Annotated in this window: 57 protein-coding genes, 1 tRNA gene, 3 pseudogenes and 1 riboswitch (2 of these 62 only partly in view); of the genes and pseudogenes, 29 read left to right on the forward strand and 32 right to left on the reverse strand. The window is 58.5% G+C overall.

The genetic code is table 11. The features are described 5' to 3' along the window. The 5 genes in view from K5R89_RS00850 to K5R89_RS00870 are tightly spaced (at most 53 nt apart) and all read left to right on the forward strand, a layout consistent with a single transcriptional unit that may run on beyond the window. A protein-coding gene (locus K5R89_RS00850) for a propanediol/glycerol family dehydratase large subunit (protein WP_023291059.1) crosses the window boundary here: on the forward strand, window positions 1–365 show its 3' portion. 1303 nt of this gene lie to the left of the window's left edge; only the last 365 of its 1668 coding nucleotides appear in the window; its start codon lies beyond the left edge, outside the window; the stop codon is at window positions 363–365. Between the two features lie 12 nt (window positions 366–377). Continuing rightward, the gene (locus tag K5R89_RS00855; RefSeq protein ID WP_087826705.1) at window positions 378–962 is read left to right on the forward strand and encodes a propanediol/glycerol family dehydratase medium subunit; all 585 of its coding nucleotides are present in this window, start codon (window positions 378–380) and stop codon (window positions 960–962) included. 2 nt (window positions 963–964) lie between these two features. Further along, window positions 965–1390, forward strand: a complete 426-nt coding sequence (locus tag K5R89_RS00860; RefSeq protein WP_023291057.1) for a glycerol dehydratase small subunit DhaB3 — start codon at window positions 965–967, stop codon at window positions 1388–1390. 12 nt (window positions 1391–1402) lie between these two features. Continuing rightward, on the forward strand, window positions 1403–3226 hold the full coding sequence (locus K5R89_RS00865; RefSeq protein WP_060590413.1) for a diol dehydratase reactivase subunit alpha: 1824 nt from the start codon (window positions 1403–1405) through the stop codon (window positions 3224–3226). Between the two features lie 53 nt (window positions 3227–3279). Beyond that, window positions 3280–4083 carry an MIP/aquaporin family protein gene (locus K5R89_RS00870; RefSeq protein ID WP_072413576.1) on the forward strand — a complete coding sequence of 268 codons (804 nt, stop codon included), beginning with the start codon at window positions 3280–3282 and terminating at the stop codon, window positions 4081–4083. A gap of 68 nt (window positions 4084–4151) precedes the next feature. On the opposite strand, the gene hdeB is transcribed toward K5R89_RS00870, so the two are convergent. Next, complete coding sequence (gene hdeB / locus K5R89_RS00875; RefSeq protein ID WP_023291054.1) at window positions 4152–4457, reverse strand: acid-activated periplasmic chaperone HdeB; 306 nt, start codon at window positions 4455–4457, stop codon at window positions 4152–4154. 26 nt (window positions 4458–4483) lie between these two features. Beyond that, window positions 4484–5059, reverse strand: a complete 576-nt coding sequence (locus K5R89_RS00880; protein ID WP_072413575.1) for an HdeD family acid-resistance protein — start codon at window positions 5057–5059, stop codon at window positions 4484–4486. 240 nt (window positions 5060–5299) lie between these two features. Here K5R89_RS00880 and K5R89_RS00885 point away from each other — a divergent pair, with 240 nt between their 5' ends. Further along, window positions 5300–5962, forward strand: coding sequence for a YfdX family protein (locus K5R89_RS00885; protein ID WP_072096602.1), 663 nt, complete (start codon window positions 5300–5302; stop codon window positions 5960–5962). Between the two features lie 90 nt (window positions 5963–6052). On the opposite strand, the gene K5R89_RS00890 is transcribed toward K5R89_RS00885, so the two are convergent. Together K5R89_RS00890 and evgA are read right to left on the reverse strand one after the other, a co-directional pair. Continuing rightward, window positions 6053–9295 carry a transporter substrate-binding domain-containing protein gene (locus K5R89_RS00890; protein WP_072413574.1) on the reverse strand — a complete coding sequence of 1081 codons (3243 nt, stop codon included), beginning with the start codon at window positions 9293–9295 and terminating at the stop codon, window positions 6053–6055. Window positions 9296–9299: 4 nt separating this feature from the next. Continuing rightward, the gene (gene evgA / locus K5R89_RS00895; protein ID WP_023291050.1) at window positions 9300–9914 is read right to left on the reverse strand and encodes an acid-sensing system DNA-binding response regulator EvgA; all 615 of its coding nucleotides are present in this window, start codon (window positions 9912–9914) and stop codon (window positions 9300–9302) included. A gap of 302 nt (window positions 9915–10216) precedes the next feature. On the opposite strand from evgA, the gene K5R89_RS00900 reads away from it, so the two are divergent. Continuing rightward, a complete protein-coding gene (locus K5R89_RS00900) occupies window positions 10217–10582 on the forward strand; it encodes an HdeA/HdeB family chaperone (protein ID WP_072096603.1) in 366 nt (121 codons plus the stop codon). Window positions 10583–10653: 71 nt separating this feature from the next. Here the strand turns inward: K5R89_RS00900 and K5R89_RS27310 are convergent. Both K5R89_RS27310 and K5R89_RS00910 read right to left on the reverse strand, forming a co-directional pair. Further along, window positions 10654–10731 (reverse strand): annotated as a pseudogene (locus tag K5R89_RS27310) (hypothetical protein); the annotation flags it as partial. Window positions 10732–10762: 31 nt separating this feature from the next. Then, complete coding sequence (locus tag K5R89_RS00910) at window positions 10763–11608, reverse strand: MBL fold metallo-hydrolase (RefSeq protein ID WP_087826703.1); 846 nt, start codon at window positions 11606–11608, stop codon at window positions 10763–10765. 750 nt (window positions 11609–12358) lie between these two features. Here K5R89_RS00910 and K5R89_RS00915 point away from each other — a divergent pair. The 3 genes from K5R89_RS00915 to K5R89_RS00925 are packed head-to-tail and all read left to right on the forward strand — an operon-like array spanning window position 12359 to window position 14677. Continuing rightward, a complete protein-coding gene (locus K5R89_RS00915; RefSeq protein ID WP_142293015.1) occupies window positions 12359–13279 on the forward strand; it encodes a TauD/TfdA family dioxygenase in 921 nt (306 codons plus the stop codon). An 11-nt stretch (window positions 13280–13290) separates the two neighbouring features. Continuing rightward, on the forward strand, window positions 13291–14103 hold the full coding sequence (locus K5R89_RS00920; RefSeq protein ID WP_224222703.1) for a TSUP family transporter: 813 nt from the start codon (window positions 13291–13293) through the stop codon (window positions 14101–14103). Between the two features lies 1 nt (window position 14104). Further along, the gene (locus K5R89_RS00925) at window positions 14105–14677 is read left to right on the forward strand and encodes a GNAT family N-acetyltransferase (protein WP_049015112.1); all 573 of its coding nucleotides are present in this window, start codon (window positions 14105–14107) and stop codon (window positions 14675–14677) included. A gap of 160 nt (window positions 14678–14837) precedes the next feature. Here the strand turns inward: K5R89_RS00925 and K5R89_RS00930 are convergent. Beyond that, window positions 14838–14913 (reverse strand) — tRNA-Ile (locus K5R89_RS00930). A 124-nt stretch (window positions 14914–15037) separates the two neighbouring features. On the opposite strand from K5R89_RS00930, the gene mug reads away from it, so the two are divergent. Beyond that, entirely contained in the window at window positions 15038–15544 is a 507-nt protein-coding gene (gene mug, locus K5R89_RS00935; protein ID WP_002917636.1) for a G/U mismatch-specific DNA glycosylase, read from the forward strand. A gap of 86 nt (window positions 15545–15630) precedes the next feature. On the opposite strand, the gene rpoD is transcribed toward mug, so the two are convergent. The 3 genes from rpoD to rpsU form a co-directional block, all read right to left on the reverse strand. Then, window positions 15631–17472 (reverse strand): RNA polymerase sigma factor RpoD, encoded by a 1842-nt coding sequence (gene rpoD / locus K5R89_RS00940; protein WP_004174339.1) that lies wholly within the window; start codon window positions 17470–17472, stop codon window positions 15631–15633. Window positions 17473–17691: 219 nt separating this feature from the next. Beyond that, window positions 17692–19437: a DNA primase gene (gene dnaG, locus K5R89_RS00945; protein ID WP_017899733.1), complete on the reverse strand. Its 1746-nt coding sequence runs from the start codon at window positions 19435–19437 to the stop codon at window positions 17692–17694. Window positions 19438–19548: 111 nt separating this feature from the next. Beyond that, entirely contained in the window at window positions 19549–19764 is a 216-nt protein-coding gene (gene rpsU / locus K5R89_RS00950; RefSeq protein WP_001144069.1) for a 30S ribosomal protein S21, read from the reverse strand. Window positions 19765–20001: 237 nt separating this feature from the next. On the opposite strand from rpsU, the gene tsaD reads away from it, so the two are divergent. Beyond that, window positions 20002–21015, forward strand: coding sequence for a tRNA (adenosine(37)-N6)-threonylcarbamoyltransferase complex transferase subunit TsaD (gene tsaD, locus K5R89_RS00955; protein WP_002916879.1), 1014 nt, complete (start codon window positions 20002–20004; stop codon window positions 21013–21015). Window positions 21016–21059: 44 nt separating this feature from the next. On the opposite strand, the gene K5R89_RS00960 is transcribed toward tsaD, so the two are convergent. The 8 genes from K5R89_RS00960 to K5R89_RS00995 all read right to left on the reverse strand — a co-directional run bounded on the left by K5R89_RS00960 (window position 21060) and on the right by K5R89_RS00995 (window position 27770). Beyond that, entirely contained in the window at window positions 21060–22667 is a 1608-nt protein-coding gene (locus K5R89_RS00960) for a cytosine permease (RefSeq protein WP_032454090.1), read from the reverse strand. Between the two features lie 152 nt (window positions 22668–22819). Then, window positions 22820–23437: an urease accessory protein UreG gene (gene ureG / locus K5R89_RS00965; protein ID WP_023291043.1), complete on the reverse strand. Its 618-nt coding sequence runs from the start codon at window positions 23435–23437 to the stop codon at window positions 22820–22822. Window positions 23438–23445: 8 nt separating this feature from the next. Then, entirely contained in the window at window positions 23446–24120 is a 675-nt protein-coding gene (locus K5R89_RS00970; RefSeq protein WP_064155332.1) for an urease accessory protein UreF, read from the reverse strand. A 1-nt stretch (window position 24121) separates the two neighbouring features. After that, the gene (gene ureE / locus K5R89_RS00975; protein ID WP_017899736.1) at window positions 24122–24598 is read right to left on the reverse strand and encodes an urease accessory protein UreE; all 477 of its coding nucleotides are present in this window, start codon (window positions 24596–24598) and stop codon (window positions 24122–24124) included. A 9-nt stretch (window positions 24599–24607) separates the two neighbouring features. Beyond that, window positions 24608–26311, reverse strand: coding sequence for an urease subunit alpha (gene ureC / locus K5R89_RS00980; protein ID WP_023291041.1), 1704 nt, complete (start codon window positions 26309–26311; stop codon window positions 24608–24610). Further along, entirely contained in the window at window positions 26304–26624 is a 321-nt protein-coding gene (locus K5R89_RS00985; protein WP_023291040.1) for an urease subunit beta, read from the reverse strand. The genes ureC and K5R89_RS00985 overlap by 8 nt, the downstream gene beginning before the upstream one ends. 9 nt (window positions 26625–26633) lie before the next feature. After that, entirely contained in the window at window positions 26634–26936 is a 303-nt protein-coding gene (locus K5R89_RS00990) for an urease subunit gamma (protein WP_002916871.1), read from the reverse strand. A 9-nt stretch (window positions 26937–26945) separates the two neighbouring features. Next, window positions 26946–27770 carry an urease accessory protein UreD gene (locus tag K5R89_RS00995; RefSeq protein WP_072420625.1) on the reverse strand — a complete coding sequence of 275 codons (825 nt, stop codon included), beginning with the start codon at window positions 27768–27770 and terminating at the stop codon, window positions 26946–26948. Here K5R89_RS00995 and K5R89_RS01000 point away from each other — a divergent pair. Beyond that, a complete protein-coding gene (locus K5R89_RS01000; RefSeq protein WP_032428993.1) occupies window positions 27760–27906 on the forward strand; it encodes a hypothetical protein in 147 nt (48 codons plus the stop codon). The two genes, K5R89_RS00995 and K5R89_RS01000, sit on opposite strands and share 11 nt — an antisense overlap. Before the next feature lie 10 nt (window positions 27907–27916). On the opposite strand, the pseudogene K5R89_RS27745 reads toward K5R89_RS01000, so the two are convergent. Then, window positions 27917–28018: pseudogene (locus tag K5R89_RS27745) on the reverse strand (hypothetical protein); the annotation flags it as partial. A gap of 149 nt (window positions 28019–28167) precedes the next feature. Next, window positions 28168–28785: a glycerol-3-phosphate 1-O-acyltransferase PlsY gene (plsY, locus tag K5R89_RS01010; RefSeq protein WP_004205257.1), complete on the reverse strand. Its 618-nt coding sequence runs from the start codon at window positions 28783–28785 to the stop codon at window positions 28168–28170. A gap of 107 nt (window positions 28786–28892) precedes the next feature. Between plsY and folB the strand changes: the two genes are divergently transcribed. Then, complete coding sequence (gene folB, locus K5R89_RS01015; protein ID WP_004150923.1) at window positions 28893–29276, forward strand: bifunctional dihydroneopterin aldolase/7,8-dihydroneopterin epimerase; 384 nt, start codon at window positions 28893–28895, stop codon at window positions 29274–29276. Window positions 29277–29474: 198 nt separating this feature from the next. Continuing rightward, window positions 29475–30296, forward strand: coding sequence for an undecaprenyl-diphosphate phosphatase (bacA, locus tag K5R89_RS01020; protein WP_023291038.1), 822 nt, complete (start codon window positions 29475–29477; stop codon window positions 30294–30296). Between the two features lie 11 nt (window positions 30297–30307). Here bacA and K5R89_RS01025 read toward each other — a convergent pair whose 3' ends face one another. Then, window positions 30308–31549 (reverse strand): multifunctional CCA addition/repair protein, encoded by a 1242-nt coding sequence (locus K5R89_RS01025; RefSeq protein WP_023291037.1) that lies wholly within the window; start codon window positions 31547–31549, stop codon window positions 30308–30310. 61 nt (window positions 31550–31610) lie between these two features. Then, window positions 31611–32231, reverse strand: coding sequence for a TIGR04211 family SH3 domain-containing protein (locus K5R89_RS01030; RefSeq protein ID WP_023291036.1), 621 nt, complete (start codon window positions 32229–32231; stop codon window positions 31611–31613). 214 nt (window positions 32232–32445) lie between these two features. On the opposite strand from K5R89_RS01030, the gene K5R89_RS01035 reads away from it, so the two are divergent. Genes K5R89_RS01035 through hldE form a run of 3 tightly spaced genes read left to right on the forward strand, consistent with a single transcriptional unit; the run spans window position 32446 to window position 38094 of the window. Then, window positions 32446–33744 carry an inorganic triphosphatase gene (locus K5R89_RS01035; protein ID WP_217259131.1) on the forward strand — a complete coding sequence of 433 codons (1299 nt, stop codon included), beginning with the start codon at window positions 32446–32448 and terminating at the stop codon, window positions 33742–33744. Between the two features lie 20 nt (window positions 33745–33764). Further along, a complete protein-coding gene (gene glnE, locus K5R89_RS01040; protein ID WP_075206861.1) occupies window positions 33765–36602 on the forward strand; it encodes a bifunctional [glutamate--ammonia ligase]-adenylyl-L-tyrosine phosphorylase/[glutamate--ammonia-ligase] adenylyltransferase in 2838 nt (945 codons plus the stop codon). Between the two features lie 58 nt (window positions 36603–36660). Next, window positions 36661–38094, forward strand: coding sequence for a bifunctional D-glycero-beta-D-manno-heptose-7-phosphate kinase/D-glycero-beta-D-manno-heptose 1-phosphate adenylyltransferase HldE (gene hldE / locus K5R89_RS01045; RefSeq protein ID WP_023291033.1), 1434 nt, complete (start codon window positions 36661–36663; stop codon window positions 38092–38094). Between the two features lie 80 nt (window positions 38095–38174). Here the strand turns inward: hldE and K5R89_RS01050 are convergent. Then, window positions 38175–38321: pseudogene (locus K5R89_RS01050) on the reverse strand (hypothetical protein); the annotation flags it as partial. On the opposite strand from K5R89_RS01050, the gene glgS reads away from it, so the two are divergent. Next, the gene (glgS, locus tag K5R89_RS01055; RefSeq protein ID WP_004205248.1) at window positions 38313–38510 is read left to right on the forward strand and encodes a cell surface composition regulator GlgS; all 198 of its coding nucleotides are present in this window, start codon (window positions 38313–38315) and stop codon (window positions 38508–38510) included. The pseudogene K5R89_RS01050 and the gene glgS overlap by 9 nt on opposite strands. 34 nt (window positions 38511–38544) lie before the next feature. Here the strand turns inward: glgS and K5R89_RS01060 are convergent, their stop codons facing one another. Continuing rightward, window positions 38545–38817, reverse strand: a complete 273-nt coding sequence (locus tag K5R89_RS01060; protein ID WP_004174355.1) for an accessory factor UbiK family protein — start codon at window positions 38815–38817, stop codon at window positions 38545–38547. A 120-nt stretch (window positions 38818–38937) separates the two neighbouring features. After that, a riboswitch (FMN riboswitch) is annotated at window positions 38938–39089 on the forward strand. A 105-nt stretch (window positions 39090–39194) separates the two neighbouring features. On the opposite strand from K5R89_RS01060, the gene ribB reads away from it, so the two are divergent. Continuing rightward, window positions 39195–39848 carry a 3,4-dihydroxy-2-butanone-4-phosphate synthase gene (ribB, locus tag K5R89_RS01065; RefSeq protein WP_217259130.1) on the forward strand — a complete coding sequence of 218 codons (654 nt, stop codon included), beginning with the start codon at window positions 39195–39197 and terminating at the stop codon, window positions 39846–39848. Between the two features lie 63 nt (window positions 39849–39911). On the opposite strand, the gene zupT is transcribed toward ribB, so the two are convergent. Further along, complete coding sequence (gene zupT / locus K5R89_RS01070; protein ID WP_023291032.1) at window positions 39912–40682, reverse strand: zinc transporter ZupT; 771 nt, start codon at window positions 40680–40682, stop codon at window positions 39912–39914. 186 nt (window positions 40683–40868) lie between these two features. Between zupT and ygiD the strand changes: the two genes are divergently transcribed. Then, window positions 40869–41660 (forward strand): 4,5-DOPA dioxygenase extradiol, encoded by a 792-nt coding sequence (gene ygiD / locus K5R89_RS01075; protein ID WP_004205244.1) that lies wholly within the window; start codon window positions 40869–40871, stop codon window positions 41658–41660. A gap of 42 nt (window positions 41661–41702) precedes the next feature. Here the strand turns inward: ygiD and K5R89_RS01080 are convergent, their stop codons facing one another. The 3 genes from K5R89_RS01080 to tolC all read right to left on the reverse strand — a co-directional run bounded on the left by K5R89_RS01080 (window position 41703) and on the right by tolC (window position 45168). Further along, window positions 41703–42863: a glutathionylspermidine synthase family protein gene (locus tag K5R89_RS01080; protein WP_023291031.1), complete on the reverse strand. Its 1161-nt coding sequence runs from the start codon at window positions 42861–42863 to the stop codon at window positions 41703–41705. 5 nt (window positions 42864–42868) lie between these two features. After that, a complete protein-coding gene (locus K5R89_RS01085) occupies window positions 42869–43540 on the reverse strand; it encodes a DUF1190 family protein (protein WP_002916849.1) in 672 nt (223 codons plus the stop codon). Between the two features lie 167 nt (window positions 43541–43707). Next, entirely contained in the window at window positions 43708–45168 is a 1461-nt protein-coding gene (gene tolC, locus K5R89_RS01090; protein ID WP_032454074.1) for an outer membrane channel protein TolC, read from the reverse strand. A gap of 196 nt (window positions 45169–45364) precedes the next feature. Between tolC and nudF the strand changes: the two genes are divergently transcribed. Genes nudF through parE form a run of 5 tightly spaced genes read left to right on the forward strand, consistent with a single transcriptional unit; the run spans window position 45365 to window position 49769 of the window. Beyond that, window positions 45365–45997, forward strand: coding sequence for an ADP-ribose diphosphatase (gene nudF / locus K5R89_RS01095; RefSeq protein WP_004205241.1), 633 nt, complete (start codon window positions 45365–45367; stop codon window positions 45995–45997). Continuing rightward, entirely contained in the window at window positions 45994–46416 is a 423-nt protein-coding gene (locus tag K5R89_RS01100) for a DUF1249 family protein (protein WP_004205239.1), read from the forward strand. Before nudF ends, K5R89_RS01100 begins: the two co-directional genes overlap by 4 nt. Window positions 46417–46440: 24 nt before the next feature. After that, window positions 46441–47268 (forward strand): 3',5'-cyclic-AMP phosphodiesterase, encoded by an 828-nt coding sequence (gene cpdA / locus K5R89_RS01105; RefSeq protein ID WP_004205237.1) that lies wholly within the window; start codon window positions 46441–46443, stop codon window positions 47266–47268. Further along, entirely contained in the window at window positions 47268–47843 is a 576-nt protein-coding gene (yqiA, locus tag K5R89_RS01110) for an esterase YqiA (protein WP_004205236.1), read from the forward strand. The genes cpdA and yqiA overlap by 1 nt, the downstream gene beginning before the upstream one ends. 30 nt (window positions 47844–47873) lie before the next feature. Then, a complete protein-coding gene (gene parE / locus K5R89_RS01115) occupies window positions 47874–49769 on the forward strand; it encodes a DNA topoisomerase IV subunit B (protein WP_004205235.1) in 1896 nt (631 codons plus the stop codon). Window positions 49770–49842: 73 nt separating this feature from the next. Here parE and K5R89_RS01120 read toward each other — a convergent pair whose 3' ends face one another. The 4 genes from K5R89_RS01120 to qseB all read right to left on the reverse strand — a co-directional run bounded on the left by K5R89_RS01120 (window position 49843) and on the right by qseB (window position 52932). Then, entirely contained in the window at window positions 49843–50157 is a 315-nt protein-coding gene (locus tag K5R89_RS01120; RefSeq protein ID WP_023291029.1) for a putative quinol monooxygenase, read from the reverse strand. 81 nt (window positions 50158–50238) lie between these two features. Further along, window positions 50239–50820 (reverse strand): NAD(P)H-dependent oxidoreductase, encoded by a 582-nt coding sequence (locus K5R89_RS01125; RefSeq protein ID WP_023291028.1) that lies wholly within the window; start codon window positions 50818–50820, stop codon window positions 50239–50241. Between the two features lie 106 nt (window positions 50821–50926). Next, window positions 50927–52276 (reverse strand): quorum sensing histidine kinase QseC, encoded by a 1350-nt coding sequence (qseC, locus tag K5R89_RS01130; RefSeq protein ID WP_087848576.1) that lies wholly within the window; start codon window positions 52274–52276, stop codon window positions 50927–50929. Continuing rightward, the gene (qseB, locus tag K5R89_RS01135; protein ID WP_044524726.1) at window positions 52273–52932 is read right to left on the reverse strand and encodes a quorum sensing response regulator transcription factor QseB; all 660 of its coding nucleotides are present in this window, start codon (window positions 52930–52932) and stop codon (window positions 52273–52275) included. Before qseB ends, qseC begins: the two co-directional genes overlap by 4 nt. A gap of 149 nt (window positions 52933–53081) precedes the next feature. On the opposite strand from qseB, the gene K5R89_RS01140 reads away from it, so the two are divergent. The 3 genes from K5R89_RS01140 to parC form a co-directional block, all read left to right on the forward strand. Continuing rightward, a complete protein-coding gene (locus tag K5R89_RS01140; RefSeq protein ID WP_023291025.1) occupies window positions 53082–53489 on the forward strand; it encodes a YgiW/YdeI family stress tolerance OB fold protein in 408 nt (135 codons plus the stop codon). A gap of 77 nt (window positions 53490–53566) precedes the next feature. Next, entirely contained in the window at window positions 53567–54436 is an 870-nt protein-coding gene (locus K5R89_RS01145) for a GyrI-like domain-containing protein (RefSeq protein ID WP_087826673.1), read from the forward strand. A 120-nt stretch (window positions 54437–54556) separates the two neighbouring features. Then, window positions 54557–55417: the beginning of a DNA topoisomerase IV subunit A gene (gene parC, locus K5R89_RS01150; protein WP_004205224.1), read on the forward strand. Its footprint extends 1398 nt past the window's final position; the window shows 861 of its 2259 coding nt (coding positions 1–861); its start codon is at window positions 54557–54559; its stop codon lies beyond the right edge, outside the window.

The following is a 55417-nucleotide window of genomic DNA, read 5'->3' on the forward strand; positions in this document are numbered from 1 at the left end:
AGGAGGTGGAAGCCGCCACCTACGCGCACGGCAGCAACGAGATGCCGCCGCGTAACGTGGTGGAGGACCTGAGCGCGGTGGAAGAGATGATGAAGCGCAATATTACCGGCCTCGATATTGTCGGCGCGCTGAGCCGCAGCGGCTTTGAGGATATCGCCAGCAATATTCTCAATATGCTGCGCCAGCGGGTCACCGGCGATTACCTGCAGACCTCGGCCATTCTCGATCGACAGTTCGAGGTGGTGAGCGCGGTCAACGACATCAATGACTATCAGGGGCCGGGCACCGGCTATCGCATCTCCGCCGAACGCTGGGCGGAGATCAAAAATATTCCGGGCGTGGTCCAGCCCGACACCATTGAATAAGGCGGTATTCCTGTGCAACAGACAACCCAAATTCAGCCCTCTTTTACCCTGAAAACCCGCGAGGGCGGGGCGGCTTCTGCCGAGGAATGCGCCGATGAAGTGGTGATCGGCGTCGGCCCCGCCTTCGATAAACACCAGCATCACACCCTGATCGATATGCCCCATGGCGCGATCCTTAAAGAGCTGATTGCCGGGGTGGAGGAAGAGGGACTTCACGCCCGAGTGGTGCGCATTTTGCGCACGTCCGACGTCTCCTTTATGGCCTGGGATGCGGCGAACCTGAGCGGCTCGGGGATCGGCATCGGTATCCAGTCGAAGGGGACCACGGTCATCCATCAGCGCGATCTGCTGCCGCTCAGCAACCTGGAGCTGTTCTCCCAGGCGCCGCTGCTGACGCTGGAGACCTACCGGCAGATTGGCAAAAACGCCGCGCGCTATGCGCGCAACGAGTCACCTTCGCCGGTGCCGGTGGTGAACGACCAGATGGTGCGGCCGAAATTTATGGCCAAAGCCGCCCTGTTTCATATCAAAGAGACCAAACATGTGGTGCAGGACGCCGAGCCCGTCACCCTGCACGTCGACTTAGTAAGGGAGTGACCATGAGCGAGAAAACCATGCGCGTGCAGGATTATCCGTTAGCCACCCGCTGCCCGGAGCATATCCTGACGCCCACCGGCAAACCATTGACCGACATCACCCTCGAGAAAGTGCTCTCTGGCGAGGTGGGCCCGCAGGATGTGCGGATCTCCCGGCAAACCCTTGAGTACCAGGCGCAGATTGCCGAGCAGATGCAGCGCCATGCGGTGGCGCGCAATTTTCGCCGCGCGGCGGAGCTTATCGCCATCCCTGACGAGCGCATTCTGGCTATCTATAACGCGCTGCGCCCGTTCCGCTCCTCGCAGGCGGAGCTGCTGGCGATCGCCGACGAGCTGGAGCACACCTGGCATGCGACGGTGAATGCCGCCTTTGTCCGGGAGGCGGCGGAAGTGTATCAGCAGCGGCATAAGCTGCGTAAAGGAAGCTAAGCGGAGGTCAGCATGCCGTTAATAGCCGGGATTGATATCGGCAACGCCACCACCGAGGTGGCGCTGGCGTCCGACGACCCGCAGGCGAGGACGTTTGTTGCCAGCGGGATCGTCGCGACGACGGGCATGAAAGGGACGCGGGACAATATCGCCGGGACCCTCGCCGCGCTGGAGCAGGCTCTGGCGAAAACGCCATGGTCAATGCGCGATGTGTCTCGCATCTATCTTAACGAAGCCGCGCCGGTCATTGGCGATGTGGCGATGGAGACCATCACCGAGACCATTATCACCGAGTCAACCATGATCGGTCATAACCCGCAGACCCCGGGCGGGGTGGGCGTCGGCGTGGGGACGACCATCGCCCTCGGCCGGCTGGCGACGCTGCCGGCGGCGCAGTATGCCGAGGGGTGGATCGCGCTGATTGACGACGCTGTCGATTTCCTTGACGCCGTGTGGTGGCTCAATGAGGCGATCGACCGCGGGATCAACGTGGTGGCGGCGATCCTCAAAAAGGACGACGGCGTGCTGGTGAACAACCGCCTGCGCAAAACCCTGCCGGTGGTGGATGAAGTGACGCTCCTGGAGCACGTGCCCGAGGGGGTGATGGCGGCGGTGGAGGTGGCCGCGCCGGGGCAGGTGGTGCGGATCCTGTCGAATCCCTACGGCATCGCCACCTTCTTTGGGCTGAGCCCGGAGGAGACCCAGGCCATCGTCCCCATCGCCCGCGCGCTGATTGGCAACCGCTCAGCGGTGGTGCTCAAGACTCCCCAGGGCGACGTGCAGTCGCGAGTGATCCCGGCGGGCAAGATCTACATCAGCGGCGAAAAGCGCCGTGGAGAAGCCGATGTCGCCGAGGGCGCGGAGGCGATCATGCAGGCGATAAGCGCCTGCGCTCCGGTACGCGACATCCGCGGCGAACCGGGCACCCACGCCGGCGGCATGCTCGAGCGGGTGCGCAAGGTGATGGCGTCCCTGACCGGCCATGAGATGAGCGCGATCTACATCCAGGATCTGCTGGCGGTGGATACATTTGTTCCGCGCAAGGTGCAGGGCGGGATGGCTGGGGAGTGCGCCATGGAGAATGCCGTCGGGATAGCGGCGATGGTGAAATCGGATCGTCTGCAGATGCAGGTTATCGCCCGTGAGCTGAGCGCCCGACTCCAGACTGAGGTGGTCGTGGGCGGCGTGGAAGCCAACATGGCCATCGCCGGGGCGTTAACCACGCCGGGCTGTGCGGCGCCGCTGGCGATCCTCGACCTCGGCGCCGGTTCGACGGATGCGGCGATCGTCAGCGCGGAGGGGCAGATCGCCGCGGTGCATCTCGCCGGGGCGGGAAATATGGTCAGCCTGCTGATTAAAACCGAGCTGGGTCTCGAGGATCTTTCGCAGGCGGAAGCGATAAAAAAATACCCGCTGGCCAAAGTGGAAAGCCTGTTCAGTATCCGCCACGAGAATGGCGCAGTGGAGTTCTTCCGGGAAGCCCTCAGCCCGGCGGTGTTCGCCAAAGTGGTGTACATCAAGGAGGGCGAACTGGTGCCGATCGATAACGCCAGCCCGCTGGAAAAAATTCGTCTTGTGCGCCGCCAGGCGAAGGAGAAAGTGTTTGTTACCAACTGCCTGCGCGCGCTGCGCCAGGTCTCCCCCGGCGGTTCCATTCGCGATATCGCCTTTGTGGTGCTGGTGGGCGGCTCATCGCTGGATTTTGAGATCCCGCAGCTGATCACCGACGCCCTGTCGCACTACGGCGTGGTCGCCGGGCAGGGCAACATTCGGGGAACAGAAGGGCCGCGCAATGCGGTCGCCACCGGGCTGGTGCTGGCCGGTCATGCCGATTAAGCCGGCGCTCGCGCCAGCCTCTCTCTATAACGTGCTATTTCAGGATGCCAATGATGAACCAGACTTCTAGCTTAACCGGGCAGTGCGTGGCCGAGTTTCTTGGCACCGGACTGCTCATTTTCTTCGGCGCGGGCTGTGTCGCTGCGCTGCGGGTCGCCGGAGCCAGCTTTGGCCAGTGGGAAATCAGTATTATCTGGGGCCTCGGCGTCGCCATGGCCATCTATCTGACGGCTGGCGTCTCCGGCGCGCACCTTAATCCGGCCGTCACTATTGCCCTGTGGCTGTTCGCCTGTTTTGAACGCCGTAAAGTACTGCCGTTTATTGTCGCCCAGACGGCCGGGGCATTCTGCGCCGCCGCCCTGGTGTACGGGCTCTATCGTCAGCTGTTTCTTGATCTTGAACAGAGCCAGCATATCGTTCGCGGTACCGTCGCCAGCCTTAACCTGGCCGGGGTCTTTTCCACCTACCCGCATCCGCATATCACCTTTTGGCAGGCGTTTGCCGTAGAGACCACCATCACGGCGATCCTGATGGCGATGATCATGGCTCTGACCGACGACGGCAATGGCATCCCGCGCGGGCCGCTGGCGCCGTTGCTGATTGGCTTGCTGATCGCCGTGATCGGCGCGTCGATGGGGCCGCTAACCGGCTTTGCGCTGAATCCGGCGCGTGATTTTGGCCCTAAACTGTTTACCAGTCTGGCCGGCTGGGGCGCGATCGCCTTTACCGGCGGGCAGCCGATACCCTACTTTTGGGTGCCGCTGCTGGCGCCGGTGGTGGGGGCGATTATGGGGGCGTTTTTATACCGCAAGCTTATCGGCCACCATCTGCCGTGCGAATGCGCTAGCGATGAGTGAGACGGGGCGCGCCGCATCACGGCGGGCAACGAGGTTAACTTCCCCCGGCGAGTCGCCGGGGAACAGGGTTATTTCTTGATGACCGCATTGAGTTCGCCGAGTTTGGCGGCGGGGTTCTTGTGGCACTGCTGCAACATTTTCGGCACCGAAACGGTCTCGACTTCATGCCAGTCGACGTAGTCGCCGCCGCTGAAGTCGGTGTTGCGGTTCACCACCCAGAAGGCCACCGGGGTCATGCTTTTTGGGTTCATATCCATAAACTCCTGACAGGTCATATTCTGCGGTGTGGTTTCCAGAACCGCGAACGCCGGGCTGGTCATCAGACAGAATGTGGTGGCCGCTACGGTCAGTACGAGTGCTTTAGGCAAATTCATTTTCTTCTCCAGTGACAAAATAGGGCTTAAGCCTGGGCGTGCTTCATTTTATTGCGCAGGACCAGCAAGCCGATGGCGCTAAATATCATTTCAACGCCGATAAAGGCGGTAATAAATATCCAGCTTTGCTGCGGATTCATGGCCAGCCACAGGCAGGCGATAAGTAAATCCAACAGGCCGATAAAAATATTCCAGCCGGCGCCGCTTTGTTTTCGGGTTTGACATCCGTTGACGATGCGGGAAATACCGCCGAGAACAAATAAAAAGCCGAATAAGAGGGCCAGGCTGCTCATGCCGTTAAGAGGATTAACGACAAAGCTCAGGCCGAGCACGATCCAGGCGATGGCGAAGATCAGCGCTACCAGGCGTGATTTCCTGTGCTGCTGGCGGAAGACGATCAGGCTATAAAGTGAGTAGAAGCCGCAGATCATCAACAACATGCCGGTCACCGTGGCGAGATACCAGCCGGCGACCAGCGGCCAGGCCAGGCAACAGGCCCCGCAGATAAACAGCAGCGCGGCCATCAAGCCGGCATGCCGTTTATATCGAATGAAGACGCGTGGGTTAAACGCATTTAAGGTGTAATAGCTAAACATAAACATAATTGCTCCGCAGATCCCGGTTGCCGGCCTGACGCTGAATAAAATGCGTCATGCTTTATTCAGCGGGCCAAAAGAAAGGTCTGAGGAAAATAGTAGGCCGCGCTATCGGCAGGCGTAAATAAGAGCGCTGAGGTGACTTTATACGCCTTGTCTGACAGCTGTCAGACAAGGCCCGCAATATTCCTTCCGGGCTCTGATTCTCAATGCCCATGATATTTTTTAAGCTGGCTGCGTTTGGTGATGCTTACCGATTTTAATCAGGAGTTAACGATGAAAAAAGTCATTCTGGCGAGCCTGCTGGCAACCATGATGGGTACCTCTCCGGTGTGGGCAGCAGATAGCGCGACGGCAGCGCCAGCCGCGGCAGCCACAGCGCAGGTGCAGAAAGAAGCCGCCGATGTGCTGCAGGTGGCGGTGCAGGGCGCGAACGCGATGCGCGACGTCCAGTTCGCCCGTCTGGCGCTGTTCCATGGCCAGCCGGATAGCGCGAAAAAACTGACTGACGACGCCGCCGCGCTGCTGGCCGCCGATGACGCCAGCTGGGCGAAGTTTGTGAAAACCGATGCTAAAGCCAAAATGATCGCCGATCGCTATGTGGTCATTAACGCCTCTATCGCTCTGTCTGAAGACTATGTAGCCACGCCGGAAAAAGAGAGTGCCATTAAATCCGCTAACGAAAAACTGGCGAAAGGCGATCAGAAAGGGGCTATCGATACCCTCCGTCTGGCCGGTATTGGCGTAATTGAGAACCAGTATCTGATGCCGCTCAACCAGACCCGTAAGGCGGTGGCGCAGGCGCAAGACTTGCTGAAAGCTGGAAAATATTACGAAGCGAATCTGGTGCTGAAAGGCGCTGAAGAGGGCATCGTGGTGGACAGTGAGATGCTGGTGGCAGGCAACTGATACCTGTTCCACCCTGAGAGAGCGCAGAGGAAGAAACTGACAAGGATGTCCCCTTAACGGCCGGGCAGGCGGACTGCCCGACCGGAACGGCTAGCGGCCGATCAGGGCGTCGATTTCGCCATCGATCTCGCGCATGACGCCGGTGATGCGCTGTACCACCTCCAGACAGCTTGCCGGCGTTAGCGAGTCAGGCCGCTTCGCCTCAAAAGGGGCGCACAGCGCTTGCAGCGCAGTAATCCCCAGAATTTGCGCTGAACCGTGCAGACGGTGCAGCGCTCGCAGAAAGATCTGCGGCTCATGCCGGGCGATTGCCTGTCCGGCAGCCTGTAAATCCGCGGCCGACGCATCGCGGAACGTCTCCAGCATCTCAGTCATCAGCGCCTGGTCTCCCCCGGTATTTTCGGTCAGCACGCTGAGCCGCAGGTGTCGGGCGACGTTTGGCGATGCGTGGCCCACCGCTAAACGGCTCAGCTCGTGGCTCAGCGTCTGAACCGACACTGGCTTAAACAGACACATATTCATGCCGCTGGCCAGACAGGCCTCCCGCGACTGCGGCAGCGCGCTGGCGGTCACCCCCCAAATCATCAGGTCCGGGTAGCGCCGACGTAGCGACGCCGCCAGCGTCAGGCCATCTTTCTTCGGCATATTGAGGTCCGTGATCAGCAGATCGTAATGTTTGCCAGCGAGCTTATTCTCCGCCTCTTCACCGTCGCAGGCTTCATCGACGCTATAGCCGATAGTGCTGAGCTGGCGCTTGAGCAGCAGCCGGTTGGTGGGATGGTCGTCGGCTATCAATATCGACAGCCCGGGCAAGGCCTGCTGCCTGGCCGGCAACGCCTTCGGCGCGCGAACGGCGCAGCGACTCACCTTGACTGGCAGGGTGATGGTGAAGGTGGTCCCCACGCCAGGATGGCTAACCATCTCCAGTCGGCCCTGCATGAGTGCGACCAGCTCCTGGCAAATGACCAGACCCAGGCCGGAACCGGTCTGTTTGCGCCCCTGGCGCGCCTGCGCATAACGGTGAAAGAGAGTGGTCTGCTCTTCTTCACCGATCCCGCAGCCGCTGTCGCTAATGATGAGGGTCAGCTCCCCCTGCGTCTCATCCGCTTGCGTCAGCCGGCAGTCGACCTGAATCGCGCCCTCGGTGGTAAACTTCAGCGCATTGCCGATGAGATTATTGAGGATTTGCCGCAGCGCCTGCGGGTCGATCCACAGCATGGTCCCCTCCTGTAGCGCGTTATGGTCGTGGAGCGCGATCCCCTTTTGCTGCGCCAGCGCGCCGAAGGTGTGACACTGCTGCGACACGACCTGTGCGACATCGCTCCACTGCGGGGTGATCTGGTATTTTCCCGACTCAATCTTGTCGATATCGAGAATATTACCGATCAGCCCCAGCAGGGTTTGCGCCGTCGACCCCGCCAGCTCGATCGCCTCTTTACGCTGACCGACGTTCAGCTCCGGTTTCGCCAGCAGTTCCAGAAAGCCGACGATGGCGCTCACCGGCGTGCGCAGCTCGTGGCTCATGCTGGCCAGAAAGCGACTCTTGGCTTTTGTCGCCTGAATCGCTTTGTCTTTTTCCCGCTCCAGGGCGCAGGAGAGGGCCTCCTTCTGCGCCAGCTCCTCCTCCAGCCGCTGCTGAGAGTCTTTACGTTTGCGCACTTCCCGGCACAGGGAGAGTCCCCACCCGAGGCTGATGGCGATCAGCACCAGTGCGAAGGCGATCAGCTGGTAAAACTGGCGGCTGTACTGGCTCCAGTTCTCTATTTGCTGGCTGGAAATTTTCGACCACTTCTCGGTCATCTGCAGAATATCCCGCGGCGGAATGGCCTGCAGCGCTTTGCTGAGGATGGCGGCCAGCACCGGCTCATCGCGCGGGATCGCCAGCCGAATGGCGGCGACCGGGAGTCCGTCGATGCGGGCGTAGTGCAGACCCTGTGGATAATAGTGGTCGATCATATAGCGGGCGGAAAGCTCCGACGCTACCGCGGCATCCACCTCGCCTTCCTCCACCATCTTCATCGCGACGCCAACGTTATCCGTCTCCACCCAGTCAACCTGTGGAAAGCGCGCTTTCAGGTCGTGGGCGGCGATTGGCCCCACTGGCAGGGCGATCCGCGCCGGGCGGGCCAGCAGATGTGGGTCGGGGGCGCTGCCGCGGGCGACCAGCACAAAAGCCACGTTAATCAGCGGGTCGCTGAGGGTGACGTAGGCCTGCGGTTGTGGGGTCAGGGTCGCGGCGGGCATGATCGCCCAGTCCTCTTTTTCCATCCGCTTTGCCAGATCCTGACGGTTGCGCACCAGGATGGGGTCAAACTGCAGCCCGGTCTGTAGCGAGAAAATATTCAGCATATCGGCCATAATGCCGCGCAGCTCGTCCTCGTCATCCACCAGAGTAAAAGGCGGAAAGTAGGGGTTGACCAGCAGGCGGACGCGACGATGCTTCTGTAGCCAGCGCTGCTCTTCGGCGCTAAAGGACAGCGGCGTATTGAGAAATGACAGATCGCCGCGGTTGAGCCAGTTTTGCATGATCCGCATCGCGGTATCGCTGTCGATAGCGTGGATAAAACGGTCAAGGAGCTGGTGCAGCGCCGGTCGATCCTCGCGGGTGACAAAGCGGTTGTGCTGCTCCTGCTGACGAAAATAGTGTGCGATGACCAGCGATTGCGAGAAATATTTCGAGATGCAGTGGCCGGTGGTGATGTTATTGCCGATGAAATACTGATTCTCGCCGCTGACCACCGAGGCGAGAGCCTGATAGTCGCTATCGTAAAGGGTGATTTTGGCGTTGGGAAACGCCTGCTGAATGATATCGAAAAAGGCGCAATCGCGGGTGCAGGCCAGCGTGACGCGGCGGTCGGTGGTCAGCGGCGGCAGGGGGGATTTTAGCGAGGTGACCAGCGTCGGCCAGGTTTTGATCAGCGGTGCGGTGTGCGTCAGTCCCGGGGCGAGCGCATCCCGGTGCGCCACCTGAGTGAGCAGGGTATCCACCTGGCGGTCGGCCAGGGCGGCCAGCGCCTGCTGCTCGGTGTCATATTGGCGGATAACCACCTTCAACCCGAGGCTGTGCGCCATTAGCGCCAGATAGTCGGCGTTAATTCCCTGATAGCTCTCCTCGTCGCTGTCGTAGACGATAGGCGTCATCTCAGGCAGCCAGGTGCCGACGGTCAGCGTCGGCCGGGCGGCCAGCCAGACCTTTTCCGTATCGTTAAGCGGAATGTCGATTGCCGCAATGTGGGCATGGCTTTTCAGCTCCAGTTGCTTCATGGCAAACGCGGCGGGGGAGTGGCTTAGCGCTAGTCCGACAATCAGGGATAAAATAAGACGAACGACCATGGCATCACCCTATTTTATTGCGTTGCGCAAAGTCATAAAGCTCAAGCAGGGAGCTGCAGCCTAATTTATCCATCAGACGGACCTTATAGGTGCTGACCGTCTTATTGCTGATATTCATTTTGCTGCCGATGGTGGTGTAGTCGACGCCGCTGAGGATATAGCGGAAGACTTTCATCTCCTGCGTTGACAGCGTATCCAGCCGGTCCTGATCGGTGATGCCGTGGGTGCAGAAGCGCTCCAGTGAAAAGGGGAAATAGCTGTAGCCATTATTGGCCGCCTCGATCGCGGCGAGGATATTATTCATTCCCTCTTTTTTACTCACAAAACCATTGGCCCCGCAGTCGGCGCTGCGTTTGCCGTAGAACCGTTCATTTTTGGCGGAAATGACGATAATTTTTCCCTGGTAGCGGCGTTTGCGCAGCTGCTCAAGAACGTCGATGCCGCTGAGCTCCGGAATATCGACGTCAACGATCAGCAAGTCAGGCTGCATCGTTTCGGCGGCCTGCACCGCATGAGCGCCGCTGTCGAGCTCTGCCGCGACGGTAATACCGTTGGTATCGAGTAGGTTACGAATGGCGATACGTGCCAATGGATGATCGTCAATGATTATCGCATTCATGGGGGCGTAAATCCTGATATGAAAAAGAAGGGCGATGTCTGGTGCAGGTGCGGCGGGGGTTATTTTTATCGATGCCGTAATAAGGCGCAATTGTAACACAAATCGTTTTCGCCCGGGGAAGATATTCTGGGCGAACCCTTCGCTGAATATATTTGCATATCTGGATGACAGCTGTAGGAACAGGCGTTCGCTTACTTCAGCGCTGTCTGGTATTAAAAAAAATGCAAACGATTAATCTGCTCTTTTTAAGGTGAGTTGCCGGGAATATCGTCCGGTGACAACTGGCAGGTAAAATAATAACAATGGCAAAAGTGAAGCTCGCCCTTTGGCAAAAATGGGTTTGGAAACGTCTAATGGCAGGAATAATACTCGTGGCAATGAGTAGCGCCGCGGTGGGAAAGGACGCCTCGCCCGCAGAGGCGCGGACGCGCGATATGATGCGCTGTCAGGATTATCTGCAGCTGGATCCGCGCACCTGGACACCGATGGTGATCTGGCTGATGAACGATCCTTTTTCCCTGCAGCCGCCGGAGTGGACCGACTTCCATGAAGCCGAGCTGGTGCTGACGCCGATCCTCACCGAAATCTGCCGTCAGGAGCCAGATGCCTGGCTGACTTCGCTGCGTGAACGGCTCAATTCCTACCAGCAGGTGCGGTCGCTAAATTAAGCGACCGCGATAAAGCGGCAGAAAAAGTGACTAAATGTGCAGTTAGCAGCCCATTCCTGCGCCGGGGATCGGCAGCGGTCCGCTTTTTGCGACAGGGCGTCGCAGGCCTTGCTCGCTGGCGTCGGGTTGGCGCCGGCGCAGATGGTATCCAGAGGCGCTGTCATCTGCGCGCTTTCACATTTATTTCCCGGCGGCAGAAAAATTCAGCGTTAATCCAACGCCGACCTCGTTAATTTTGATAAAACGCGCCAGGCTAACCTTCGCCGCAAGATCGGTACAATGGCATGGATAGACGGAGCCCGGGGACAATGCTTTAAGGTAATCCCCTGTCTGTGTGAGGCGATCTTCATCAGCATTTTGCAAATGGAACCCGCCAATGACCGAAACAATGTGATGTTCTCCGGTAACCTGTTTCGCATATTCAATAATGTTAGCTATTCCCGCGTGAGAACAGCCTGTGACTACCACCAGTCCATCTTCTGTCTTTATTGCCAGCGCAGAATCATCCATAACGTAATCATCAGTGATTTCGCCTTTCTCATCCACCGTTTGGCCTACCGGTGTCAGCATCTCGAATTTATTGTCCCTTGGTATTTGACCAAGGAAGATGATGTTTTCAGTGAGTGGATAAGGTTTTTGGCTGCAAACTTTGTTGAAGAAGAGATCATTTTTATCGAATCTGTAGTTTATCCCTATAGATTTTTCATCAAAATACTTTGGGCTTAATGCATCTGGATGGCAGATTAAGTTTATCTTTTTCTCGGGAGTGAAGTTGAGTCGATCATAATATTGGATTAAATGATTGAGTCCCCAGGTATGATCGTTATGGCCATGGGATAACACGATACTATCGATACTGGTCAAATCTATTTTCAACGTTTGCGCATTTTGCAGGAAAACATCTGAATATCCCGTATCGAAAAGAATTTTTTGACCATCATACTCAATCAGATAAGACACACCAGGTTCACCGATAAGGTACCTGTCAATGAATGTATTATTATCAACCAGAACCGTTAATTGCATCAATAAATCCTCGATGTGGCGCCAACAATATAAAAAACGACATCTTTCTATTCTGGACTGGTGTTATGCCACAGTCATTGCGGATAAGCAATTCACCAACATTTGTCATGCATGCCAGGGCTGACCAGATGCCGCCGGGAAAAAGGATGAGCTTAACTAAAAAATTTGCATAGTGCCGTTTCTCGCTTGCGTTAGCCATGTATGCAATCGCGGCCATGCTCATCGCAAGGGAGACGGTAGTTATGCAATCGCTGTTTTTTATCCCTGACAACACAACCGGTCTATGGGGATACCGATATCGCGCCACGCCCTGATGGTCAACCAATCGAACGCTACCGTAAAGTCGGGCCGTTCGACATGAACGATCCTGAGGGCTGCAGGGATAGGAATGCGCAGTTGCCCACATCGCTGACCTGACTTGAGAAACGTCGTATCCAGTAGCGTTGCTAATATTGATATATCTTATTTCTATTTGTTATTAACGAATCATTGACAGCCTTTAGCTGAACTGATTCAGCTAACGGCTCGCAGGATAATATTTTGTAAAAATTATGTGATTAAAATTTAAAGGTTTGTAGTCAGCGCTAAAGATAGAAAGATCGTCTGGATTTTATCCGCTACCTTGAAGGGATTAATAAACCTGCGTTATAAATTAACCGCACTATTTAGAATGAAATGGAAATATCTGAATGAACAATTCAGAGAAATAGTGAAATAAATCTTATTATACTGGTAGCTTCAGGACAGGGTATGTTTATGAAGAATGGAATTATTCTATCAATCGCCGACCGTATCAAAGACGCGCTTCCCATACCAACAGACGAATTCAGGAAAAGGCTTGAAGAGGACTGTTATGTAATATGGAAATTGCCACACTTTGATGCACAAGAAATCACTCAAACCCCCGTTGTTCCCTCTTATGCTGATTATGTCGAGTCAAAAAATGCAGCGTTACATGGCGCTTATCTTTCTGCACATTTTCAGGCCGGCCTATGGCCCGTCGTCTATCAGGGCGAAAATAACGGACATCTTATAAGGCATGTCTGCCCGATGCTCCAGGCAGAAGAGAAAATAAGTTCTCAGGGGGCTAAGTATGACTTTTACCCGCATGTCGATAATCCCGATCTGTACATTACCGGCGAGACGCCGTCTAACAGACTTGGCGGCTGTCCTGACACTCTGAGTTTGTTGTGTCTCAGGAAAGAGGAAGGCGTTCACACCAGTCTGTTAAAACTGGATCAGATTCTGAAGGGGCTTTCTGATAAGGATATCGCTATTCTTGCCAGCCCCGCCTTCAGGATTAAACGGCCAGCCAGCTTTACAGAGGGATCCAGTATTGAGAAGGTGCCGATTATTGTGAGCGACAACGGTGTCTGGTATTCACGATTTGACTGGCACAATACTCAAGGTATGACTCTCGAAGCCGAAGCCGCGCTGGAAAAAATGCGATTTATCACCCTGGAACATGACCTGTGGTTCAATGTTCCGCTGGAGCCAGGCTATTCAGTGACTTTTTTAAACCAAAGAACAATGCATACCAGAAATGCTTTTGAACCTCGTTTTGATGGCACGGACAGGTGGTTATTGCGGGTTTTTGCTATGAAACACAGACCAACTGATACGCAGCTTGTCGATTCTTCACTTTGTCTCCACCACCTGCGCACACTATAACGGAACAAAAAATGTCAGATTTAGTTAATCACTCAATGTTCATTGAGGGAAGCGTTATTGCTCATTACCTTATTCTCGGGGTGATCCTGCTGGTTATTGCATCATTTATCGCGGGCTATATTGATGCGATTGCGGGCGGTGCTGGACTCGTGTTAATTCCAGCCTTTATCCTGACAGGGCTACCACCTCAGCTTGCGCTGGGACAGGAAAAACTGGTCAGTACTATAGGCACCATCGCTGCCATTAAGAACTTTGTTAAAAATAAGTCTGTTATCTGGCGCGTTATCCCTGCGGGATTAATTTCTGCCCTGGCGGGAGCCTATGTGGGCGCGAAGGTGATATTACTTTTGCCTGTGGAGACCTTATCGATCGTCATTGTGGTGCTATTACCCGTTGGTTTACTCGCAGCAACGATTAAGGGAAAAATTAAAGAGTCCGCTGACGACTCTGCCAGGACTAACTTTCTGGCAATCTTTGTAGTGTGTTTTATCGTGGGTTTTTATGATGGTTTTTTTGGCCCTGGGACCGGTAGCCTTTTCATCATTGCCTTAACGGTTATTAATAAGTTTGGACTGCTGCAGGCATCCGCGACCAGCAAAATCTTTAATTTTGCATCCAATATAGGGGCGTTTGTTGCCTTTGCGATTGCCGGTAAGATGGCTTATTTAATCGGTATTCCGATGATTATTGCCAGCCTGGCTGGTAATCATATTGGCAGTCTGCATGCCATTAAAACCAATGGTGAAATTATCCGCAAAGTTCTGTTTGTCACCGTGGGTGCCATGATGGTGACGCTTTCAGTAAAATATTTTACAGGAGTATGAAATGGCAATGGGCAATGAAAATATCGTCGTGCGGCTGGCGCAAGACTCAGATATTCCAGAGGTGAAACAACTGCTGGAGCGCTATCACGCAAAAAATCTTGCGGGAGAGCAGCGGGCGAATGGATTTGTCACCACCGATATGACGGAGCAGCAGTTAAATGAACTGCGTTCAGCCGAAAGTGGTGTGGTGATTGCGGTTGATAGTACATGCGGCAAGGTCATTGGCCTGTTGCTTGGTGGATCGTGGGAATTTCTCAGCCCTTGGCCCATGTTTAAATACATGGCAAGTATTCTCAATGAATATCACTACCAGGGAAAAAATCTGGATGCGGTTAGCTCATACCAGTATGGCCCCATCTGTGTCGCAGAAGAGTATCGTGGCCAGGGCGTAGGCGAGATGCTGCTTGAGTATCAACGCAAGGTGTTTGCACCGCGTTATCCCGTCATCGTTACCTTTGTCAATGTGCTGAACCCGCGCTCGTATGCATTTCATACCCGCAACCAGTTTGAGGACGTCGGTTTCTTTCACTTCAATGGCAATAAGTACCACATGATGGCGTTACCGACCTCCTGAGAGGTGGGCTGATACATTGCGGCAGACCCGGCGGGCGTCTTCGGCGCCTGCCGGCATAAGCGAAGGTCCGGGTTTGGCCGGTGGCTAACCGATCTTTGCTCTTTTCAGGGGCGTCTGGAAAAGGAAAAGGGCCTACGTTTTCACGTAAGCCCTTGATATCTGGTGGCCCCTGTTGGGTTTGAACCAACGACCAAGCGATTATGAGTCGCCTGCTCTAACCACTGAGCTAAGGGGCCGTGGCGAGGGATTATAAAGTAACTGACGGTTGCAATCCAGCGTAAAGCGCGCAGCTGCTGTTTTTATAAACAATGCATTTTCAATCCTTTATAATCATGTTTTAGCCATACAGCCGGAGAAAACATGATTAGCGATATCCTTGCGCCGGGCCTGCGCGTTGTCTTTTGCGGTATCAACCCGGGGAAGTCCTCCGCCCATACCGGCTTTCATTTTGCCCATCCTGGCAATCGCTTCTGGAAGGTCATCCATCAGGCCGGGTTTACCGACCGACAGCTCAGGCCGGAAGAGGAGCTGCAGCTGCTGGATACGCGCTGCGGCATCACCATGCTGGTTGAGCGTCCGACGGTGCAGGCCAGCGAGGTCGCCCTGCAGGAGCTGCGCAGCGGCGGCCGTGAGCTGGTGAGGAAGATTGAGGAGTATCAGCCGCAGGCGCTGGCGGTGCTCGGCAAGCAGGCCTTCGAGCTGGCCTTTAACCAGCGCGGCGCGAAGTGGGGGAAACAGGCCATGACCATCGGCACGACCCAGGTGTGGGTGCTGCCCAATCCCAGCGGCTTAAATCGGGCGACGCTCGATAAGCTGGTGGCGGCCTATCGTGAACTGGATGATGCCCTGGCGACCCGCGGCCAGTAGCGGAGAGGGGCGACTTTCCCCGGATGGCCACCTGAACGCCATAAAAAAAGCTCCCCGCAGGGAGCTTTTTAACAGGCTGGCGACGATTAATCGTCGAGGAAGCTACGCAGCACTTCAGAACGGCTCGGGTGGCGCAGTTTACGCAGCGCCTTCGCTTCGATCTGACGGATACGTTCGCGAGTAACGTCGAACTGTTTACCTACTTCTTCCAGCGTGTGGTCGGTGTTCATGTCGATACCGAAACGCATACGCAGGACTTTCGCTTCACGAGCGGTGAGGCCGGCCAGCACGTCGTGCGTTGCCGCGCGCAGGCTCTCGGTGGTCGCGGAATCCAGCGGCAGCTCGAGGGTGGTATCCTCGATGAAATCCCCCAGATGCGAATCTTCATCGTCGCCGATCGGCGTTTCCATGGAGATAGGCTCTTTGGCGATCTTCAGCACTTTACGGATCTTGTCTTCCGGCATCAGCATGCGCTCAGCCAGCTCTTCCGGAGTCGGTTCACGGCCCATCTCCTGCAGCATCTGACGGGAGATACGGTTGAGCTTGTTGATGGTCTCAATCATATGCACCGGAATACGGATAGTGCGCGCCTGATCCGCGATAGAGCGGGTAATGGCCTGACGGATCCACCAGGTGGCGTAGGTCGAGAACTTATAGCCGCGACGGTATTCGAACTTATCAACCGCTTTCATCAGACCGATGTTGCCTTCCTGAATCAGGTCGAGGAACTGCAGACCGCGGTTGGTGTATTTCTTGGCGATCGAGATAACCAGACGCAGGTTCGCTTCCACCATCTCTTTCTTCGCCCGGCGGGCTTTCGCTTCACCGATGGACATGCGACGGTTGATATCCTTCACCTGCTCGATGGTCAGGCCGGTCTCTTCTTCGATCTGCTGCAGCTTCTGCAGGCCGCGCTGCACGTCTTCTTTCACTTCCAGCAGCTTCTCGGACCACGGCTTGTTCATCGCCACCGCGGCGTTGAACCAGGTTTCGCTGGTTTCGTTGCCGGTGAACAGGGTGATGAAGTTTTTCTTCGGCATTTTGCACTGCTCAACGCACAGCTTCATGATGATACGTTCCTGAGTACGAACGCGATCCATCATGCTGCGCATGCTGTTGACCAGGTAATCGAACTGCTTCGGCACCAGGCGGAACTGCTTGAAGACTTCGGACAGCTTCAGGATCTCTTCCTGGGCGGCGGCATGGCTACGACCTTTGGCTTTGATGGTGTCGCGCGTCAGCTCGTATTGGGTACGCAGCTCGGCGAACTTCTCACGGGCCAGCTCAGGGTCGATGCTGTTGTCGTCATCGCTGTTGTCGTCGGCGTCTTCATCTTCGTCTTCGTCTTCGTCGTCATCCATCTCTTCCTGAGACAGCTCGGAGCCAACGTGGGTGGCGGTCGGCGCCATATCTTCTTCGGCGTTCGGATCGACGAAACCGGTGATCAGATCGGACAGACGGGCTTCTTCCGCTTCAACGCGGTCGTACTGCTCAAGCAGGTAGGTGATCGCTTCCGGATATTCGGCAACGGAGCACTGCACCTGGTTGATGCCGTCTTCGATGCGTTTGGCGATGTCGATTTCGCCTTCACGGGTCAGCAGCTCTACGGTACCCATTTCACGCATGTACATGCGCACCGGGTCGGTCGTGCGCCCGATTTCGGATTCCACGCTGGAGAGCACCTGCGCGGCGGCTTCGGCAGCATCTTCATCCGCGGTGTTTTCGGCAAGCATCAGATCATCGGCATCCGGTGCTTCTTCCATCACCTGAATGCCCATGTCGTTGATCATTTGGATGATGTCTTCGATCTGATCGGAATCGACGATATCTTCCGGCAGATGGTCATTGACCTCGGCATAGGTCAGATAGCCTTGCTCCTTACCACGTTGGACAAGAAGCTTCAGCTGTGACTGCGGGTTTTGCTCCATAAGACGGTATCCACACTTAATTCGTTTGATTGGTGTCGGCAGGCGGGCTGTCGACATTTAAAGCGAGGGCGTACTTATATTATTGCCGCTGCGCCTCTGCGCGGCTGTCGGGGGCTTCCCGATCGATACTCGGCACTTAAGCCGTTAAATACGGTGTCCTTCACGTTGCTCTGCGTTCTGCTGCTGCATCAATGCAACGTGAATGACTGAGTCTGTCATTTATTTCTTCGCCAGCTCCTGGCTGATGGTCCAGAGCTCCCGGCGTTCCTCACTGCTTAAACCGTGTGTGCGATCGCGAGCTATCAACTCTTCCTGTCGCAGTTCCAGCAGTGAATCAAACATATGGTTGAGCGAGTCGGTGAAGGTTTGTTCAGCGATATCTTTATCTGCTATATCGTCCCACATCGACAGTTTTTCAAGGGTTGCGGCCTCTTTTGTGCCGCGATATTGCTCTAAAAGTTGCCCGGTTGTCAGACCAGGCTGCGCCAGACAGCTTTTCACCAGCTCGCCGAACAGGCTCAGCCCCGGCATTTTGCGCGAGTCCAGCCCTTCCAGCGGTGGGACTAACGGCGCCAGATCCGGGTTTTGCACCAGCAGTCCTATCAGTATACGCATGGTCGTGCGTTTTAGCTGTGGTGCGGGGCGCGGCGCGCCATTTTCCGCCTGTTTTGGCATTAAACGTTCAAGCTGGGCGTCATCTAAAATGCCCAGCTTGTTGCCCAGCTCCTGACGCAAATAGATGCGCAGGGTTTCGCCCGGCACCTGGGTTATCAGCGGCAGCGCCAGCGTGCTCAGCTGCGCGCGCCCGTCCGGCGTGCTGAGGTCGACCTGCGGCAGCAGGCTGTTAAACAAGAACGTGGAGAGCGGCTGAGCCTGCTCCATCCGCGCCTCGAACGCCGCTTTGCCCTCTTTACGCACCAGCGTATCCGGGTCTTCGCCGTCAGGCAGAAACATAAAGCGCAGCTGGCGACCATCGGTCATGTACGGCAGCGCCGTCTCCAGCGCGCGCCAGGCGGCATCGCGGCCGGCCCGGTCGCCGTCGTAGCAGCAGATGACGTTATTGGTCACCCGGAACAGCAGCTGGATATGGTCGGCCGTGGTCGAGGTACCCAGCGAGGCGACAGCATAGTTGATGTCGTACTGCGCCAGCGCCACGACGTCCATATAGCCTTCGACAACCAGCAACCGCGGTGGTTCGGGGTTGTCCTGCTGCGCTTCATACAGGCCATACAGCTGACGGCCTTTATGGAATATGTCGGTTTCCGGGGAGTTGAGATACTTCGGCAGGGCATCGCCCAGCACCCGTCCGCCAAACCCAATCACCCGGCCTCGCTTATCGCGGATGGGAAACATTACCCGTTCGCGGAAGCGATCGTAACTGCGTCCCTGATCGTTGGTGACCAGCATGCCGGCATCAATAAGCGACTGGCGGTTTTCCTGATTGCCGCCAAAACGTTTTAAAACGTTATCCCAACCTGGGGGAGCATAGCCGATGGCAAAGCGCGTAATCACCTCGCTGCTTAACCCCCGTTTTGCCAGGTACTGGCGCGCAGGGTCGGCGGCGGGCTGCATCAGAGACTGTTGATAAAACGTATTCAGACCATCCAGTAACTGGTAGAGGTTCTGCCGTTGATGGCGCTCTATCTGGCTGGGTCCGTTGCCTGCTTCATAAGGCACTTCGAGGTTGTGCATGGCGGCCAGCTCTTCGACCGTTTCCACGAACTCGAGCTTGTCGTAGTTCATCAGGAAATCGATAGCATTGCCGTGCGCCCCGCAGCCGAAGCAGTGGTAAAACTGTTTTTCACCGTTGACGGTGAAAGAGGGGGTTTTTTCGTTATGGAACGGACAGCACGCGTGAAAATTTTTGCCCTGCTTTTTCAGCTTTACCCGCGCATCGATCAGATCGACGATGTCGGTTCTGGCAAGCAGATCGCTAATAAATACACGTGGAATTCGTCCAGCCATAAGCCCCGTTATTTCTGATGACTATAAACGAAAATAAGCCGCGCATTCCTTTCGGAAGCACGGCCTTACAACTACAACTCGGTCTGAATTGAGAGCGTCGCTCTCAACAGATTAGTACAGACGAGTACGGCGTGCGTTTTCGCGAGCCAGTTTCTTCGCGTGACGTTTCACTGCAGAAGCTTTAGCGCGCTTACGTTCGGTAGTCGGTTTTTCATAGAACTCACGACGACGAACTTCCGCCAGAACACCTGCTTTTTCGCAGGAACGCTTGAAGCGACGCAGAGCTACGTCGAACGGCTCGTTTTCACGTACTTTAATTACCGGCATGTGCCTCTCACCTTTGATTAATTCGGTTTGCCGCTGGCCGCAATGCCAGCTTATTTCAAAATGGTGCGGAATTTTACTGCAACTACTGCTGCTTTGTAAAGCACCGGCGCCTTTTTTGAAAGGGACTTTTATAAGGGTGAGGAGTATACACGAAGAGAGCACCAGGGGTGAGCAAAGTTTTACATCGCCGGTCATTGGACCTACACTGCGCGGTATTGAAGCGAGGTAAAACAACTCATGCGTGTACTGGGCATTGAAACATCCTGCGATGAAACCGGCATCGCGATTTATGACGACCAGCAAGGTCTGTTAGCCAACCAACTGTATAGTCAGGTGAAACTGCATGCGGACTACGGCGGCGTGGTGCCGGAGCTGGCATCGCGCGACCACGTGCGCAAAACGGTGCCGCTTATCCAGGCGGCGCTGAAAGAGGCCGGTCTGACGGCGAAAGATATCGATGCCGTCGCCTATACGGCGGGTCCTGGCCTGGTGGGGGCGCTGCTGGTCGGCGCCACCGTGGGCCGGTCGCTGGCCTTCGCCTGGAACGTGCCGGCGATTCCGGTACACCATATGGAAGGGCACCTGCTGGCGCCGATGCTGGAAGATAACCCGCCAGCGTTCCCGTTCGTCGCGCTGCTGGTCTCCGGCGGTCATACTCAGCTGATCAGCGTCACCGGCATCGGCCAGTACGAGCTGCTGGGCGAGTCGATTGACGATGCGGCGGGCGAAGCCTTTGATAAAACCGCGAAACTGCTGGGGCTGGATTATCCCGGCGGGCCGATGCTGTCGAAAATGGCGTCCCAGGGTACTGAAGGCCGCTTCGTCTTCCCGCGTCCGATGACCGACCGTCCGGGGCTGGACTTCAGCTTCTCCGGTCTGAAAACCTTCGCCGCCAATACCATTCGCAGCAACGGCGACGATGAGCAAACCCGCGCCGACATCGCCCGCGCGTTTGAGGATGCGGTCGTCGATACGCTAATGATTAAATGTCGCCGCGCGCTGGAGCAAACCGGCTTTAAGCGTCTGGTGATGGCGGGAGGCGTGAGCGCCAACCGCACCCTGCGGGCGAAGCTGGCGGAGATGATGCAAAAACGCGGCGGCGAGGTGTTCTACGCCCGCCCTGAGTTCTGTACCGATAACGGCGCGATGATCGCCTACGCCGGCATGGTGCGTCTGCAAACCGGCGCCAAAGCCGAGCTCGGCGTGACGGTCCGCCCGCGCTGGCCGCTGGCCGAGCTGCCTGCCGCCTAAAGCGTCCTGACACAGGCCGACGTTACGTCGGCCTGCCTTCCTGACTACTCCATACTTTTACACAGCGAGCAGATGGCGCCCTGATGCTTATGCGAGTGCATCACGTCCGGGCGCTCGTACTCTTCCTCACAGCTAACGCATTGATACACGGTGGTCGAGGCGTTCCCCGCCGCGTCATAGCGCGGTTCGGCGATCCCGTCATCTCTCTGCTTAATGTAGTAGCGCCCGCGGGTGAGGATCCCCATCAGCGGGGTCATGACAAAGGCGACGACCAGCGCAATCAGCGGCGAGAACGGCGCCAGCGTCGTCCCCAGCAGGCCGAAGAAGGCGCAGATCGACAGCCCGGCGGCCAGGCCAAAGGAGACTACGCCCACCGGGTTCACGTTGTAGATCATGCCGCGACGATACTCCGGCTGCGCCGGCGCCAGCTTGAGCAAGCCTTTATTAAAGGTGATGTCGGTCGCCACCACCACGACCCAGGCGATGGCGAAGTTGGAGTAAAAGCCGAGGATCCACGACAGGGCGCTGAACATATCGCCTTCCATCAGCGCCAGGGCAATCGCCAGGTTGACCACCACAAAAATAATCCGCCCCGGATAGCGTTTGGTGGTGCGGGTCCAGGCGCTGGTCCACGCCAGCGAGCCGGAATAGGCATTGGTGACGTTAATTTTGATCTGCGAGATCACCACCAGCACCACCGCCAGCGTCAGAGCCAGCCAGCCGGGCACCAGGTTATCGAAGACGCTGACGAACTGCTGCACCGGTTCGGTATTGTGTACCGCCGGGAAACGGGTCAACAGATAGAAGCCGAGGAAAGCGCCGATAATCTGTTTGATCGCGCCTAGCACCACCCAGCCCGGGCCGGCGGAAAAGACCGCCAGCCACCAGGCTTTACGGTTCTCAGCGGTTTTAGGCGGCATAAAGCGCAGGTAATCAATTTGCTCGCCAATCTGCATGATCAGCGACAGGCATACCCCGGCGCCGAGCATGATGGCGGTGATATCCACCGTCGACGCGCTGTTTTTACCGGCGAAATGCAGGAAGCCGTCCACCAGCTGCGGATCTTTGACAATCAGCCACACCACCGGCACCACCATCAGCACCAGCCACAGCGGAGTGGTCCACACCTGCAGGCGGGTCAGGGCTTTCATGCCATAGACCACCAGCGGGAGCACCATCAGGGTGGCGATCAGATACCCCATCCACAGTGGGATCCCGAGGCCCACCAGCAGCCCCTGGGCCATGATCGAGCCTTCGAGGGCGAAGAAGATAAAGGTGAAGCCGGCAAAAATAATGCTGGTGATCACCGAGCCGAAATAGCCGAAGCCGGCGCTGCGGGTGATCAGGTCAAGGTCAATGTTGTAGCGCGCGGCGGTGATCGCCAACGGAATGCCGGTGAGGAAGATCACCAGCGCCGCCACCAGGATCGAATAGATGGCGTTGCTGGTGCCCCAGGCCATACCGATGCTGGCGCCGATGGAAAAGTCCGCCAGATAGGCGATGCCGCCCAGCGCCGTGACCGCGACGACGCCCGGTCCCCAGCGGCGGAAGCTCAGCGGGGCGTAACGTAAGGTGTAATCTTCTAAGGTTTCCCGGGAGCCGGAAGTCCGCGCGGTCGCGGGTAATTCAGGGTTGAGATCCAGTGATGACATAGTCATTCCTTAATGGTTAGGCATGACTTGAATTAGCAAACCTTATGCCATATTGCAGGGCAGGCGTGGCGGGGAGGGTGGTGCAGGGTGATAGAAGAGAGGGCAGGGGCTGCACCATCCGGACGCGCTTGCGCCCGGCTGGTGCAAAAGGCCTATTTGCCGAGCATGCCTTTGTCTTCGAGGAAGGCAATAATGGTGCTCAGGCCGTCGCCACGCTTCAGGTTGGTGAAGGTCCATGGGCGATCGCCGCGCATACGCTGGGTATCGCTCGCCATCACCTCCAGTGAAGCGCCCACATAGGGGGCAAGGTCGGTTTTATTGATCACCAGAAAATCGGATTTGGTGATCCCCGGCCCGCCTTTGCGCGGGATCTTCTCCCCTTCGGCCACGTCGATAACATAGATGGTCAGATCCGCCAGCTCCGGGCTGAAGGTGGCGCTCAGGTTATCGCCGCCGCTTTCCACGAAGATAAGGTCGAGGTTACCGAACTTTTCACTCAGCGCTTCCACCGCGGCGAGGTTCATCGAGGCATCTTCACGGATCGCCGTGTGCGGGCAGCCGCCGGTTTCCACCCCGACAATGCGTTCAGGCGCCAGCGCGCCCGCTTCAGTGAGGATGCGCTGATCTTCTTTGGTGTAGATGTCGTTGGTGACCACCGCCAGCTGCCAGGTATCGCGCATCGCTTTGCACAGCGCTTCCAGCAGGGCGGTTTTACCGGAGCCGACCGGGCCGCCAACGCCGACGCGCAGCGGGTGTTTATAAGAATTCATGGCTTCTCCTAGGAACGGAATAATCGGGAGTATTGGGTTTCATGCCGGGCAGAGGCGATGGCGGCGAGCGGCGTGGCCGATCCGATATCGCCGTCCGGCGCGGCCAGCGCGCGGGGCATCGCCGCCGCGTAGTGGTCGCAAAGACGTAAAATCAGCTGTTGAGCGGCCTGCTGGCCGAAGGGCACCAGCTTAACGCCGGCCATCACGGCGCTCTCAATCCAGCTGTAGCCCAGGCTTAGGGCCATCTCGGGCAGCGCGATGCGCCAGCGCACGCCGAGCCAGGCCATCCCGGCGAGCTGGCTTTGCTGGCACAGCGTGCGCCACGGCGGTGGACAGTCCGGCTGCCAGTCGCCAAGCAGGCGGGCAAACGCCGCGCCGCGGTTGCGCTCTTCCTCCCGCAGTTCACGGGTCTCCCGGCAGGCCAGCAGATAAGCCGTCCAGCGCCGGGCCGCGGCGATATCGCCTTGTTCGCAGGCGCAGTACAGGCGGGCGAACAGCGGCAGGTCGACGGTAAAAAAGCCTTCCGTCATCTGCCGTCGCTGCCAGCGCTCGAAGGCCGCGACGTCCGGCACCCATCCGGCTTCCACAGCCCACTCCAGCCCCTGGGACCAGCTGTAACCCCCTACCGGCAGGTTGCTGCTGGCCAGCTGCATCAGCCGCAGACGTTGTTCCGCTGTCGACATGCTAGTGGCTGTGAGCGTGGTGGTCATGATGAGCATGATGATGACCGTGGCTTTCGCTGGCGTAAGCGCCGGCTTCCGGCTCGAACGGCAGCTGGCCAAAGGTCACCGTCAGGCCGAACTGGCGCAGCATATCGTCCAGCACGTGATCGTGATGGTAGCGCAGCTCGCCCGGCATGATCTGCAGCGGTACGTGACGATTGCCGAGGTGGTAGCAGGCCTTCGCCAGCATAAACGGATCGTCGCAGCGCACCACCGACACCCCTTCATCAGCGGCAATCACCTGCACAAATTCGGTGCCGTCTTCGTTGCTGAGCACATCGCCGCCGCGCAGCAGCAGCCCGCGGGGCAGCAGCAGGCCGGCTTCCCGGCCATCGTTGAGGGTGACTTTTACCCGGCTTTTGACGCGAACATCAATCGGCAGCGTAACGCTGGCGGTCGCGGCGGCGGGGGTCTCCAGACGTTGAGTTAAATAAAGCATCCGCTCTCCTTAAAACAGAAAATAACGTTGCGCCATCGGCAGAACCTCTGCCGGCTCGCTGGTGATGAGTTCGCCATCCACCCGCACCTCATAAGTCTGCGCGTCGACGGTGATGTTAGGCTGCAGGCTGTTGTGCACCATGTCGGCTTTCTGCACCGTACGGCAGCCTTTCACCACGGCGATCGCGCTGCGCAGGTTCAGCCGCTCGGCAACGCCGTTGTCCGCCGCCGCCTGCGACAGGAAGGTGAGTCGGCAGTGATGGCGGGCGCTGCCCAGCGCGCCAAACATCGGACGGTAGTGCACCGGCTGCGGGGTTGGAATTGAGGCATTGATATCGCCCATCGGCGCGATGGCGATCATGCCGCCTTTGATCACGGTGGCCGGTTTCACGCCGAAGAAGGCAGGCGACCAGACCACAAGGTCCGCCAGCTTACCCACCTCAATGGAGCCGACTTCGTGTGCGATGCCGTGGGTCAGCGCCGGGTTGATGGTGTATTTGGCGATGTAGCGCTTCACGCGGAAGTTGTCGTTATCCCCTGTCTCCTCCGCCAGCGCTCCGCGCTGCACCTTCATGCGGTGCGCCACCTGCCAGGTGCGGAGAACCACTTCCCCGACGCGGCCCATGGCCTGCGAATCCGAGGAGGTGAGCGAGAAGGCGCCAAGGTCGTGCAGCACGTCTTCCGCAGCGATGGTTTCCCGGCGAATGCGCGACTCGGCAAAGGCCACGTCCTCGGCGATGTCCGGGTCCAGATGGTGGCAGACCATCAGCATATCGAGATGTTCATCGATGGTGTTAAGGGTGTAGGGCAGCGTTGGGTTGGTGGAGGACGGCAAAATGTTCGGGTGGGCGCAGGCGGTGATGATATCCGGCGCATGGCCGCCGCCGGCCCCTTCGGTATGGAAGGTGTGAATGGTGCGCCCGCCGATGGCGGCGAGGGTATCTTCCACAAAACCGGACTCATTGAGCGTGTCGCTGTGCAGCGCGACCTGAATATCCATCTCATCGGCGACGGTTAACGCGCAGTCGATCGCCGCTGGGGTGGCGCCCCAGTCCTCATGGATCTTCAGGCCAATAACGCCCGCCGCCACCTGCTCGCGCAGAGCGTCCGGCTGAGAAACGTTGCCCTTTCCCAGCAGGCCGATATTGACCGGCAGGCTGTCGGCCGCCTGCAGCATGCGTGAGATATACCATGGCCCCGGGGTGCAGGTGGTGGCATGGGTACCCGCCGCCGGGCCGGTGCCGCCGCCGACCATGGTGGTCACGCCGGAGACCAGCGCCTCTTCCGCCTGCTGCGGACAGATCCAGTGAATATGGGTATCGATCCCGCCGGCGGTGACGATTTTTCCTTCGGCGGCAATGACTTCCGTCGCGGCGCCGATGGGGATGGTGACGTTGGGCTGAATGTCGGGGTTGCCGGCTTTGCCGATGGCGAAGATCCGACCGTCCTTCACACCGATATCGGCCTTAACGATCCCCCAGTGATCGACGATCAGCGCATTGGTGAGCACCAGGTCGACACAGTCGGCGGCCAGCATCTGTCCCTGACCCATCCCGTCGCGGATCACTTTGCCGCCGCCGAATTTGACCTCTTCCCCATAGGTGGTCAAATCGTCCTCCACCTCTATCCACAGCTCGGTATCGGCCAGGCGCACCTTGTCGCCAATGGTGGGGCCGAACATGTCGGCATAGGCCTGGCGTGAAATATTACTCATCGTTTGCCTCCAGAGGGCCCATGACCTCGCCGCGGAAGCCGAAAACGGCGCGGTGACCGGCGAAGGCCACCAGCTCAACCTCGCGTTTCTGGCCAGGTTCAAAGCGTACCGCCGTGCCGGCCGGGATATTCAGGCGATAGCCGGTGGCCTGCTGACGGTTGAACTTCAGCGCCGGGTTGACCTCGGCGAAATGGTAGTGCGAACCGACCTGAATCGGCCGATCGCCGTGGTTTTCAACGACCACGCGACAGGTCGCCCGGCCGGTGTTGAGGGCTATCTGGCCGGGCTTAACGTGATATTCACCGGGGATCATGGCGCTACCTCAGATAATCGGGTTGTGAACGGTGACCAGCTTCGAGCCGTCCGGGAAGGTGGCTTCGACCTGGATATCCGGGATCATTTCCGGGACGCCCTCCATTACCTGCTCGCGGGTCAGGACGTGACGGCCTTCCTCCATCAGCGAGGCCACGCTTTTGCCGTCGCGGGCACCTTCCATAATAAAGGCGCTGATCAGGGCCACGGACTCCGGATAGTTGAGCTTCAGGCCGCGGGCCAGGCGGCGTTCCGCCACCAGCGCGGCGGTAAACAGCAACAGCTTGTCTTTTTCTCGGGGGGTCAGTTCCATAACGTTCTCTTAAGTCAGCCAGATTCGGGGAAGTACGGGGGATTTGCCGGTGAGATGAGGGCGCAGAAACTGCCAGACGTCGCGCATCACCTGCTGGCAAACCAGATTATCGTCACTGAGGAAGCGCACCGTCAGCAGGCGGTCGGTCAGGCTGGCGCCGGCGTAGAGGCCGAGCGGCGCCAGCGCGTCGCGCACCCCGTCGAGCAGGGCATCGGTTGCCGGATAGCACAGCAGCGTGCCGACCCAGGGGCGTCCGGCGACGCTGGACAGCTCTCCCTCCTGCAGGTGCAGGCGCTCGACCAGCAGCGGCTCATCGTCCACCCATACCTCCAGCCGGTTGCTGAGGGTGCCGTGGCTGAAGGTTTCGCCGATCACCGGGCGGCCAAGGCAGAGCAGATCCCAGGCCAGCAGCGTGCTGGAGGCACAAAGGTGAAAGGTGGTGGACAGCCGGGCGTTCGCCCCGGGAAAGAAGATGGCATCCTGCGGGAGCCACTCCAGGGTCGCCTGCGGGGCGAGGGTCAACCGCTGGCGCAAAAGCGCTTGCGCGCCGCTGCTGCGGTAAAACTTGCTGGCGCCAGGCATGGTTATCAGGGTATGGCAGCCGGGATCAAGGTGGGCGCTAATCGTCAGCTCATCACCGCCGACGATGCCGCCGGGGGGGTGAAGCAGATAGAGATGACAGGTCTCTTCTTCCGGGTAAAACGGGCGCTGGACGGTCAGCGGGCCGACGTGTTGGGCGCTGGCGAGAACGGTCTTGCCGCCGGCCTGCTGAAAGCGCAGATCCAGCGTGGCCTGCCAGCCTTTTTTGAGTGGTGGTAACACGGTGCCGTGCAATGTTGCGCCCCTGCAAAATCAAGATAAAACAGCAGCAATGAGTATTGATCGGCGGGAGATTATCCCGGTCATACGAAACGCTTATGTCATCTGTTACCCGGAGCGTCGCATCGGGCGCGAGGGGAAAGCGGCATAACCGCTCCGGATTATTCACCCGGATAATCATTGCCGTCAATATCCTGAACCGTTGCCTGGCCGCGGCGGAAAAGGCGTCAGCGCGGTTCACGCCGCGCCGCCGGTCGCTGGCGGGAATTTTGCTGTGGGTCGCCGCTAACGCATTGTTACAAAAGGGGGATGTGGCGATGATCGCCAATCATGATGACGTAAGGCGAAAGAGCGGGTGAGACCGCTAAATAGAATCGGGGATCCCTCCGGCTGGGGTGGCCGGGAGGGGAGATTACTTCTCTTCTGGCGTTTTTTTCTTCTTCACCCGCGTCCAGATTTTGCTCTCCTGGCGGCGCCACAGACGCTGAATGTTGTCGTGATGGCGCAGCAGGATCAGGCAGGAGAGCATCGACACCGGGAAGGTGTACTGCGGTTTGAACCACCAGACGTAGAACGGAGCGATCAGCGCGCTGACGATAGCGCCAAGGGAAGAGTAACCGCTGAGCAGGATGGTCAGCAGCCAGGTCCCGGCCATCACGCCGGTCAGGTCGAGGCCGATGGGGGCGATAGCGCCGAAGGCCGTGGCGACGCCTTTACCGCCGCGGAAATGAAAGAAGACTGGCCAGATGTGGCCCACGCAGGCGGCAATCGCCACTAAACCCAGCCAGAACGGCGTCAGGCCCAGCGCCCAGGCGCCCCATACCGGCAACATGCCCTTCAGCACATCAAAAATAAGTACCGCTACGGCCGCCCCTTTTCCGCCGATTCGTAGTACGTTAGTGGCCCCGGGGTTGCCTGAGCCGCTGTCGCGTGGGTCGGGCAGGCCAGCAAGGCGACATACCAGAATGGCGCTGGAAATGGAGCCGCAGAGGTAGGCGAGGAGTACCAGTCCAGGCGCGATTGCACTCATAACGCTGTTCCGTTTTGAAAATGTCGTTGTATTCTCTGCATCTGTGGATAATACGCATAATTCGCCGGAAGTGGTATCCGGTTTAGCTAAAAAGCAGGCAGGGCGTGATGGATATTGTATTTATAGAGCAACTTTCGGTAATCACCACCATTGGTGTTTATGACTGGGAACAAACCATTGAACAGAAGCTGGTGTTCGATATCGAAATTGCATGGGATAACCGCAAGGCGGCCGCCAGCGATGATGTCAGCGATTGCCTTAGCTATGCTGATATCAGCGAGCGCGTCATCGCGCATGTTGAGGGGGGAAAATTCGCGTTAGTGGAGCGGGTGGCGGAAGAGGTGGCCGACCTGCTGCTGGAGACATTCCAGTCGCCATGGGTGCGCATTAAAGTCAGCAAACCTGGCGCCGTGGCTCGCGCGGCAAACGTCGGGGTGATTATTGAACGTGGCCTTAATCTGAAACAAAACTTTTCAGGTCATACTTGTTAAACAAATTGCGTTTATACCGGTCATAGCATCCGGTCATCAGGCAATTTTACTGGCGATCTCCTACCAGAACGGCAGGTGAATCCTTGTGTACGCCGTGTACGCTGCGGATTGCGCGCCCTCTGGCAGCCGGGTTATGCCTGTTGAACGATACCGTGTTCCTGGTTTTTTTCATTTTACTTTTTTAAAGGGTTTAATTGGATGAGCGATATACACTCGCTGCTGGTGGCGGCAATATTGGGTGTGGTTGAGGGGTTAACAGAATTTTTACCTGTTTCCAGTACCGGTCATATGATTATTGTTGGTCACCTGCTGGGGTTTGAAGGTGATACGGCAAATACCTTTGAAGTGGTTATTCAGCTAGGCTCGATACTCGCCGTGGTGGTGATGTTCTGGCGTCGCCTGTTCGGCCTGATCGGCATCCATTTCGGCAAGCCGCCGGCGCATGAAGGCAAGGGCAGCGGTCGCTTATCGCTTATCCATATCCTTCTCGGTATGATCCCCGCGGTGGTGATGGGGCTTATTTTCCACGACACCATTAAGTCTTTGTTTAACCCGGTAAACGTGATGTACGCCCTGATTGTCGGCGGTGTGCTGTTAATTGCGGCGGAAGTGCTGAAGCCGAAACAGCCGCGCGCGGTCGGGATTGACGATATGACCTATCGTCAGGCATTCGTTATCGGCTGCTTCCAGTGCCTGGCGCTGTGGCCGGGCTTCTCCCGCTCAGGGGCGACCATCTCCGGCGGCATGCTGATGGGCGTCAGCCGCTACGCGGCGTCGGAGTTCTCATTCCTGCTGGCGGTACCGATGATGATGGGCGCCACGGTGCTGGACGTCTACAAGAGCATCGGCTTCCTCAACATGGGCGATGTTCCGATGTTTGCCGTCGGCTTCGTGATGGCGTTTATCGTGGCGCTGATTGCGATTAAAACCTTCCTGCAACTGATCAAACGGATCTCGTTCATTCCGTTCGCTATCTACCGCTTTATCGTCGCGGCAGCGGTTTACGTGGTCTTTTTCTAAGGCCATCGCCCTCAGCCTTGCGGCTGGGGGCAACGCTGTTCCTTCCACTGCGCCACCGCCGCAATTCTCCGCCGCGTCAGCTCCTCGCGAATTTCCGCCCCTTTAAAGCCCGCCGCTACCACCTCTTTGGTGGAGACCGACTGCGCCACTTCCCAGGCTTCCAGCAGCAGGCGCCCCTGCGGATAATCGCTGGCCTCAAAGCCGGTGCGCCCGCGGACGTCGGCTTCGCTGGTGAGGGCGATCTGTTGCACGCGCTGCGGTTTACGCCAGGCGTCAATGCTGTCGAAAAGTTTGACGAGGGTTTTTGGCTGCAGGATCGGCAGGGTGTGGATCAGATCATGGTACTCCGCCACCAGTTTCGCGAGATCGCGGATATCGTTCGGCACCCGCAGACGCGCGCAGAGCTGCTCCACCAGCTTGACTCCCGCCGGGCCATGGCCGTGGTGACGCGGCCAGAGCGCTTTCGGCGTCAGCCCTTTGCCGAGGTCATGGCACAGGGTGGCGAAGCGCACCTCGACGTCCGGCGATAGCATCGCGGCCATCGTGACGGTCATCAGGGTGTGCAGGCCGGTATCGATTTCCGGGTGCCATTTGGCCGGGGCCGGCACGCCGTACAGGGCGTCAATCTCCGGGAACAGCACCTTGAGGGCCTGGCAGTCGCGCAGCGTCTGGAAAAAGACCTGCGGGTTGCGGGTGGTCAACGCGCTTTCCGTCTCTTTCCACACCCGCTCCGGCGTTAAATGGGCCAGTTCGCCAGCCTCAACCATGGCGGCCATCAGGGTCTGGGTCTCTTCGGCGATGCGAAAACCGAGATGGGCATAGCGGGCGGCAAAGCGCGCCACGCGCAGCACGCGCAGCGGGTCTTCGCTAAAGGCGGGAGAGACATGGCGCAGCAGGCGCTGGCGGAGATCGTTTTGTCCGCCGTAGGGGTCGATAATCGTGCCGTCGGCATCCTGGGCGAGGGCGTTGACCGTCAGGTCGCGGCGTAGCAGATCCGCTTCAAGAGTGACGTCCGGGGCGGCATAGCAGGTAAAACCGGTATAGCCTGCGCCGGATTTGCGCTCGGTGCGGGCCAGGGCATACTCTTCCCGGCTTTGCGGATGAAGGAACACGGGAAAGTCGCGGCCTACCTGCTGATAGCCCGCGTCAAGCATCTGTTGCGGGGTGGCGCCCACCACCACCCAGTCTCGGTCTTTGACCGGCAGTCCTAACAGCGCGTCGCGCACCGCACCACCGACCAGATAACTCTTCACGCCTGATTCTCCCGTATCTGTTTTTCGCAAGATGATACGTAAGTCTGGCAGAGAAGACGAATTAGTTCATCCACCGGTCTTTACGTTTGCGGCTTGGCACCAGATGCGGCAGCACCAGACCCAGCAGCAAACCGACGCCCAGCACGCCGCCGCCGTACATAAACCACTGCATGATAATGGTGCGCTGTTTATCATCAAGCTGCAGATTCGCCGCATTCACCTTCTTCTGCGCGACAACCAGCTCGTTTTTCAACTTTTGGTTCTCGTCTTTCAACGCGTTGATCACGCTGTCGCTGCCGGCGACTTTCTTCTGCATATCCGCCGTGCGCTGGTTCCAGGTGGCGTCGATATTATTCAGCTTATCGGTCAGCGTTTTGACCTGGTTTTCCAGATCCGGGACGCGGGTGCGCAGGCTGGGCTCGTTGCTCAGCTCTTTCAGCGGGATCCAGGCGGTACGCCCATTCGCGTCGCGGATCTGCGCGTAACTGGTGCTGTCGTTGGTTTGCAGCACCGACACTTCTTCCCCGGCGTTGATGGTGCCGACCAGACGATAATTATCGCCCGGGCCGCTGCGAACCCAGGTGTTCAGCTCATCGGAAACGTAGCGCTTTTCTTCTGCGTGAACCGCCGTGGCGGCGCTAAGCGCGAGCAAAGTAAAAGTAATCAGGCGTAATTTTGGCATCAGGTCATCGTTTGGTCATAAAAAGTGGAACGATAGTAGAGGCATCGCCAGAGCGACGCAAAGTTTTCCACCACAATCGGAATCATCCAAGAGGTGGCCCGGCAAAAAGCGCGTTGCATGGCGATTCGCCGCAAAATACTATCTACTGACAAAAAATATCGTCGTAAGTTCGCCGCAATTTGTCGGCGCAGCACAGAAGCGGAAGAATTCAGTCATGGCTCAAGAAATCGAACTTAAGTTTATCGTCGCTCAGGATGGGGTAGAGACGCTGCGCGAGCAGCTCAATGCGCTCGAGGCGAAACATACGCCCGCGGGCCAGTTGCTGAACATTTACTATGAAACCGCCGATAACTGGCTGCGTCGTCACGACATGGGGCTGCGCATTCGCGGCGACCAGGGGCGTTATGAGATGACGCTGAAAATCGCCGGTCGGGTGGTGGGCGGCCTGCACCAGCGCCCGGAATACAATATTCCACTGGATAAACCGGAACTGGCGCTTGAGCGCCTGCCGGCGGAGGTCTGGCCGCAAGGGGAACTTCCAGCCGCGCTGGCGGAGCATGTGCAACCGCTGTTCAGCACCGACTTTGCCCGTGAGCGCTGGGTGATCCAGGAAGGAAAGAGTGAAATTGAGATTGCCCTCGATCGCGGCGAAGTGAAGGCGGGCGAGCATCAGGAGCCGATCTGCGAGCTGGAGCTGGAGCTGCTCGCCGGGGAGACCGCCGATCTGCTGCGCCTCGCGCAGCGTTTGCTGGAGAGCGGCGTCCTGCGTCAGGGGAGCCTGAGCAAAGCCGCGCGCGGGTATCATCTGGCGCAAGGCAACGACGAGCGCCCGGTAACCCGGCTGGCGGTGCTGCCGGTGGCGGCGAAGGCCAGCGTGGAGCAGGGGCTGGAGGCGGCGCTGGAGAGCGCCCTGGCGCACTGGCTGTATCACGATGAGGTCTGGCTGCGCGGCAACGCGAAAGCCAAAGCGGAAATCCTGCTGGCGATAGCCCGCGTGCGCCATGCGCTGGTGCTGTTCGGCGGCATCGTGCCGCGGAAGGCGACCACCCACCTCCGCGCGTTGCTGAACGACGCCGAAGCGGCGCTGCTGGCCGCGGACACCGCCGATGAGACGTTATTCCGCACCGAGGTCGTCGCCGCCAAACTGGCGCTGACCGAATGGCTGGTCCAGCGCGGCTGGCGTCCGTTCCTCAACGAGGCGGGAGAGAAAAAAATAGCCGGATCGTTCAAACGGTTTGCCGATATTCACCTTTCCCGTACGGCGGCTGAGCTGCGCGGCGCCGTGCAGCACCTGGCGGTGGAGGATGCCGCCGACCAGCTGCCGAAGCTGGCGCGCGACATCGACAGCGTCCAGTTGCTGGCGGGCGCCTATGGCGACGCCGTCGCGCCGTGGCTGGAGAACTGGCAGGAACTACAGCGTGCGATAGAGCATGACGACCGCAGCGTCTTTGAATATTTCCGTCGCCAGGCGCTGGCTGCCGAGCCGTTCTGGCTGCATAGTGGAAAACGATAATTACAGGCCAGGGAGCCCCTATGATGCCGCTTTCTTCGCAGTTACAGCAGCACTGGCAGACGGTCGCTGACCGCCTGCCAGCGGATTTCCCCGTCGCCGAACTGAGCCCGCAGGCCAGGTCGGTGATGGCGTTCAGTGATTTTGTCGAACAGAGTGTGATCGCCCAGCCAGGCTGGCTGAACGAGCTTGCCCAGTCTTCACCGGAGGCGGAAGAGTGGCGGCATTATGAGACCTGGCTGCAGGAACGCCTGCAGGCGGTGGCTGACGAAGCGGGGTTGATGCGAGAGCTGCGTCTTTTCCGCCGTCATATGATGGTCCGCATCGCCTGGGCGCAGGCGCTGTCGCTGGTAAGCGAAGAAGAGACGCTGCAGCAGTTGAGCGTCCTGGCGGAGACCCTGATTGTCGCCGCCCGCGACTGGCTGTACGCCGCCTGCTGTAAAGAGTGGGGAACGCCCTGCAATGCCGAGGGCCAGCCGCAGCCGCTGCTGATCCTCGGGATGGGAAAGCTGGGCGGCGGCGAGCTGAACTTCTCTTCCGATATCGATCTGATTTTTGCCTGGCCCGAGCATGGCGCCACCCGCGGCGGCCGCCGCGAGCTGGATAACGCCCAGTTCTTTACCCGCCTGGGGCAGCGGCTTATCAAGGCGCTCGACCAGCCGACGCAGGACGGCTTTGTTTATCGGGTGGACATGCGCCTGCGGCCGTTTGGCGACAGCGGGCCGCTGGTGCTCAGCTTTGCGGCGCTGGAGGATTATTACCAGGAGCAGGGCCGGGACTGGGAACGCTACGCGATGGTGAAAGCGCGGATCATGGGCGATAACGACGACGCCTACGCCAGCGAGCTGCGCGCGATGCTTCGCCCCTTCGTCTTCCGCCGCTATATCGACTTCAGCGTGATCCAGTCGCTGCGTAACATGAAAGGCATGATCGCTCGCGAAGTGCGGCGTCGCGGGCTGAAAGACAACATCAAGCTCGGCGCCGGCGGGATCCGTGAAATTGAGTTTATCGTGCAGGTCTTTCAGCTGATCCGCGGCGGTCGCGAACCTGCGCTGCAGCAGCGGGCGCTGCTGCCGACGCTGGCGGCGATTGATGAGCTGCATCTGCTGCCGGAAGGCGACGCGACGCTGCTGCGCGCGGCCTATCTGTTCCTGCGCCGGCTGGAAAATCTGCTGCAGAGCATCAACGATGAGCAGACTCAGACTCTGCCGCAGGATGAACTGAACCGCGCCAGGCTGGCGTGGGGGATGCATACCGACGACTGGGAGACGCTGAGCGCGCAGCTGGCGAGCCATATGGCCAGCGTGCGGCGGGTGTTTAATGAGCTGATCGGCGATGATGAGGCCCAGTCGCCGGATGAGCAGTTGGCGGAGTACTGGCGCGAACTGTGGCAGGATGCGCTGGAAGAAGATGACGCCAGCCCGGCGCTGGCGCATTTAAACGACGCCGACCGCCGCAGCGTGCTGGCGCTGATTGCTGATTTCCGTAAAGAGCTGGATCGGCGCACCATCGGCCCGCGAGGCCGCCAGGTGCTGGATCAACTGATGCCGCATCTGCTGAGCGAAATCTGCTCGCGCGCCGATGCGCCTCTGCCTCTGGCGCGGATCACGCCGCTGTTGACCGGGATCGTCACTCGCACCACCTATCTTGAGCTACTGAGCGAATTCCCCGGCGCGCTGAAGCACCTGATTACGCTCTGCGCGGCGTCGCCGATGGTCGCCAGCCAGCTGGCGCGCCACCCGCTGCTGCTTGATGAACTGCTGGATCCCAACACCCTCTATCAGCCGACGGCGACCGATGCCTATCGCGACGAGCTGCGCCAGTATCTGCTGCGCGTGCCGGAAGAGGATGAAGAGCAGCAGCTGGAGGCACTGCGCCAGTTCAAGCAGGCGCAGCAGCTGCATATCGCCGCGGCGGATATCGCCGGCACGCTGCCGGTGATGAAGGTCAGCGATCACTTAACCTGGCTTGCCGAAGCGATCCTCGACGCGGTGGTGCAGCAGGCATGGGGACAGATGGTGGCCCGCTACGGCCAGCCGACCCACCTGCACGATCGCCAGGGGCGCGGCTTCGCCGTCGTCGGCTACGGCAAGCTCGGCGGCTGGGAGCTGGGCTACAGTTCCGATCTCGACCTGGTGTTCCTCCATGACTGCCCGGCGGAGGTGATGACCGACGGCGAGCGGGAGATCGACGGCCGTCAGTTCTACCTGCGGCTGGCTCAGCGGATCATGCACCTGTTCAGCACCCGCACCTCGTCCGGTATTCTCTACGAAGTTGACGCCCGGCTGCGCCCTTCCGGCGCGGCGGGGATGCTGGTCACCACCGCCGACGCGTTTGCCGACTATCAGCAGAACGAAGCCTGGACATGGGAGCATCAGGCGCTGGTGCGCGCTCGCGTGGTCTATGGCGACCCGGCGCTGCAGGCGCGATTTGACGCCATTCGTCGCGATATCCTGACCACCGCGCGGGATGGCGCGACCCTGCAGACCGAAGTTCGCGAGATGCGTGAGAAGATGCGCGCCCACCTCGGCAATAAACATGCCGATCGTTTTGATATCAAAGCCGATGCCGGTGGGATCACGGATATTGAATTTATTACCCAGTATCTGGTCCTACGCTATGCCAGCGACAAGCCGAAGTTGACCCGCTGGTCTGATAACGTGCGTATTCTCGAGCTGCTGGCGCAGAACGACATCATGGACGAGGAGGAAGCGCGAGCCTTAACGCACGCGTACACCACCTTGCGTGATGCGCTCCATCACCTGGCCCTGCAGGAGCTGCCGGGACACGTGGCGCCAGAGGCATTCAGCCGGGAGCGTGAGCAGGTCAGCGCCAGCTGGCAGAAGTGGCTGATGGCTTAACTATAAAATCGGGTGTGCTATTATCGCGCGCAAAGTTTGCGTCTCGCAGGAGAGAGTCATGAAAGTAACGCTGCCGGAGTTTGAACGTGCAGGAGTGTTGGTGGTGGGTGATGTGATGCTGGACCGCTACTGGTACGGCCCCACCAGTCGTATTTCCCCGGAAGCCCCGGTGCCGGTGGTGAAGGTGGAAAATATCGAAGAACGTCCTGGCGGCGCGGCAAACGTAGCGATGAACATCGCCTCCCTGGGGGCGACGTCGCGCCTGGTGGGATTGACCGGGATTGATGACGCCGCCCGCGCGCTGAGCCAGGCGCTGGCCAACGTCAATGTGAAGTGCGACTTTGTCTCCGTCCCGACACACCCGACCATCACCAAGCTGCGGGTGCTGTCGCGCAACCAGCAGTTGATTCGCCTCGACTTTGAAGAGGGCTTTTCCGGCGTTGATCCGCAGCCGATGCACGAGCGCATTCAGCAGGCGCTGGGCTCGATTGGCGCGCTGGTTCTCTCGGACTACGCTAAAGGGGCGCTGACCAGCGTCCAGACGATGATCAAGCTCGCCCGTGAAGCAGGCGTCCCGGTGCTGATCGATCCGAAAGGTACCGATTTCGAACGCTATCGCGGCGCAACGCTGCTCACGCCGAACCTCTCTGAGTTTGAAGCGGTGGTGGGCAAGTGCCAGAATGAAGCGGAGATCGTTGAGCGCGGCATGAAGCTCATCGCCGAATTCGAACTGTCAGCGCTGCTGGTGACGCGCTCTGAGCAGGGGATGACGCTGCTGCAGCCGGGGCGTCCGCCGCTGCATATGCCGACCCAGGCCCAGGAAGTGTACGATGTCACCGGCGCCGGCGACACGGTGATTGGCGTGCTGGCGGCGACCCTGGCCTCCGGCAATACCCTGGAAGAGGCCTGCTATTTCGCCAACGCCGCGGCGGGCGTGGTGGTTGGCAAGCTGGGGACCTCCACCGTTTCTCCTGTCGAGCTGGAAAATGCGGTTCGCGGCCGGGCTGAGACTGGCTTCGGCGTGATGAGCGAAGAGGAACTCAAACAGGCGGTTGCGGCAGCGCGCAAGCGCGGCGAGAAAGTGGTTATGACCAACGGCGTCTTCGACATTCTGCACGCCGGCCATGTCTCCTATCTGGCGAATGCGCGCAAACTGGGCGACCGTCTGATCGTGGCGGTCAACAGCGATGCCTCCACCAAACGTCTGAAAGGCGAAACCCGCCCGGTGAACCCGCTGGAGCAGCGGATGATCGTGCTGGGGGCGCTGGAGGCGGTCGACTGGGTGGTCTCCTTCGAAGAAGATACACCGCAGCGCCTGATTGCCGGGATCCTGCCGGATCTGCTGGTCAAAGGCGGCGACTACAAACCGGAACAGATCGCCGGCAGTGAAGAGGTCTGGGCGAACGGTGGCGAAGTGCTGGTGCTCAACTTTGAAGATGGGTGCTCAACCACCAACATTATTAAGAAAATACAGAAAGATAGCGAAAAATAACCGTTTCGCTATTCACCCACCAGAACGGTGCGGCATCACGGCCTGCGATAGCGATATCGCGGGCCGTTTTTATTTAATGATGTGGAAAATGATATGGCGCAATAAATAATCACATTAAGCGCATTTTTCGTACAAATGGCGTTAAGGTAAGCGTAAATACTGAAGTGAGTAAAAGGCATATGACTGATCAGAACATCCACCGCTGAAGGAGTATGCGCATGAACCATAACGATATGTATTCAATGAAGAATTTTGATTTTTTGGCGCGGAGTTTCGCCAGAATGCACGCCCAGGGCCAGCCAGTTGATCTTCAGGCCATCGTCGGCAATATGGATGAAGAACATCGTGAATGGTTTTGCCAGCGCTATGAACTGTACTGTCGTCAGGTGAACAGCCCGGCGGAAGCCGCACACTAAGCCAACGCAAACGGGCCCCTGAGGGCCCGTTTTTTTACTGCTGCTCTTCGCTGCCAGGCGTCGTCGCCGGGCGGTTTTCAAGGTCATTCAGGCGCTGTTCCAGCAGCGCCAGTTTTTCGCGGGTCCGCAGCAGAACCTGAGTCTGCACGTCAAACTCTTCGCGGCTAACCAGATCCAGACGGGTCAGCTGCGACTGCAGCGCCTGGCGGATTTTCTTCTCAACATCCTCACCCAGATCGCGAAGTCCTTTTGGCATCGACTCATGGACCTGGCGGGCGATTTGTTCAATTTTTTTCGGGTCAATCATGGTGGTTTCCTGCTCGGGTCGGATGATTGATCATTGTAGTGCGAACCAGGCCGCCTATAAACCAGAAATGTTTGAAGCTTATGCATTGCCGAGGATAGTCAATAGCGTTATAGTTATCTCGCTTATTCTCAGGGCGGGGCGAAATTCCCCACCGGCGGTAAATCAACCATGGCGTTGAAAGCCCGCGAGCGCTTCCCGTGACTACGGGAAGGTCAGCAGATCCGGTGTAATTCCGGGGCCGACGGTTAAAGTCCGGATGGGAGAGAGTAACGGCACAGTCGGGCCCAGGCCCGCTCGCGTTGACTTTTGCCGCTAAACCGGCGCTCCTAAGACTGCCCTGATTCTGGTAACCATAATTTTAATGAGGTTTTTTTACCATGAATCAGACGCTCCTTTCTTCTTTTGGTACCGCTTTTGAACGTGTGGAACACGCTTTAAACGCCCTGCGCGAAGGCCGCGGCGTGATGGTGCTTGACGATGAAGACCGTGAAAACGAAGGCGATATGATTTTCGCCGCCGAAACCATGACCGTAGAGCAGATGGCGCTGACCATTCGTCACGGCAGCGGCATTGTGTGCCTGTGCCTGACCGAAGATCGCCGTAAACAGCTGGATCTGCCGATGATGGTGGAGAACAACACCAGCGCCTACGGCACCGGCTTTACCGTCACCATCGAAGCGGCCGAAGGCGTGACCACTGGCGTTTCCGCTGCCGACCGCGTGACCACCGTCCGCGCGGCGATTGCCGACGGCGCGAAACCTTCCGATCTCAACCGTCCTGGCCACGTTTTCCCGCTGCGGGCGCAGCCGGGCGGCGTACTGAGCCGCGGCGGCCACACCGAAGCCACTATCGACCTCGTGACTCTCGCCGGCTTCAAACCGGCAGGCGTGCTGTGCGAGCTGACCAATGACGATGGCACTATGGCCCGCGCGCCGGAGTGCATCAAGTTCGCTCAGCAGCACAATATGGCAGTGGTCACGATTGAAGATCTGGTGGCCTATCGTCGCGAACATGAGCGTAAAGCCAGCTAATCAGCGGCTGACAACGCCAGTGAAAACAGCCCACTTTTTAGTGGGCTGTATTGTTTCTGCGCCTTAACCGATGCCCATCGTCTGGAGCACCACCAGGCTTAGCCCCATCACCGACATCCCGCACAGGACGCCATAGCTCGGGTTGCTTTGCGGATCGATCTCTTTTGCCAGCGGCATCAGTTCATCGACCGACAGCGCCACCATAATCCCGGCGACGGCGGCCATGATCGCGCCCATGACCAGCGGCGAGACCAGGCTGCCCAGAATCAGCCACGCCAGCACGCCGCCTAAAATCTCCGCCATGCCGGAAAGACCGGCCCAGAGCACCGCCTTGCTGCGCGATCCGGTAGCGGCATATACCGGCCCGGCAACCGCCAGACCTTCAGGAATATTGTGCAGGGCAACGGCAAGCGCCACTCCCATGCCAAGCTCGAGGTTGTTGCTGGCCGTGACATAGGTGGCGATGCCTTCCGGAAAATTATGCAGGCTGATACCCAGCGTCAGCAAAATGGCGGTGCGGCGTAAATTGCGCGGCCGCGGCGCGGCGGGGGTCATCAGATCCTGCGGGTGGGCGTGCGGCAGCAGGCGATCGAGACCAAAGTAGCCCAGCAGGCCGACAACAAACATTCCGTAGCCGAGCAGCGGCGACATGCCCTCGGCGGCCAGCGCGGCAGGCAGCATTTCCATCAACGAAATCAACAGCATGATCCCGGCGGCAAAGCCGAGGGAGAAGCCAAGCAGGCGGTTAGAGGGTTTCTGGCCAATCACGCCGAATATGGCGCCAATAAAGGTTGCGCTACCGGCTAACAGCGTCAATATTAAGGGTGATGACATCGCTTCTCTCCCTGCGAAAATAAGTGCATACGAGTATATTGCCTGAGGATGCGCGTACGGGACAGCTCCCTTTACCGCGAATTACATTCAAATTTTCTGACGATCATCATCATGGTTATCTGAGTTTATCCTGGCGCAAAAGCGCGTAATGTGAGCACATCACATTGACACCCTAAGGATATCATCATGTCCCGTACCCGAATGCCCGCGTTGTTCCTCGGCCATGGCAGCCCAATGAACGTGCTGGAAGACAATCGCTATACCCGCGCCTGGGCTCACCTGGGCGAAACCCTGCCGCGTCCGAAAGCGATCGTGGTGGTCTCTGCGCACTGGTTCACGCGCGGTACGGGCGTGACGGCGATGGAGGCCCCGAAGACCATTCACGACTTCGGCGGCTTCCCGCAGGCGCTGTATGACACCCATTACCCGGCTCCGGGTTCCCCGGCGCTGGCGCAACGACTGGTGGAGTTGCTCTCGCCGGTGCCGGTCACCCTCGATAAAGAAGCCTGGGGATTTGACCATGGTTCATGGGGCGTGCTGATTAAGATGTATCCGCAGGCGGATATCCCGATGGTTCAGCTGAGCATCGACAGCACCAAACCGCCGGCCTGGCATCTCGAAATGGGGCGGAAGCTGGCCTCGCTGCGTGATGAAGGCATTATGCTGGTGGCCAGCGGCAACGTGGTGCATAACCTGCGTACCGCCCGCTGGCATGGCGAGAACACGCCGTATCCGTGGGCGGAGTCCTTCAACAACTACGTGAAGGCGAATCTGCAGTGGCAGGGCCCGGACGATCAGCACCCGCTGGTTAACTACCTGGCACATGAAGGGGGCTCGCTCTCCAACCCAACGGCGGAGCATTTCCTGCCGCTGTTATATGTCCTGGGGGCGTGGGACGGCGTTGAGGCGATTTCGACCCCGGTCGATGGCATCGAGATGGGCTCGTTGAGTATGCTGTCGGTGGTGGTTGGCGCCTGATAGATTGTGCTCCGGCGGCGGTATCGTCGCCGGAGCGCGACATTATTCGACGAAAATGTGCGGATAGAAGCGCGACAGATCCTGGGTAATCAGCGCCCGGTCTTCACGAATGCCGATCCCGGCGGGCTGATCGTTGATGAGCCAGCTGCCAATCAGCGTGTAGCTGTCACCAAACTTCGGCAGCGGGTAAAATTCCTGCACGATTGTGCCTTCTTCTCCGTACGGGCCTTCCACGGCTTCCAAAACTTTGCCATTCTCAACGATCGACACGTTGGCGCCTTCGCGGGAGAAGATTGGCTTAATGACGTACTTCTCCATCTCCGGATGGGCATCTTCGCTGAAGTAAGCCGCCAGCAGATTCGGATGATTAGGGAACATTTCCCACAGCATCGGCAGCAGCGCTTTGTTGGAGATGATGCTCTTCCACGCCGGCTCCAGCCAGCGGACGCCGGCGTCTTCCAGCTTGGTGGAAAACATCTCCCGCAGCATAAACTCCCACGGATAGAGCTTGAACAGGTTGCCAATCACCTGATCCTGGAGATCGGTAAACTGGCCTTTTTCACCCAGACCAATATCTTCGATGTAGAGGAATTCCGTCGCCAGCCCCGCCTCGGCGGCGCAGTCCTGCAGATATTGCACGGTGCCGCGATCTTCAACGGTATCGCGGCAGCAGGCCATATGCAGCAGCTGGAAGCCAAACTGCTCGCGCAGCTCACCGAAGCGATCGATTAGCTTTTCCTGCAGGCTGTTGAACTGATCGCTGCCCGCCGGCAGCTTGCCGGCGTTGAGCTGGTCTTCCAGCCAGATCCACTGGAAGAAGGCCGCTTCATACAGCGAGGTCGGCGTGTCGGCATTGTTCTCCAGCAGCTTCGGCTCGCCGACGCCATCCCAGGCCAGGTCGAGACGTGAGTAGAGCGACGGCTGGTTGGTTTTCCACGACTGGCGCACAAAGCCCCAGGTGTGTTTAGGGATGCGGAATTTGGCCATCAGCTCATCGCTGGCGATCACTTTTTCCACCACCTGAAGACACATCTGATGCAGCTCGGCGGTGACCTCCTCCAGCTTTTCCACCTGGGCGAGGGTCAGCTTGTAATAAGCCTCTTCGCTCCAGTAGGGCTCGCCGTACATGGTGTGGAAGTTGAAGCCGTATTCGGTCGCTTTCTCGCGCCAGTCCGGGCGCTCGGTAATGCTGACTCTTTCCATGTTGCTTAGCCGCCCATTGAGCGAGAAGAGGAGGTGGAGCCTGCGGCGCTACGCTGCATGGTCGACTGCTTCGCCACCGACTCGCCGAAGCCCCCGCGGGTGACGGTGGTGGTGGTCGCTGGCTTCGGCGCCATCGCGGTTTTCGGCACGTTCATGGTGCGGCCCGGCTGGGCGGCGCCATAGCTCTTGCCGCTGGCGTCAGTGTACTGACCGTAGGCCGGGCTGGCCGGGTTTTTGGAGCTGAACAGCGGCTGCTGTTGCGCCATGCCGCCGCCCATCAGGCGGCCCATCATGTAGCCGGCCATCAGCGGCATCCAGAAGCTGCCGCTGCTTTGCGCCTGCGCCTGGTTTTCCGGGGCGACGCCCGCCTGGGCAGGCGTTTGCTGGCACTGGCCTTCGCCAAACTCGGCGACGCAGTCTTCGCGGGTGGCATATTTCGGCGCGGTGCGCTCTGCCTCTTTCACCGCGTTGGTGTAGGCCGTGGTGCATTCGGCTGCTTTGCCCGGGTTGGCGGCGGAGCAGTCATCGGCGTTCTGGTACAGCGAGACCGTTTCGTCGCTTTTTTCACAACCGGCAAGCATAAAGACCGCGGTGACGGCCAGGGCGACCGGCGTCAGGTGGCGTGCGCTCCAGCTTTTGCGGAACGACGAATGATTAATATTTTTTGTCCGTTTCATATTTGTCTTCCAGGACCCAGTGGTATGGCGTGTGTTAACGCTCAGGATAGAGGATGAGTGGTGGAAAATGAAGCGAAGAGGGGCGCTAAGCGGGGGATCTTTACGTTGCCTTACGTTTAACGCATCGCCTGTCCGGCGGACAGGCGATGCGCGTCACAGTATGAGAATTACTGACGGAACGGATTGCTGCCGCTGCTTTGGGTCGTCGTCCGTGCAGACGCCGGCTTCACGGCCGCGGTCGTGTTGCCGTAACCGTCGGCAGTGGCATCCTGCTGCGGATTTTCCGGCGCGACGCTGTCCGCGGAGGTGGAGATCGGTTTGCCCAGGGTGTTGTTCAGGGCGACCAGATCCTGCTCGTTCAGCGTACCTAACGCCGACTTGATGTTCAGCTCGTTGATCAGGTAGTTGTAGCGCGCATTCGAGAGCTGCTGTTTGGCGTTGTACAGCGTGGTGGTGGCGTCGAGGACGTCAACGATAGTACGGGTACCCACCGAGTAGCCTGCTTCCATCGCATCCAGGGAGCTTTGCGCAGAGACCACCGCCTGTTTGTAGGCGTTGATGCTGCTGATAGAGGCATTCACGTTGTTAAACGAAGAACGCACGGTCTGGACCACGCTGCGGTGAGCGCTTTCCAGCTGCTCGCTGGCGCCGACGAAGTTGTACTGCGCCTGTTTAACCTGCGAGTTAACCATCCCGCCCTGATACAGCGGCATGGAGAAGCTCAGGCCGATTTTGTTCTGACCGATATCAGCATCTTGCGCGATGCTGTTTGAGCCGCTGTAGCGGTTGTTGGAAACGCCCGACGAGGCATTCAAATCCAGGGTCGGCAAATGGCCGTCCTGCGCCTGGCGAATCTGCTCGCGGGCCAGATCCTGGCTCAGACGCGCCTGCAGCAGCGACAGGTTGCGGTTCTCCGCTTCCTTCAGCAGGGCGTTCACCGCCTGCGGTTTGCTGGTTTTGAAGCCGTCTACGTTCAGGGAGGCCAGCTCCGGGTAGTAGTTGCCGGTAACCTGGCGCAGCTCTTCCACGGCGTTGTCGAGATCGTTACGCGCGGTCACTTCGTTCGCCAGCACGGCGTCGTATTGTGAACGGGCGTTCTGCACGTCGGTGATCGCCACCAGACCGACGTTAAAGCGCTGGGTGGTTTGATCCAACTGGCGGTAAATAGCCTGTTTCTGCGCTTCGGTATAAGAGAGCGTGTCGATGGCGGCCAGCACTTTGAAGTAGGCCGTCGCGGTATTCAGAATCAGCGTTTGCTGATCGGTCTGATACGTGACATCCTGAATGCCTGCCGTTTTTTCCTGCAGCGTCAGGGCGCGCCATTTCGACATATCAAACAGAACCTGCGTTAACTGCAGCGAGCCGCTGGTGACGTTAGAATTCTGGTCTTTATAATCACGGAAGCCGCTGGTATAGGTATAATCCGCTCCCAGCCCGAGCTGAGGCAGTAATGGACTGCGCGCTTCGTTGATCTTTTCGAACGCGGCGTCACGATCGGCTGCCGATTTACGCAGATCGGGGTTGCTGATGCGCGCCTGCTGGTAAACCTGAAGCAGGTTTTCCGCCTGGCTCATGGCGCTGAACCCGGTCAGGCTCAGGCCGATAAGAATGGGGAGCAATTTCTTCATTTGCATTCCTTGTTGTGAAGCATTTAGCGCTGGTCTAATTCTAAGAAAAATTCCGCTGATTGTATCGATTCTGCCGCCGTAAAAAGTTGGCGTTACGTGCCATCCGGCGGTAATTTGCACCAATCTAACATACGGACCGTAAAACGGTAGCCAAACGGTCTGGAAATCCCTCATTTCGGATTAGCAGGACATGACAATGAGCAAACCCATTCACCAGGGAATTACCTTCTCCAAAAATGATGTAGAAATTATTGCACGCGAAACGCTGTATCGTGGTTTTTTTTCGCTCGATTTATACCGTTTTCGCCACCGTCTGTTTAACGGCGGCATGAGCGGCGAAGTCACCCGTGAAATTTTTGAGCGCGGGCATGCCGCCGTCTTGCTACCCTTTGACCCGGTGCGGGACGAAGTGGTGCTGGTCGAACAAATCCGTATCGCCGCCTATGATACCAGCGAGAGCCCTTGGCTGCTGGAAATGGTCGCCGGCATGATCGAGGCGGGTGAGACGGTAGAAGATGTCGCCCGTCGGGAAGCGCTGGAGGAGGCCGGCCTTGAAGTTGGGCGGACGAAACCAATATTAAGCTATCTGGCCAGTCCTGGCGGCACCAGCGAACGGTTATCGATCCTGGTGGGCGAAGTTGATGCATCGACGGCAAAAGGCATTCACGGCCTGGCCGAGGAAAATGAGGATATTCGGGTGCATGTGGTGAGCCGGGAGCAGGCTTACCAGTGGGTAGAAGAGGGGAAAATCGACAACGCAGCCTCTGTCATCGCCTTGCAATGGCTGCAATTGCATTATCACAATTTACGAAACGAGTGGACAAAATGAAGCGTTATACACCTGACTTCCCTGAGATGATGCGCCTGTGCGAGACCAATTTCGCCCAGTTGCGCCGCCTGTTGCCGCGAACGGATGCAGCGGGTGAGAAGGTGAGCTATCAGGTGGGAAGCGCGCAATATCGGTTAACGATAACGGAATCAACCCGCTACACTACTCTGGTGGCGATAGAGCAGACTCTGCCAGCGGTGAGCTACTGGAGTCTGCCGTCGATGACCGTTCGCCTCTACCATGACGCCATGGTGGCCGAAGTGTGTTCGAGTCAGCAGATCTTTCGCTTCAAAGCGCGATATGATTATCCTAATAAAAAGTTGCATCAACGCGACGAAAAGCATCAAATTAACCAGTTTCTGGCCGACTGGCTGCGTTACTGTTTAGCACATGGAGCGATGGCGATTCCGGTTTGTTAGCGTCGTTAAACCTAAGGACACCATTTGGAAAGCCTGTTAAACCTACCTCTGGCTGGTGAGGCCAGAGTCAGGATCTTACAAATTACTGATACTCACCTGTTTGCTGAAAAACATGAAACGTTGTTAGGCATCAATACCTGGGAAAGCTATCAGGCCGTACTGTCGGCCATTCATGCCTCACAGCGTCCATGCGATTTGATTGTCGCAACAGGCGATTTGGCGCAGGATCACTCCTCCGCGGCCTACCAGCATTTTGCTGAGGGCATCGCGAGTTTCGCTGCACCCTGCGTCTGGCTACCGGGCAACCATGATTTCCAGCCGGCGATGTACAGCACCCTGCAGGAGTCGGGCATTTCCCCCGCCAAGCGCGTGTTTCTCGGCGACCACTGGCAGATCCTGCTGCTGGACAGCCAGGTTTTTGGCGTTCCCCATGGCGAGCTGAGCGACTTCCAGCTGGAATGGCTCGAACATAAGCTGGCGGAGGCGCCGGAGCGTTATACCTTACTCCTGCTGCATCATCATCCGCTGCCGGCCGGCTGCAGCTGGCTGGATCAACACAGTCTGCGCAACGCCGGCGCGCTGGACAGCGCGCTGAGCGCCTGGCCGCGGGTGAAGCATCTGCTGTGCGGCCATATTCATCAGGAGCTGGATCTCGACTGGAATGGCCGACGTATGATGGCGACGCCGTCGACCTGCGTTCAGTTCAAACCGCACTGCGCCAATTTCACCCTCGATACGGTGTCGCCGGGTTGGCGCTGGCTGGAGCTTCACCCTGACGGAACGCTGACCACCGAAGTGTGCCGCCTGGAAGGCGCGGCGTTTCATCCGGATATTGCTTCAGAAGGCTACTGATGGCGACGCTCCTTTATCTGCACGGCTTTAACAGTTCTCCGCGCTCGGCGAAGGCGACGGCGTTAAAGACCTGGCTGGCGCAGCACTATCCTGAGATCGCCATGGTGGTGCCGGAGCTGCCGCCTTACCCGGCGGAAACGGCGGAGCTGCTGGAGTCCATCGTGCTGGAGCACGGCGGCGAGCCGCTGGGGGTCGTAGGGTCGTCGCTGGGCGGCTACTACGCCACCTGGCTGTCGCAGTGCTTTATGCTGCCAGCGGTAGTGGTTAACCCGGCGGTGCGGCCGTTTGAGCTGCTGAACAATTTTCTAGGCCACAATGAGAATCCGTACACCGGGCAGCAATATGTGCTAGAGTCTCGCCATATTTACGATCTCAAAGTCATGCAAATCGACCCGCTCGAAGCGCCGGATTTACTCTGGCTGCTGCAGCAGACCGGGGATGAAGTGCTTGATTACCGCCAGGCCGTTCATTACTACGCCTCCTGCCGGCAGACGGTGGAGGAGGGCGGTAATCACGCATTTGTCGGCTTTGACGATCATTTCACTCAGATTATCGAATTTCTCGGCCTGCGCTAAACGGCCCTGAACGACCTACGAATACACACCATGACGCAATCTTCATATAACGCTGATGCCATTGAGGTACTCACCGGGCTAGAGCCGGTGCGCCGCCGTCCGGGCATGTATACCGACACCACCCGTCCTAACCATCTTGGTCAGGAAGTGATTGATAACAGTGTGGACGAAGCGCTGGCAGGCCATGCTAAACGCGTGGAAGTGATCCTGCACGCCGACCAGTCCCTCGAGGTGATTGACGACGGGCGCGGGATGCCGGTCGATATTCACCCGGAAGAGGGGGTGCCGGCGGTTGAACTGATCCTCTGCCGGCTGCACGCGGGCGGTAAGTTTTCCAACAAAAATTACCAGTTTTCCGGCGGTCTGCACGGGGTGGGGATTTCGGTGGTCAACGCCCTGTCAAAACGCGTGGAGGTCAACGTGCGTCGCGACGGTCAGGTCTACAGCATCGCCTTTGAGAATGGTGAGAAAGTAGAGGACCTGCACGTCACCGGCACCTGCGGTAAACGCAACACCGGGACCAGCGTCCATTTCTGGCCGGACGAAAGCTTCTTCGATAGCCCGCGCTTCTCCGTTTCGCGTTTGACCCACTTGTTAAAAGCGAAAGCGGTGCTGTGCCCGGGCGTGGAAATTGTTTTCCGCGACCAGGTCAATAACAGCGAGCAGAGCTGGTGCTATGCCGATGGCCTTAACGACTACCTGAGCGAAGCGGTGAACGGCCTGCCGCTGCTGCCGGAAAAACCTTTCGTCGGCACCTTCTCCGGCGAGACGGAGGCGGTGGACTGGGCGCTGCTGTGGCTGCCGGAAGGCGGCGAGCTGCTGACCGAGAGCTACGTCAACCTGATCCCGACCATGCAGGGCGGGACGCACGTCAACGGCCTGCGTCAGGGGCTGCTGGACGCGATGCGTGAGTTCTGCGAGTACCGTAATATCCTGCCGCGCGGGGTGAAACTGTCGGCGGAAGATATCTGGGATCGCTGCGCCTACGTGCTGTCGGTGAAGATGCAGGATCCGCAGTTCGCCGGGCAAACCAAAGAGCGCCTGTCGTCGCGCCAGTGCGCGGCGTTCGTCTCCGGCGTGGTGAAAGACGCCTTCAGCCTGTGGCTGAACCAGAACGTGCAGGCCGCGGAGCTGCTGGCGGAGATGGCTATTTCCAGCGCCCAGCGCCGTCTGCGCGCCGCCAAGAAAGTGGTGCGCAAAAAGCTGACCAGCGGTCCGGCGCTGCCGGGTAAGCTGGCCGACTGCACCGCCCAGGATCTGAACCGTACCGAGCTGTTCCTCGTCGAAGGGGATTCGGCGGGCGGTTCAGCCAAGCAGGCGCGCGATCGTGAATATCAGGCGATCATGCCGCTGAAAGGCAAGATCCTGAATACCTGGGAAGTCTCTTCCGATGAAGTGTTAGCTTCGCAAGAAGTACACGACATTTCGGTGGCGATTGGGATTGACCCGGATAGCGATGATTTAAGCCAGCTGCGCTACGGCAAAATTTGTATTCTGGCGGATGCGGACTCCGATGGTCTGCACATCGCCACGCTGCTGTGCGCGCTGTTTGTGAGACATTTCCGTACCCTGGTGAAAGAGGGGCACGTCTACGTGGCGCTGCCGCCGCTGTACCGTATCGACCTCGGCAAAGAGGTCTACTACGCGCTGACGGAAGAAGAAAAAACCGGTGTGCTGGAGCAGCTGAAGCGTAAGAAGGGCAAGCCAAACGTCCAGCGCTTTAAAGGTCTCGGCGAGATGAACCCGATGCAGCTGCGGGAAACCACCCTCGACCCGAATACCCGCCGCCTGGTGCAGCTGGTGATCAGCGATGAGGATGAGCAGCAGACCACGGCGATGATGGATATGCTGCTGGCCAAGAAGCGTTCCGAAGATCGTCGCAACTGGCTGCAGGAGAAGGGCGATATGGCGGACCTGGAAGTGTAAGACCGCGCGCTGCGCCAGACGTAAAAGGGAGCCTCAGGCTCCCTTTTCTTATTTCGTTTCTGCGTCAGCGGGCTTAGACGCCGGCCTGCAGGATACGGATGTTGGTCTCCAGCACATCGCCTTTGACCGCTTCCGACCAGGCTTTCATGTGCGGGGTCTGCAGGTGCGCTTCAAGATGCGCGACGCTTTCCCACTGCTCCACCATGACGATAGAGTCAGGAGCGGTGGTCTGGAAGCTGACGCCAGCGGCATGATCCACCATGGGCGCATAGCCGTGGCAGCCGGCTTCCTGCAAAACGGTCGGAATAATTTTCGCGAACTGATCGAGAACCGCCTGGCGGTGGTGCTGGCCCGGGCGGGTACGGATTTCTGCAATCACTGTTAACATGGTTAACTCAACTCCTTCTGTGTGGATCTTGTCATACTCCAGGTTCGAATAACTCGAAATATGTAGAGCATAGACCCCTAGTTAACCAAAAATTTCCGCCAGATGCTTGCGATATTCTGCGATATACCGTGGGACATCAGGCATTTTAATCACGTCGTTGGCGATAAAGGTTGGCAGCGCCTCCATACCCAGGAACTGGTTGGCTTTATGGAACGGCAGGTAAACGCCGTCAACGCCGACGCCGTGGAAGAACTGTTCTTCGTCGGTGAAGGCTTCCATCGGCGCGTTCCAGGTCAGGGAGAGCATATATTTTTTCCCTTGCACCAGACCGCCGGAGCCATATTTTTTGCTGGCGTCGGAGCGGGTACGGCCGTCGCTGGCGTACAGTGAGCCGTGGCCTTCGGTAAAGACGTCATCCATATATTTTTTCACCGTCCACGGGGCGCCCATCCACCAGCCCGGCATCTGCCAGATCACCACATCGGCCCAGAGGAAATTCTGCACTTCGGCTTTTACGTCGTACTCGCTGTCGGCGCGAACGCTTTTAACATCGTGTCCGGCGTCGCGCAGATAACTCTCCGCGACCTCGGTCAGGGTGTCGTTCAGCTGGCCATTCGAGTGCGCGAATTTTTTTGCGCCATTGATAATCAGGATGTTGCTCATCATTTGTCCTCAATCTTGAAAATTTGCCGACGATCTTACCCCGCGAAGCGGGGCAGTAAAATGAGCAAAATGTGCAAAGTCTTTTGCTAAATGAGCAATAATATCGCTACCAGTCAACGCGGGCTTCGAAGCCGCCGTCGCGGGCATTGGCAAACTCGACGCGCATGCCGTGCAGCGAGGCGATGCGCCGGACGATCGACAAGCCCAGGCCGCTGCCCGTAGCATCCTGACCCGGCGGGCGGTAGAAACGCTCGCCGATGCGCGCCAGCGCCTGCGGGCTGATGCCGGGGCCGTTATCGCGTACCCGAAACTCTCGGGCGTTGAGGGTGATATCGACCTGGCTGCCGCGCGGGCTGTAGCGTACCGCGTTATCCAGCAGATTGCGCACCAGCAGGCTGAGGAGCAGCGGCTGGCCGGTGCGGGAGATGCCAGAGACATTAAGATGCAGGCGCAGCTCAATCCCGGCCTGCTGCGCCGGGTGGTACATCTCCATTACCGCCGACTGCAGCAGATCGTCGATGGCGACCGGCTGCACGTCGTCCAGCTGGGCGAGCGAGTCCAGCCGCGACAGCGTCAGCAGCTGATCCACCAGACGGGTGGCGCGATCGATCCCGTGATGGAGCTGAGCCAGGGCTTTCTCACGCCCTTGTGGATCGTCCAGAGAGAGCTGGGCGACTTCAGTCTGCACCTTCAGCGCCGCCAGCGGGCTGCGCAGCTCGTGGGCGGCATCAGAGGTAAACCGACGCTCGCGCAGCATGACGTCGTGGGTGCGCTGGAACAGCTGATTCAGCGACTCGACCAGCGGGCGGACTTCAGTGGGGATCTTCTCCACGCTGAGCGATTCCGCCGAGTCCGGCGCGCGCAGGCGCAGCGTGCGCGCCAGATGTTTCAACGGCGCCAGTTCGCGGCTTAACAGCACGATGAGCAGCACGAACATCAGCGGCAGGGCGATCATCCACGGCGTTAGCTGCGAGGTAACAATGTCCATCGCCATTTCGCGGCGATAATCCCACTCCTGGCCGACGGCGATACGGTGGCGGCCATCGGCGGTGGTTAACCACAGGAAGCGCCACTCGTCATCATCGCCGCGCAGGTAGCCATCGCTGAAGCCCTCGCGCTGCGAGTGCCATTGAATATCCTCCCCGTTTTCGCCGTCGTTAAGCACCATTTTGCCGTCGCGGGTGAAGATGGCGAACGCCAGCGCATCGTCGTCGATATGCCCGTGGCGCACCTTTTTCTTTTCCCCGAGCGATGTCGGCGGGGCGCGGAGCTCTTCGAAATTCATGACGCTCAGGCGGCGGGCGAACAGCAGCTGCTGGGTATCAAACAGCTTATCCAGCTTTTTACTGGTCTGCTGCCAGGCGATCACGCTGGCCACCCCCCAGGCGGCGGCGGTCAGCACGGCAAACAGCAGCGTCAGACGCAGGCGCAGGCTCAGGCGGGCAAGTCGTTTCATGCGTCACCCAGGGTATAGCCGATGCCGTGGACGGTGCGGATAAATTCACTGCCGAGTTTGCGGCGCAGATGATGGACGTGAACTTCCACGGCGTTGCTGGAGACCTCGTCGTCCCAGGTGTAGAGCTTTTCTTCAATAAGCTTACGCGGCAGTACGCGCCCGGCGTTACGCAGCAGCAGTTCCAGCAGGGCGAACTCCTTCGGCTTCAGCGTCAGGCTTTCGCCGTCGAGGCTGGCGGTTAAGCGGTTCGGGTCAAGGCTCACCTTGCCGTGGCGCAGCTCGCTGCTGCTCTGGCCGTGGGCGCGGCGGATCAATGCTTCGAGGCGGGCCGCTACCTCAATCAGGGCGAAAGGTTTGCACAGATAATCATCGGCGCCCAGGCGCAGCCCCTCCACCCGCTGGCTGAGCGCATCGCGGGCGGTGAGGATCAGCACCGGCTCATGGCGGCCTTTGTCGCGCCACTCGCGCAGAATATCGAGGCCATCGATGCCGGGAAGGGTGAGATCAAGAATTGCCGCGTCGTAGGGGGCGCTGTATAAGGCGTTTTTGCCCTCCAGCCCGGCGGTAAACCAGTCGATGCTGAAGCCCATTTTGCTCAGCCCGGCCTTGATGCCATCGCCGATTAACTTGTCATCTTCCACCAATAATATGCGCATTTTCCCTCCTGCCAACCCGGCTGCTCTGCGCAGTAAACCGCGTTGCGACCGGGGTTGTACAGCATTAAAATTTCTTTTTTCCCCTTAAGAAGTCGTTAAGTTTTGTCGGGCGTAATAGGAGCCATATCAACACGAAGGGAGAACACATCATGAAGAAAATTGCTGCGATGACCGCGATCGTTGCCCTGGTTTCCATGCCGGTGCTGGCTGCCGGACAGGGCGGGTATACCGGTCCTTCTGCGACCACGCCGGCAAGTTCGACCACCCAGGGCGGCGGATTTACCGGCCCGAGCGGCGCGGTCACCACCGTCACCAATGTCAAATCGCTGCGGGACGATACCTGGGTGACCCTGCGGGGCAAAATTACCGAGCGCGTGTCCGACGATCTGTATAAGTTCCAGGATGCTACCGGGGTGATCAATGTCGATATCGACCACAAACGCTGGAACGGCGTCACCGTCGGCCCGCAGGACACGGTAGAAATTCAGGGGGAAGTCGATAAGGACTGGAACTCGGTGGAGATCGACGTTAAACAGATCCGTAAAATCACGCCATAAGTCTCCGGCGGATAAGCGCAAGATCGGTCAGGAATCGCTATCCTCGCTCTGTCAGAGTATGTCGCGAGGAGGAGACGATGAACGATATTAAGGCCAGCCCGGCGTATGTCGGGCGCTTCCAGCGCGTCTGTAGATACATTGCGCGTCATCTTGATGAGCCGCTGTCGCTGGAGGCGCTGAGCGCGATAGCGCACAGTTCGCCTTACCATTTTCACCGGCAATTTAGCGCGTATACCGGCATTCCCTTGTACCGGTATATTCAGTGGTTGCGTCTGCGACGCGCCTGTTGGCGCCTGGCGTTCAACCCCCGCGATAAAATCATCGACATTGCCCTTGATGCCGGATTTCAGAATGCGGAGTCGTTCAGCCGTGCCTTCCGTACCGCGTTTGACCAAAGCCCGACCCAGTTCCGTCAGCAACCGGACTGGGCCGAGTGGCATCGACGCGTACCGAAACATACGCTACAGGAGCAAACGTCGATGGACGTCAATATCATTTCGTTCCCCACCACCCGGGTAGCCGTCCTGCAACATCGTGGCAGCCCGGACCTTGTCAACGCCACCGCCGCGCGTTTTATCGCCTGGCGTAAGACGAGCGGATTATCGCCCGTTGCCACCAGCGAAACCTGGGGGATCGCCTGGGACGATCCGCAGACTACCCCGCAGGAGGCATTTCGTTTTGATCTCTGCGGTACGGTCGAACGGCCGGTTGGTGAAAACGCCTTTGGCGTGATTAACGGCGAAATCCCCGGCGGACGCTGCGCCGTCGTGCGCCATCACGGCTCGCTGGACACCCTGGCGCAGAGCGTTTGGTATCTCTATCGCGACTGGTTACCCGCTTCAGGCGAGACGTTACGGGATTTTCCGGTCTACTTCCGTTACCACAATTTTGTCCACCAGGTGGCTGAGCATGAGCTGCAAACCGATATTTATCTGCCGCTGGCCTGATTAAGGTGACGGAATCCTCAACCGATCTCACGGCCTGTGACTCAGGGCGTGAGATCGGGTATTATCGCGGGTAGTTTTGCCGTCCGAACGGTCGGTACCCAGATTGAGGATCCACGATTAATGAGCGATATGGCAGAGCGCCTTGCGCTGCATGAATTTACGGAAAATGCTTACCTGAACTACTCCATGTACGTGATCATGGACAGGGCATTACCGTTTATTGGCGATGGCTTAAAACCGGTCCAGCGTCGCATCGTCTATGCGATGTCCGAACTGGGGCTGAACGCCAGCGCCAAATTCAAAAAGTCCGCCCGCACCGTCGGCGACGTGCTGGGTAAATATCACCCACACGGCGACAGCGCCTGCTATGAAGCGATGGTGCTGATGGCGCAACCCTTCTCCTATCGCTATCCGCTGGTGGATGGCCAGGGGAACTGGGGGGCGCCGGACGATCCGAAATCCTTCGCCGCCATGCGTTACACCGAATCCCGCCTGTCGAAGTATGCCGAGCTGCTGCTCAGCGAGCTGGGGCAGGGGACGGTCGACTGGGTGCCAAACTTTGACGGCACGCTGCAGGAGCCGAAAATGCTGCCGGCGCGCCTGCCAAACATCCTGCTCAACGGCACCACCGGCATCGCGGTGGGCATGGCGACCGATATTCCGCCTCACAACCTGCGTGAAGTGGCGAAAGCGGCGATTACGCTGATTGAGCAGCCGAAAACGACCCTCGACGAACTGCTGGATATCGTGCAGGGACCGGATTTCCCGACCGAGGCGGAGATCATCACTTCGCGGGCGGAAATTCGCAAAATCTACCAGAACGGACGCGGCTCAGTGCGCATGCGCGCGGTATGGAGCAAAGAGGACGGCGCGGTAGTGATCAGCGCGCTGCCGCACCAGGTCTCCGGCGCCAAAGTACTGGAGCAGATTGCCGCGCAGATGCGCAATAAAAAGCTGCCGATGGTGGACGACCTGCGCGAC

The sequence above is a fragment of the Klebsiella sp. TF21-TM genome, from assembly GCF_019753495.1.
Classification (GTDB): domain Bacteria; phylum Pseudomonadota; class Gammaproteobacteria; order Enterobacterales; family Enterobacteriaceae; genus Klebsiella; species Klebsiella quasipneumoniae.

Coding starts and splice junctions, on each gene's coding strand:
- K5R89_RS00860 (WP_023291057.1), top strand. CDS start 965: ATGAGCGAGAAAACCATGCGCGTGCAGGATTATCCGTTAGCCACCCGC.
- K5R89_RS00865 (WP_060590413.1), top strand. CDS start 1,403: ATGCCGTTAATAGCCGGGATTGATATCGGCAACGCCACCACCGAGGTG.
- K5R89_RS00870 (WP_072413576.1), top strand. CDS start 3,280: ATGAACCAGACTTCTAGCTTAACCGGGCAGTGCGTGGCCGAGTTTCTT.
- hdeB (WP_023291054.1), bottom strand. CDS start 4,457: ATGAATTTGCCTAAAGCACTCGTACTGACCGTAGCGGCCACCACATTC.
- K5R89_RS00880 (WP_072413575.1), bottom strand. CDS start 5,059: ATGTTTATGTTTAGCTATTACACCTTAAATGCGTTTAACCCACGCGTC.
- K5R89_RS00885 (WP_072096602.1), top strand. CDS start 5,300: ATGCTTACCGATTTTAATCAGGAGTTAACGATGAAAAAAGTCATTCTG.
- K5R89_RS00890 (WP_072413574.1), bottom strand. CDS start 9,295: ATGGTCGTTCGTCTTATTTTATCCCTGATTGTCGGACTAGCGCTAAGC.
- evgA (WP_023291050.1), bottom strand. CDS start 9,914: ATGAATGCGATAATCATTGACGATCATCCATTGGCACGTATCGCCATT.
- K5R89_RS00900 (WP_072096603.1), top strand. CDS start 10,217: ATGGCAAAAGTGAAGCTCGCCCTTTGGCAAAAATGGGTTTGGAAACGT.
- K5R89_RS00910 (WP_087826703.1), bottom strand. CDS start 11,608: ATGCAATTAACGGTTCTGGTTGATAATAATACATTCATTGACAGGTAC.
- K5R89_RS00915 (WP_142293015.1), top strand. CDS start 12,359: ATGTTTATGAAGAATGGAATTATTCTATCAATCGCCGACCGTATCAAA.
- K5R89_RS00920 (WP_224222703.1), top strand. CDS start 13,291: ATGTCAGATTTAGTTAATCACTCAATGTTCATTGAGGGAAGCGTTATT.
- K5R89_RS00925 (WP_049015112.1), top strand. CDS start 14,105: ATGGCAATGGGCAATGAAAATATCGTCGTGCGGCTGGCGCAAGACTCA.
- mug (WP_002917636.1), top strand. CDS start 15,038: ATGATTAGCGATATCCTTGCGCCGGGCCTGCGCGTTGTCTTTTGCGGT.
- rpoD (WP_004174339.1), bottom strand. CDS start 17,472: ATGGAGCAAAACCCGCAGTCACAGCTGAAGCTTCTTGTCCAACGTGGT.
- dnaG (WP_017899733.1), bottom strand. CDS start 19,437: ATGGCTGGACGAATTCCACGTGTATTTATTAGCGATCTGCTTGCCAGA.
- rpsU (WP_001144069.1), bottom strand. CDS start 19,764: ATGCCGGTAATTAAAGTACGTGAAAACGAGCCGTTCGACGTAGCTCTG.
- tsaD (WP_002916879.1), top strand. CDS start 20,002: ATGCGTGTACTGGGCATTGAAACATCCTGCGATGAAACCGGCATCGCG.
- K5R89_RS00960 (WP_032454090.1), bottom strand. CDS start 22,667: ATGTCATCACTGGATCTCAACCCTGAATTACCCGCGACCGCGCGGACT.
- ureG (WP_023291043.1), bottom strand. CDS start 23,437: ATGAATTCTTATAAACACCCGCTGCGCGTCGGCGTTGGCGGCCCGGTC.
- K5R89_RS00970 (WP_064155332.1), bottom strand. CDS start 24,120: ATGTCGACAGCGGAACAACGTCTGCGGCTGATGCAGCTGGCCAGCAGC.
- ureE (WP_017899736.1), bottom strand. CDS start 24,598: ATGCTTTATTTAACTCAACGTCTGGAGACCCCCGCCGCCGCGACCGCC.
- ureC (WP_023291041.1), bottom strand. CDS start 26,311: ATGAGTAATATTTCACGCCAGGCCTATGCCGACATGTTCGGCCCCACC.
- K5R89_RS00985 (WP_023291040.1), bottom strand. CDS start 26,624: ATGATCCCCGGTGAATATCACGTTAAGCCCGGCCAGATAGCCCTCAAC.
- K5R89_RS00990 (WP_002916871.1), bottom strand. CDS start 26,936: ATGGAACTGACCCCCCGAGAAAAAGACAAGCTGTTGCTGTTTACCGCC.
- plsY (WP_004205257.1), bottom strand. CDS start 28,785: ATGAGTGCAATCGCGCCTGGACTGGTACTCCTCGCCTACCTCTGCGGC.
- folB (WP_004150923.1), top strand. CDS start 28,893: ATGGATATTGTATTTATAGAGCAACTTTCGGTAATCACCACCATTGGT.
- bacA (WP_023291038.1), top strand. CDS start 29,475: ATGAGCGATATACACTCGCTGCTGGTGGCGGCAATATTGGGTGTGGTT.
- K5R89_RS01030 (WP_023291036.1), bottom strand. CDS start 32,231: ATGCCAAAATTACGCCTGATTACTTTTACTTTGCTCGCGCTTAGCGCC.
- K5R89_RS01035 (WP_217259131.1), top strand. CDS start 32,446: ATGGCTCAAGAAATCGAACTTAAGTTTATCGTCGCTCAGGATGGGGTA.
- glnE (WP_075206861.1), top strand. CDS start 33,765: ATGATGCCGCTTTCTTCGCAGTTACAGCAGCACTGGCAGACGGTCGCT.
- hldE (WP_023291033.1), top strand. CDS start 36,661: ATGAAAGTAACGCTGCCGGAGTTTGAACGTGCAGGAGTGTTGGTGGTG.
- glgS (WP_004205248.1), top strand. CDS start 38,313: ATGAACCATAACGATATGTATTCAATGAAGAATTTTGATTTTTTGGCG.
- K5R89_RS01060 (WP_004174355.1), bottom strand. CDS start 38,817: ATGATTGACCCGAAAAAAATTGAACAAATCGCCCGCCAGGTCCATGAG.
- ribB (WP_217259130.1), top strand. CDS start 39,195: ATGAATCAGACGCTCCTTTCTTCTTTTGGTACCGCTTTTGAACGTGTG.
- zupT (WP_023291032.1), bottom strand. CDS start 40,682: ATGTCATCACCCTTAATATTGACGCTGTTAGCCGGTAGCGCAACCTTT.
- ygiD (WP_004205244.1), top strand. CDS start 40,869: ATGTCCCGTACCCGAATGCCCGCGTTGTTCCTCGGCCATGGCAGCCCA.
- K5R89_RS01080 (WP_023291031.1), bottom strand. CDS start 42,863: ATGGAAAGAGTCAGCATTACCGAGCGCCCGGACTGGCGCGAGAAAGCG.
- K5R89_RS01085 (WP_002916849.1), bottom strand. CDS start 43,540: ATGAAACGGACAAAAAATATTAATCATTCGTCGTTCCGCAAAAGCTGG.
- tolC (WP_032454074.1), bottom strand. CDS start 45,168: ATGAAGAAATTGCTCCCCATTCTTATCGGCCTGAGCCTGACCGGGTTC.
- nudF (WP_004205241.1), top strand. CDS start 45,365: ATGAGCAAACCCATTCACCAGGGAATTACCTTCTCCAAAAATGATGTA.
- K5R89_RS01100 (WP_004205239.1), top strand. CDS start 45,994: ATGAAGCGTTATACACCTGACTTCCCTGAGATGATGCGCCTGTGCGAG.
- yqiA (WP_004205236.1), top strand. CDS start 47,268: ATGGCGACGCTCCTTTATCTGCACGGCTTTAACAGTTCTCCGCGCTCG.
- parE (WP_004205235.1), top strand. CDS start 47,874: ATGACGCAATCTTCATATAACGCTGATGCCATTGAGGTACTCACCGGG.
- K5R89_RS01120 (WP_023291029.1), bottom strand. CDS start 50,157: ATGTTAACAGTGATTGCAGAAATCCGTACCCGCCCGGGCCAGCACCAC.
- K5R89_RS01125 (WP_023291028.1), bottom strand. CDS start 50,820: ATGAGCAACATCCTGATTATCAATGGCGCAAAAAAATTCGCGCACTCG.
- qseC (WP_087848576.1), bottom strand. CDS start 52,276: ATGAAACGACTTGCCCGCCTGAGCCTGCGCCTGCGTCTGACGCTGCTG.
- qseB (WP_044524726.1), bottom strand. CDS start 52,932: ATGCGCATATTATTGGTGGAAGATGACAAGTTAATCGGCGATGGCATC.
- K5R89_RS01140 (WP_023291025.1), top strand. CDS start 53,082: ATGAAGAAAATTGCTGCGATGACCGCGATCGTTGCCCTGGTTTCCATG.
- K5R89_RS01145 (WP_087826673.1), top strand. CDS start 53,567: ATGAACGATATTAAGGCCAGCCCGGCGTATGTCGGGCGCTTCCAGCGC.